We start from the raw sequence: 56,014 nt of genomic DNA, 5'->3' as shown, positions 1-56,014 counted from the left end.
CATTGTGGGAAAGCGCATAGGTGGTGAAGGATGTGAGCGTGATGAAGAGCCAGTTCACCTTGCGACCGAGATGCTGGAGCGCAATGCGGTCGTAGCCGGCAAGCGCGGCATAGGCCAGCAGCGTGGCCATGCCGGAGCACACCCAGTCTCGCACACGGATGGCCATGAAGCTTTCCCAGAGATCATCGAGCGAAAGACCGCGCAGCTCATGATAAAGCAGCCAGGCTGAAAACCCGATCGTCGCCAGACCAACGACAGGCCAGATATATTTCTTAAATCTCATGCGGTCATGCCGCCTAATTCCTCCAGCTTCACCCCAGCCCCCTTCCGTCTTTCGCGGAAGATTCGCCAGAGTCTATTCGTTATGCGGCGAAGCTTTCAACCTTTTTGCCCGTTTGCCTCGTTCACAAATTTATGTAAGACCGATTTGTCGCCAGCAGGCGATATGAGGTCTTCCATTTTCCGGAGAGCGTGCACGGAATGAAGCGTTATGCCGGTTTCATCGCCTTCGGTCTTCTGTCGCTTGCGGCCCTTTGGTTCTCGCAGGAAAAACCCGCCTCAAACAATTCCTCGAATGGCTGGACCATGTATCCCCCGTCGCAACCCGCCGGGCACTCCCAGCCCGAAACTTCCCGGCGTGACACGGTCACCAACCCCGCCCCTCGCGGCACGGGTTTTGATTTTTACGTGCTGTCATTATCCTGGTCTCCGGCATTCTGCGCCAGTTCAGAAGGTTCCGGCAATCGCCAGCAATGCGGCAGCGACAGGCGTTACGGCTTCGTCGTGCATGGGCTCTGGCCGCAAAATGAAAACGGCTATCCCGAATTCTGCAAAAGCGGCGAACCGGACCGTGTGCCTGACGCCATCGGCCGCACCATGTTCGATATCATGCCCTCCATGGGGCTGATCGGCCACCAGTGGCGCAAACACGGCTCCTGTTCCGGCCTGTCGCAGAAAGATTATTTTTCAGTGACGCGGGCCGCCTTTGAAGCCGTGACGCTGCCGGGCAAGATCGCCTCGGGCGCGCAAGCCGCCACCCTTTCCGCCGACGCCATCGAAACCGCCTTCACCGACGCCAATCCCGGCCTGTCGAAACGCGGCATCTCGATCAGCTGTGATGGAAAGCGCCTGGAAGAGGTACGGATCTGCCTCAACAGGGACATGACATTCCGCGACTGCCCCGAGCTTGACCGCAAAGGCTGCCGCGCCGGCTCCACCGAAATCATCCCGATACGCTAGTCAACCCCATAGGACCCAACCATGGAACTGCTTTATTCGCCCGCATCCCCCTATTCCGCCAAGGTGCGCATGGCCGCCCGCCATCTCGGCATCGAGATTACCGATGTGCGCGTCGACGCCAGCGCCGAGCCCGCCACGCTGATGGAGAATAATCCGCTCGGCAAAATCCCGGTCCTGCTGCTGGATGACGGCGGCTCGGTTTATGACAGCGTGGCGATCATGCATTATCTCAACCGTCTTTCCGGCGGCAAGCTGTACCCGAAAAAGGACGGCAAGCGCACGGAAGCGGAAATTCTGGAAGCGCTTTGCGACGGCATCATGGATTGCCTGTTGGCCATCGTTTACGAGCGCCGTTTTCGCCCGGAAGACAAGCTCCATCAGCCGTGGATCGACAAGCAGTGGAAAAAAGTGGTCCGGGGCCTCGACCATCTGAACGCGAACCTGCCCAAGACCGGCAAGAAGCTGCATGGCGGCCATTTCGCCCTGGCAGCGATGATCGGTTATCTCGACTTGCGTTTTGCCGGTGAATGGGCCGAAGGACGCGATGCGCTGTCACAATGGCCAGAGACTTTCGGCAAGCGCTTCGAAGCCTATGCGGAAATGAAGGCAGCCGCCTGAGGCGAAGCGGAATGGTGCCCGGCCCACGTCGCCGGGCGCTCCCGACAGGCCAGAAAAACAAAAAAGCCGGGGTTTGCGCCCCGGCTTTTCCTTTACCGATCCGTGAAGGATCAGAACTTGACGCCGATACCGGCCTTGACGGAGTGATCGTCGAAACCGCGCGAGAATGCGCCGGAGTCGAGACCGTAGTCCTTCTTCTGGTAGTCGCTGTAGCGATATTCCAGACGGGCGGTGATGTTGTCGGTCACCATGGCTTCAACACCGGCACCGACGGTATAACCGAGGGCAGTAGCGCTGTCCTTGGAGGTCGCGTCACGCACCTTGTTGTCGGAGACAGCAAGACCGGCCGTACCATAGAGCAGGAACGGGTTCATGTCGTAACCGACGCGGCCACGCAGCGAGCCGTTGACGCCCTGCTTGCCTTCGATGGCATTGCCGGCAACCGTACCGGCAGAGCCCTTCTCGTCGCCCAGGTTCACGTCTGCTTCAGCACCGTAAACGATCTGGCCGCTCTGCATGTTGTAACCACCGTAGAGGCCGCCGCCGAAGCCCTTGGCATCACGGCCATCATTGCTGGAGCTGAAACGGCCCCAGTCATAGTTGACCGTACCACCGAGGTAAGCGCCGGACCAATCCTTGACCGGTGCGGGCTGGTCGTAGGACACCGGTGCCTGCGGCACTTCGTTTACGGCGTCAGCGGCGTAAGCAGCCGAAAAGCCGGCAGCTGCCATGGTCGAAGCCATAAGGGTTGCTACGAAAATACGCATGCTATTCTCCTTTCAGGACCGCTCTGCACTCAAAACATTGTTTTCAGACGCGGTGTAAAAATCGTCGGGTTAATCGCCCCTCTGGAAACTGAACTTGATGGGAGAATGCGGAGATCAAAGAGCCAAAATGTGAATTGTTTGGGGCAGAGACGTGACTAGAATTAGACGTTGCCTAATTGCCACAAGGGTTTTATTAACCCTAATAGAAGCCTAATCAGCAATAGATCGGCTTTAAACTTAGTTATATTTAAATTAAATCAAAATTGCATTGCGAATAAAAAATCGCCCAATTCTTTTAGGGCTGACGGACAGCTTGCGATTTGCATTTATATCCAGCACATAGGGCGTGTATGAGCAAATGCAGGTCCGCCGTGAAAGAAGATATACAAAAGACAGTCTTGATAACCGGAGCCGCCCGAAGGCTTGGGCGGGCGATCGCCACCGATATGGCCGCCCATGGCTTTGCGATTGCCGTCCATGCCAATGAATCGATGGCGCAGGCGGAGGAATTCGCTAACGAAATAAGGCAAAATGGTGGCAAAGCCGTTGCCGTTCAGGCGGATTTGACACAATCTGCGCCGACAATGGCGCTTGTCGAACAGGCCTCTTCCGCCCTCGGCCCCATCGGCGTCGTGGTCAATAATGCCTCGGTTTTTCTGGACGACAGCGCGGATAAACCCGATCCGGCGATCTTTGATACGCATTTTTCCGTGCATGTGCGGGCACCGTCCCTCATCGCCGCTGCCTTTGTGGAGCAATTGCCTGTCGATAAATCCGGTCTGATCGTCAATATCATCGATCAGCGCGTGCTGGCGCTCACACCACGTTTCTATTCCTATACGCTTTCGAAATCCGCCCTCTGGACTGCGACACGAACGATGGCGCAGAGCTTTGCGCCGCGTGTGCGGGTGAACGCCATCGGGCCGGGTCCCTCCTTCAAAAGCGAAAGACAGGCGCCCGAGGACTTTCAGGCGCAGATCGACGGCCTTATATTAAAGCGTGGTCCTGAACCCGACGAGTTCGGGCGGACGATTCGCTTTCTTTATGATACGCCGTCGGTCACCGGACAAATGATCGCGCTCGACGGCGGCCAGCACCTTGGCTGGGAAACCCCTGACGTGGCGGAGATACCTGAATGAACGGAAAGAAGCTGCCTGATGGCGGTATTCTCTTCGATGAAACCGACGACGAAGACGACGATGCAGGCCTTGCCGCGACAGAAGCGGCGGAGGCTGCGCGCGACGCCGTGGGCATGGACTGGAATGCGGGCTGGAAGAACGAATCCGGCCTGAAGGGCATGGACCTCATCGGCGAATTCGTCAAACACCTGCCCAACTCGCCGGGCGTCTATCGCATGTTCAACGAGGCCGGTGACGTTCTTTACGTTGGCAAGGCGCGCTCGCTGAAGAAGCGTGTGGGCAACTATGCCCAGGGCCGCGTGCATTCCAACCGCATCGCCCAGATGGTGCGTTTCACCGCCCATATGGAGTTCGTCACCACCCGCACGGAGACAGAGGCGCTTCTGCTCGAAGCCAACCTCATCAAGCGCTTGCGGCCGCGCTTTAACGTGCTTTTGCGTGACGACAAATCGTTTCCCTATATTCTCATCACCGCCGACAATCGCGCCCCGGCGATCTTCAAGCACCGGGGTGCGAGGGCGCGCAAGGGCGATTATTTCGGACCCTTTGCGTCGGCCGGCGCCGTGGGGCGCACAATCAATTCGCTGCAACGCGCCTTTTTGATTCGCACCTGTACCGACAGCGTTTTCGAGACCCGCACGCGTCCCTGTCTCCTCTATCAGATCAAGCGCTGTTCCGGCCCCTGTACGCATGAGATCAGCGATCAGGGGTATGCGGAACTCGTCAAGGAAGCCAAGGATTTCCTGTCCGGCAAGAGCCAGAGCGTCAAGACCGCCATTGCGCGGCAGATGAACGAGGCGGCCGAGGATCTCGATTTCGAGCGCGCCGCCGTCTATCGCGACCGGCTGGCGGCGCTTTCACATGTCCAGAGCCACCAGGGCATCAATCCGACCGGAATCGAGGAAGCGGATGTCTTCGCCATTCATCACGAAGGCGGCATTTCCTGCATTCAGGTGTTCTTTTTCCGCACCGGCCAGAACTGGGGCAACCGCGCCTATTTCCCCAAGGCCGACCCCTCCCTGCCCGGCTCGGAAATCCTCAACGCGTTCCTTGCGCAGTTTTACGACGACAAGCCGGTGCCGAAACAGATCCTGCTTTCCGAAACCGTGGAGGAGCAGGAGTTGCTGGCCGCAGCACTCGGCGAAAAAGCCGGGCACAAGGTCACGATCAGCGTGCCGCAGCGCGGCGAGAAAAAGGACATTACCGACCATGTTCTTGCCAATGCCCGCGAGGCGCATGGCCGCAAGCTGGCGGAAACCTCTTCGCAGGCACGGCTGCTGAAAGGTTTCGCAGAAACCTTCAGCCTTCCCTATGTGCCACGCCGCATCGAGATCTACGATAACTCACACATCATGGGCACCAATGCCGTGGGCGGCATGGTGGTGGCGGGACCGGAAGGTTTCGTGAAGAACCAGTATCGCAAGTTCAACATCAAATCGACCGACATCACCCCGGGTGACGACTTCGGCATGATGCGCGAGGTGATGACCCGCCGTTTTTCACGCCTGCTGAAGGAAGAGGGCAAGCCTGACCGCGAGCGGACCCCAACACCGGAGGAAGCCGCCGACATGCCCTTCCCCACGTGGCCGGACGTGATCCTGATCGATGGCGGCCAGGGACAGATGACAGCGGTGCGCGCCATCCTCGATGAACTCGACATTCGTGACTGTGTGACCGCCATCGGCGTTGCCAAGGGTGTGGACCGCGATGCCGGCCGCGAACGCTTTTTCGCGGATGGACGCAGCGATTTTTCCCTGCCGCCACGTGATCCCGTGCTCTATTTCATCCAGCGCATGCGCGACGAAGCCCACCGTTTCGCCATCGGCTCACACCGGGCGCGGCGCAAGAAGGAAATGATACGCAATCCGCTCGATGAAATCTCGGGGATTGGTCCCGGTCGCAAGCGCTCCCTGCTGCAGCATTTCGGCACGGCGAAGGCGGTTTCGCGCGCCGGCCTTAATGATCTGATGGCCGTCACCGGCATTTCCGAGGCGGTGGCGCGGCAAATCTACAATCACTTCCACGAGAGCGGCGGCGATTGATACCGCACCGTCGTGGCGAACTGCTAAAAAAACATAATCACATGTTGACCCTATGCGTCAGGGGCGGCATCAAGACAGCTGATCTTTGACTGACAGGTTTCCCATGGCTTCGCGCGCATACAGCATCCCCAATCTTCTGACCTATGGCCGCATCCTCGCGGTTCCTGTCATCGTTTTGTGCTTCTTCATCGAGGGCAAGCTGGAAAGCTCGGATTTCGCGCGCTGGACGGCGCTCTGGCTGTTCATCATCGCCTCGCTGACCGATTTCCTCGATGGTTATCTGGCCCGCATCTGGAACCAGACTTCCAATATCGGCCGGATGCTCGACCCGATCGCCGACAAGCTGCTGGTCGCCTCCGTCCTGCTGTTGATGGCCGCAGACGGCACTATTGCCGGATGGTCGCTGTGGGCCGCCATCACCATTCTCTGCCGTGAGATTCTGGTGTCTGGCCTGCGTGAATATCTGGCGGCGTTGAAGGTCAGCGTTCCCGTTACGCGCATCGCCAAGTGGAAGACGACGATCCAGATGGTCGCCATCGCCTTCCTGCTGGCCGGCCCGGCGGGCGACAAGGTCCTGCCCTATACGACCGAGATGGGCATTACGCTTCTCTGGCTTGCGGCTGCGCTCACCATGTATACCGGTTATGATTACTTCAAGGCCGGTCTCAAGCACATCGTGGACGAAGACTGATGACACGGATCGTTTATTTCGCCTGGGTGCGTGAGAAGATCGGCACCGATGAGGAGGAGCTGGACATCCCCTCCTCCGTCACCACGGCCGGTGAGCTGATCGCCTGGCTCACAACCCGTGGCGAAAATTACGAGGCGGCTTTCGAATTTCCGGATGTGATCCGCGTTGCCGTCAATCAGGAACATGTCGAGCATGACGAAAGCATCGTCGGCGCGCGCGAGATCGGTCTCTTTCCGCCAATGACCGGGGGATGAGCGGATGCAGAAAGCCGTGCAGCCGACGATCCGCGTACAGGCCGGGGATTTCGACGCCACTGAGGAAACCCGCCGGCTGACGCAAAGCGACAAAAGCATCGGGGCGGTGGTGGCTTTCACCGGGCTTTGCCGCGACGATGGCGGCGCGCTTGCGGCGCTGGAGCTTGAACATTATCCCGGCATGGCAGAAGCGGAAATCACCCGCATCGCCAAACTCGCCATCGAACGTTTCGGCCTTCTTGGTCTTACCGCCATCCACCGTCACGGCAAGATTGCCGCCGGCGAGAATATCGTTCTCGTCATCGCCGCCTCCAGCCACCGGCAGGCGGCCTTCGACGGCGCAAATTTCGTGATGGACTATCTGAAGACCTCCGCCCCGTTCTGGAAGAAGGAACATGGCAAGGATGGAGCGGCGCGGGACTGGGTATCAGCCAAGACGACCGACGATGCGGCGAAGGACAGGTGGCGGTAATCCATCGCCTTTTCCGATGTTTCCGAACGGAGAACCGGAGTCCGCTTTTCCCGGAAATGCCTCAAGGCGCTTCCACCCTGCTACGCATGACGATCAGCCAGCCGACCAGAAGCGCCAGTACCGCCGCATCGCGCCAGACAATTGGGCCATAACCGGCCCATAGAGTTTCCGCAAATCCCACCGCAGCGGCCCCCAGGCCGCAGATAAGCGGGCTGGCATAACCACCCGCCGCCGAAATCAGCACGATCTTCAGGCCGAAGACGAGACCGGCACCAAAATCCATGGTGCCGTAATAAAAGGTGGCCAGCACCCCGGCAATGGCGGCAACAAGTCCTGCCGCGCAATAGGACAGCAGGAACACCCGGCCCGCATTGACACCGCAGAACGATGCCGCAAGCGGATCATCCGAAACGGCTTTCCATCGTCTGCCGAAAGCGGAACGGCCGAGATAAACGGACCCTGAGAGGACGAGCAGTCCAAACGCCGCCGTGTTCAGCATCTGCATCGGCGTCAGGGTCACGGCAAAGCCGCCATCGCTCCAAAAGCGCAGCGGTTGCGACAAAAGCGGCGGCAGCCATAATTGCCGGGTGCCGGCGGCGAGCCTTGCACTTTCGGTAAGCGCAATCAGCACGCCGATGGAGGCGACGGTCACCGCGTTGGGAGAGGCTTTCGCCAGCGGTCGCATCACCGCCCTGCCGACGAAACCCGCAGCCCACAACCCGCCGAACAGGCCCGCCCCAGCCCCAAGCGCCAGTGTGGCCGGCAGAACCAGCCATAGCCGGTTCCAGCCGAAATCGGCAAATAACAGGCAGGTCTGGCCGGCGAAGGCGAATATGGCGCCATAGGTGACATCGGCACGTTTGGTGACCGAAAAGGCGATGGCATAACCGAAGGCCAGAACCGCATAGAGGGCCGCAACCGGCACGGCATTCAGCAATTGTTGCAGGAAATAAGCCATGCGCATCCTCCCAGCATTATTATAACTGTTAAAATGCGCTTTGACAGTTATAATATGCGGCATGACCTTTCGCTGGACAGCTCACCGTTTCGCAGGCGGCGCATTGGCGCTTGATGTCGCCAATAGTGTGATCCTGCGCTCAGACGCCGCAAAATCGGTTGACCGTTTTGCTGCGCCCGAACAGATCGCCACTTTTGCCGAGGCATCGACACGGCTTGGCGCGGAGCGCGACAGGTTTCCCGCGCTCAACGCACCCGAAGCGGAGCAACGGCCAATCCTTCTCAAGCTTCGAGAGGCGATCGACGATTGTTTTCGCTCTTCGATCATGGGTGCCGGCGATGATGACGCCAGGTTGGCGGATCTTCTTTTCGCCTGCGGCACGGCCTTGCGCGCCTTTCCGGCGGCCGAAAATCTCGGCAACGCCACTGCCCACTCCGCCCTGTCGCTGCTTGCGGCAGAGACACGGGAACGATTGCGGATCTGCGGCAATTGCGGCTGGCTGTTCATCGATCGCAGCAAGAACAGAAGCAGGATCTGGTGCGACATGGCGGTGTGCGGCAACCGGCAGAAAGCCAGCCGGCATTACCACCGGACAAAGGAGGCGCGCACATGAACAGGATCGCCCTTCCATTGCTGGTGGTTGTGGCCACGCTCGGTCTTTCCGGCTGCCAGCGCGACGAACCGCGCGAGGTCGCGAAGATTTCAGGCCGGATGTTCGTTTTCAACTATCGCGTGGCGATTGCTACCTATCTGGTGACCCTGCAGCGCGTTGCACCCATTGCCGACGGCAGCACGGTGGAGGCCTCATTCGAAAATCCCCGAGGTGGTCCCGATCTGACGACGAGCGACAGGATTTTTCCAGTAGACGAAAAGATCACCGTTCAAAGCCCGCCGGTCGAGTGCGTGAAGCAGGATCGGCCCTACAAAGTCACCATCCGTATCAAGGGGCCGGAGGGCGATATTCTGCAGACGATCGAGACCACGATTCACTCCGACACGGACCAGTCGCTTCTTCCCGCCAAACCGCTGGTGGTCGGGCCGCTCTACACCCCCAATCCGGAGGTGTTCAAACCTGACGGTACGACGGATATGCGGCCGGTTCAGGGGTGTCCGGCATCTTGAACAAAAAACGGAGCCTTTCGGCTCCGTTTCCTCGAGTCTTTTCAGCGGCTTCGTGCGATCGCCTGCAACAGCGATTCAAGCCGTTGATATTTTGAATCAGCCGACGATTTCGGTTTCGGCGAACCAGTAGGCGATTTCCTGTGCGGCGGTTTCCGGAGCATCGGAACCGTGAACGGAGTTTTCGCCGATGGAGAGCGCGAAGGACTTGCGGATGGTGCCTTCAGCAGCCTGGGCCGGGTTGGTGGCGCCCATGATTTCGCGGTTCTTGAGGATGGCGTTTTCGCCTTCCAGAACCTGAACGATGGTCGGGCCGGAGGTCATGCCTTCAACGAGTTCGCCGAAGAAGGGACGCTCTTTGTGAACGGCGTAGAAGCCTTCGGCTTCGCGCTTGCTCATCCAGACGCGCTTGGAGGCGACGATGCGCAGGCCGTTGTCTTCAAATACCTTGGTGATCGCGCCCGTCAGGTTACGCTTGGTTGCGTCCGGCTTGATCATCGAAAATGTGCGTTCAATCGCCATGTGTCCGTTTCCTTTTCCTATATAGAAAGTGGGCGGTCTTTACCCGCCCAAAGGCCCGAAAACAAGGGGGATAGACCATATTGCGATAATGGCGCGAGACATTTCACGCCGCTGTCACACTGCGGCCTCTTGCATCATAGAGATCAAGGCAGCCTTCGAACCAGTCCCGCACCGGGTCATTATCGGAAAACAGATCGGCGCCGGTGGTGATCCTTGCCCATTGCAGCGCGCCGAACACGATGTAATCGGCAAAAAGCGGCGACGTGCCGCCGATAAACGGCTGGAAGCTCAACATGCGGCGGATCGGCGCCAGCAATGCCGGAAAGGCCGCGATTTCCGCTTCGCGGTTCGCCGCTACATCCTCAAGCGGGCGGCCGAGCGCTTTCGTCCTGCTGTCACGGAAATAACGGCGATCCGGCTCATCCAGCATATTGTGGATATCCAGCAAGGCGATACGGGTAATAGCCGGGTGAAGCACCGTCTGTGACCAGCTTTCAACGAAGCGGGCCATTGCCTTGCCGCCCTCCCCGTCAAACAGGGACGGCCGCTCGGGATAGGCGTCATCCAGATAAAGCGCGATTTCGAAACTGTCGCTCACCAGCTGCTCGCCGTCGCGCAGGATCGGCACCGTCCTCGAAAAACCGTCCTCAACCGTCGGTATGACCGTGAAGGGCAAAGGGCGCTCCTCGAAATCCAGTCCCTTATGCGCCAACGACAGCACGGTTTTCCAGCAATGGGGAGAAAACGGCCGGGAAATGTCGCTTCCACACAGCGAGTACAAGGTTCTGGAGTTTGTCATGGGCAGCACCCTTTTTGGCTATATCGATGCAGCGATATAAGAACGGCAATGGCCTGAAATCAAATCAGCATTAATCATGTTATCGATCAAAAGCCATAAGCACCCCGCCGGACGGGAATTCTGGCATCAAGGTGACGAAAACAGCCCGCGAATTTAGTCTATTTTAAACCGTCGCGTGTAGGAGTAGCCGCATTCGGAAACTGAATATTTCGATGAATTCACAAATACTATCTTTTTGGGGCTGACGGTGACGACATCTGCTGGCGATAAAAAACGCGAACAGTCAAAAAACGGTCTTGTCGTTACCAAGATCACGCAGTTCATCGCCAGGATGAATATTGCTCCGCTGCCGCGCAATTACGAATTGATCTATGAAATATTGTCGGGGCACAACCCGGCCATGGGGCGCGATATATTGGCCCTTGGCAACGCGCCGCAGCAGCATGAAATCGATATTATCGGCCAGAGACACAATCTCCCCGGCTTTTCGAAGATCGAGGCCGAGGAGATGGCCAACGAGGCCTTTGAAACGCTGAATCAGATTTCAGCGCGGCTGGAAGCCGGCGTGCAGCGCGCCGAAACATTCATCGCCAGCCTTGCCGAGGAAAATCATCAGGAGCCGCCGGCAACCGAGCGGCTCGCTCGATTGATGGGCGACATTCATGAGGAACAGACGAGCCTGCGGCACTTCATCGCCATGGGGCTGATGAAGATCCGCGAGGTTGAAAAACGCCGGGCCGAACTGCAGGCGAGTTCCGTGCGGGATGCATTGACGGCGCTTCCCAACCGCGCGGCTTTCCTCGAAAAACTCGCCGACCTTTTCGCCGGCGATCAGGCGGCGTCCGCCACCTCGCTGATGCTGCTCAACATTGACCGCTTCCGCGAAATCAATGGCAAATATGGCGCCAGCGCCGGCAACAAGGCGCTGCGGCGGTTTGCGGCGCTCTTCCGTAAGACCATCAAGAAGGACGATTTCGTTGCCCGCATCGGCGGCAATGAGTTCGCCTTTCTGTTTGCCAACGTCTCGCAAAATACCGCCGAGGCGATTGCCGAAAGGCTGCGGCAAAGTGTGGAGGCGCTGCGCTTCGTGACCAGCGAAGGAGAAGGCGAACATCTGACGGTTTCGATCGGCGTCGCGGCGGTGGATGGCACCGCCACGCCCGCCGAATTTTTCAGCCATGCCGAACTTGCATTGCTTTCGGCACGCTGCGGCACGCGCAACTGCGTTGTCGGTTACTCCCGGGACCTGGCCCAGCACAGCCGCAGCAGCTATCTGGCCCAGCTCGGCTGTTAGAGCATTTCCCGTGAAAATGCATCGTGGTCTTGCGCCCGGAAAACGCGCAAAACCAAAGATTGCGCGCAGGCCCAACAATTCCGCCTAAACCGACGCGCTTCAAACGCCCATATATGATCCGATGTGGCGCGGGCGCTCTTGCCTTGGCCACGCAGTTCGGCCAAAACGGCGCCATGATTACGATTACCGACCTTTCCGCCCGCATCGCCGGGCGCCTGCTTCTCGACCATGCCAGCGTGGCGCTGCCCGCCGGCGTGAAGGTGGGTCTCGTTGGCCGCAACGGCGCCGGCAAATCCACCTTGTTCAAGGTGATTACCGGCGATTTTTCGGCCGAAAGCGGTTCGGTCAGCATTCCCAAACAGGCGCGCATCGGCCAGGTGGCGCAGGAAGCGCCGGGAACGGAAGAATCACTGATATCAATCGTGCTTTCCGCCGACAAGGAACGCAGCGCCCTTGTGGCGGAGGCGGAAACCGCGACCGATCCGCACCGGATCGCCGAAATCCAGATGCGGCTCGTTGATATCGATGCGCATTCAGCCGAAGCCCGCGCGTCCAGCATTCTTGCCGGTCTCGGCTTTAACCACGAGGCGCAGCTTCGCCCCGCCTCCTCCTTCTCCGGCGGCTGGCGTATGCGCGTGGCGCTCGCCTCCGTGCTGTTTGCCGAGCCAGACCTTTTGCTGCTTGACGAGCCGACCAACTATCTCGACCTCGAAGGCACGCTGTGGCTGGAGGAATATATTCGCCGCTATCCGCATACCGTCATCATCATCAGCCACGATCGCGACCTTCTGAACAATGCCGTCAATTCCATCGTGCATCTGGACCAGAAGAAGTTGACCTTCTATCGCGGCGGTTACGACCAGTTCGAGCGGCAGAAGGCCGAAAACGACGAATTGCAGATGAAGGCCAAGGTCAAAAGCGACGCTGCGCGCAAACATCTGCAAAGCTTCATCGACCGCTTCCGCGCCAAGGCCACCAAGGCGCGGCAGGCCCAGAGCCGCATCAAGGCGCTGGAGCGCATGGGCACCGTTGCCGCCGTGATTGAGGACCATGTTCAGCCAATCACCTTCCCCGAGCCGGAAAAGCAGCCCGCCTCACCCATCGTCGCCATCAATGGCGGTGCCGTGGGGTACGAGCCGGGCAAATCGATCCTGAAGCAGCTCAATCTGCGCATCGACAATGATGATCGCATTGCGCTGCTCGGCTCCAACGGCAATGGCAAATCCACCTTCGCGAAATTCATTTCCGGCCGGCTTGCCCCGCAGGCTGGCGATCTTCGCACCGCTCCCGGCCTGAAGATCGGTTTCTTCGCGCAACACCAGCTGGATGACCTCGTGCCGGACGAAACGCCGGTCGAACATGTGCGCAAGCTGATGCCGCTGGCGCCTGAAGCGCAGGTGCGCTCACGCGTGGCGCAGATGGGCCTTGCAACGGAAAAGATGGCGACGGCGGCAAAGGATCTATCCGGTGGCGAGAAGGCCCGGCTGCTGATGGGGCTTGCCGCCTTCCATGCACCGAATCTGCTCATTCTCGACGAACCGACAAACCATCTCGACATCGACAGCCGCCGGGCATTGATCGAGGCGCTGAATGATTATAACGGCGCGGTCATCCTAATCTCGCACGACCGGCATCTCATTGAAGCGACGGTGGACCGGCTGTGGCTGGTTGCCGACGGCACCGTCAAAACCTTTGAAGGCGACATGGAGGAATATCGCGACATCGTCGTCTCCTCCGGCAAGAAAAAGGAAGACAGGACCGAGGCCGCTCCCGATCAGGCGTCGAAGGCAGATCAACGCAAGGCGAATGCGGAAAAGCGCGCGCAGCTTGCGCCGCTAAAGAAAAAGATCAACGAAATCGAGTCCCTGACGGCGAAGCTTGAGAAAATGATTCAGGCGCTCGACACGGAACTGGCAGACCCCGCGCTTTACGAAAAGGCGCCCGCCAAGGCCGCACAGAAGGTCAAGGAACGTGGCGAGGCGGCTGCCAAGCTTTCCGACGCCGAAGAGCAATGGCTGATGCTTTCCGGCGAATATGAAGAAGCAATGGCGGGATGATGCGCGACAGCGCGGGCCGAATTCCGGCGGCTTTCCCAGAAGCCGCCGGATTTATCTGACGCTGCTTACTTGGCGCCGATGGCGTTGAGGCCTTCACGGGCGCATTCTGCATCAATGGCGCCCGAGGGCGCGCCGCCGACGCCGATGCCGCCGACCAGGGCATCACCGATCTTGATCGGCAGGCCGCCTGCCTGGATGACCATGCGCTCGTCCATATTGCGCAAACCATCATTGGCCGGCTTGGAGGCGATGAAATCCGCGATCTCGCCAATATCGCGCCCGAGCGATGCGGCGGCGAAAGCCTTGCCGGTTGCGCTGGAGACCGTATGCGGGCCGGAATTATCCGCCTTCAATACCGTCTTGGTGGCACCGTCGCGGGTGACTATGGCAACGGTGACGGCATTGCCCTTTGCGACACAGGCCTGCAGTGCAGCCTTGGCTGCCTTCTCGGCCATTTCAAGCGGCAGATAAGGAGCTGTCGGCAGCGTCTGGGCCAATGCGGCAGCAGGAGCGAGCAGAACGGAAGCGATGAGAAGATTGCGGATCATGAAAAGGTCCTCTTGGCTGATGAGGACTTCAACCTAGGCAAATAAAACGCGGCTGCGAATCCGTAAGCCTTGCCGGGTGGTCAGTAGTTCTACCGATCTTCGCCGGCTTCCAGCCACAGCCTTGTCATTTCCGCCTGCGAGGTCGTGCCAAGCTTGAGCCCGATGGCGGCGCGATGACTGTCGACCGTGCGCGGTGACAGGCCGAGCCCATCGGCGATCTGGCGGGTGGTGAAACCGAGTGCGATGCGTTCCAGTATCTCGCGCTCACGCGCGGTCAGAAGCGACAGAAGCGCCACCGTTTCCGCCTGCAATGCCCGTGCATCCAGCGTGCGGGCAAGTGTGCGGTGCGCCTTCTGTATCGCGTCGATGAGATCCTGTTCATCCACGGGCTTCGACAGAAAATCCACGGCGCCGTTGCGGAAGGCGCGGCGGCAGGCTTCAATATTTCCATGGCCGGAAATGATGATGACCGGCCAGTCGATGCCTTCCTCTACAAGCTTTTCCTGAAGCTTCAGGCCGGTAATGGCCGGCATTCGGATGTCGAAGATCAGGCATCCCGGCTCCAGACCCGGCAAATGGCTGAGGAAAACCGTCGGATCAGCAAAACCCTTTGCCTTGATGCTGACCGTGGACAAAAGCAATATCAGTGCTTTGCGCACGGCATCATCATCATCAACCAGATAGACGGGCAGCGTCATGTTTTCGTTGCCTCCATCGTGACTGGCAGGACGACGCGGAACAAGGCGCCGTTTTCCTGCTCGACTGAGAGTATTTCGCCGCCGGCGCGCTCCACCAGCCGCTGGCTGAGCGCGAGACCAAGTCCCATGCCGTTGTTTTTGGTGGTTGCGAAGGGGGTAAAAAGCCGGTCGCGCAATTGCGGTTCCACGCCGGGGCCGTTATCGGCGACTTCGAACAGGGCAAGATCGCCCTCGCGGGTGAGCGTCGCAGTGATTACACCTTTCCCCTCGGCACCGGCCAGCGCATCAAGGGCATTACGCAGCAGATTGAACATCACCTGCTCCATTTCTACCGGATCAACCCGAACCAGAAGCGGCACCTCTGGCTGCCGGATATCTATGACGACCTGTTGGCGCGCCGCCTCACCGGTCAGAAGTGCATCGACATTACGCAGCGCAACGCGCAGGTCATGGGCCGTGGCCGGATGGCGATGCGGCAGCGACCAGTTGCGGAAACGGTCGAGCATGTTGGCGGCGCATCGCGCCTGCTCGATCATATCATCCAGCGCACCGGAAAGCGTTGCGACATCCTGACGGGCGAGAAGCCGTCGCCCGGCCTGCGCCTGCGCCAGGATTGCCGTCAAGGGCTGCGTCAGCTCATGAGCAAGGCCGCTCGCCATCTCCCCCAGCGCATTGACCCGCGAGGCATGGGTCAGTCTCGCCTCCATGCCGCTCAGCTCTGCCCGCCTTTCGGCTGCGCGTATACGCGTTCTCTGCCTCGCCATCACGATGCCGAACACAAAAAGGATGCTGGCGCCGGCCAGCACCGCCAGCAGGGTGCGGCCCGGCAGAAGTTCACGCCAGGTGATGGGAAGCGCCACTTCCAGAAGCAGCGGCTGGCTGGCACTGCTCAGCTGCCGGGCATATTGCGGCTCTACGGGCAGTTGCGGCGGGCCGTATAACAGGGTGCCATCCGGCATTTTCAGGCGGATCACCGCCCGTTGCGCCAACCAGAAGGGGGCATCGGATGCCAGCAGCCGTGCCGCATCGACGGCCAGCACCAGCGCCTGCCGTGCCGTCTCGCTGTTGGGGCTGCGCTTGACGATGAGATAATGGCCAGGCCTCAGCGTACTTGCCAGCAATGCGGGCTTGCCCGTAAACACCGATGCCGCGTTGCGGATATCTGCCGCCAGTTCATTTTCCAGCGGTCTGGTGCCAGCTGCAGGACCACCCTCCGTCAACGAGACCAGCTGGACTTCATCGATACGCGGGTAAAATTGCAGAATGGGTGCGGCGATGGCAAGCAGCAGGCCGTGATCCGATCCCTGTTCCGCCTGCGCCACCGCCGAAAGCGCCGTCACATGCGCATCATGCTGATCCGCCCGGCGCGTAGCCTCAGCCTGCAAGGCGTCGCTCTGCCGCTCCAGTTCGCCAAGCAGGCTGACATATTGATAGACCGCCAGGGCGGACACGACCGCCACCATCAACAACAGTCAGACGATGATCACCCTGAGAAACGGCCAGGTGGCCGCAGGACGTAGATCGCCCGATGGTGGTCTATGGCCGGATACGGCATCGGCGATGGTGCGCAGCGATTGCGTGACGCTGCCCGCGCCTGCCCTCATTGCCTCCGGCGGCGATTTGCCGGAATGCCTGTTCCATGCGTCGTTGTTTTCAAGCATCTGTTCGCTCGCTCGACCGGAAAACACGGCCGGAACATTGGTTCGTCATACAACCACTCAGCACAGACTGGCCAAACATTCAATCCGGCTGAAATAGGCTCCCCTGCCGCTTGCGCTGGAATACGCTCATGTCATGCTGCGTCGTAAGCCTTTCGGAAACGCTCTAGGCGCATTCCCTGCGAGGCTGCAAACGATCGAGCGGTACAGCGGGCGAATAGAGATAACCCTGACCGAAACGGATGCCCATCTGCATGAGAAGCCGGCTCTGCTCCTCCGTTTCTATGCCTTCCGTCACCAGCTTGGCGCCGTAACGCTCAGCGCTTTCGAATGCGAGCGCGATGGCGTCCTTGAAGCGGGACTGATTTAGCCTGGAGGTCATCCAGTGGTCGATCTTGACCTCTTCGAAGGGGAACCTCGCAAGCAGAGTGAGCGCGGCATAACCGGTGCCGAAATCATCAAGCGACAGCCGCACGCCTGCTTCGCTCAGCCTGTCGAAATTCTGCTGCACGATGTCGATCGCCGGTACACGGCTCATCTCCGTCACCTCGATCGACAGCCGATGCGCAGGAACCGCCATTTCACCCAGGAACGCCACGACCCGGTCTCCGAAACGCAGGGTCGAAAATGACGAGGCGGAAATATTCACCGCCAGATGAAAATCCGGCTCAAGGTTCCGCAGATTGCTGAGGTCGCGGACGACCGCCTCGATCGTCGACCACTCGAATTCCACCAGCAGACGGTGGCGCTCGGCAATCTCCAGCACGTAATAGGGCGAAAGCGCCTGCCCGCGCACATCGGTCGCCCGCAGAAGCGCCTCGGCGCCGATCATGCGGCGATTGTGCATTTCAAATTTCGGCTGATAACATATGGGCGGCCTGCCGGATTTGATCCAGTTGACCAGCATCTGCCGCACCCCTTCGTCCCGTGTCGCTTTCTCGGCGAAGGAAAAGGGGAAAATCTGCACCGGATTATCGCTTCCTTTCAGCGCCAGGCTGAGATGCCTGAGAAAGGACGCCACGTTCTGCCGGGAAAGCATGTCCAGATTGGCCGCGCCGATCTTCAGATGCGGCACCGGCCCCGCCTCCGCGGACCGGCAAAATGCGCTCAGCCCGTCATGGAGATGCATCATCAGTCGCGCGCTTTCAGACTTTTCCAGCGAAACTCCTTCGATGACCACCGCAAGCGTCGTATCGCCGAACATGAAGCTGCGCGGTGCATTGGAGGGCGACAGCAGGCTGTTGTCGCCGTCGCATACTTCCCGCGCCAGTCGCGGCCAGAAAAGATCGGCCCAGTCCTCGCCTTCGCAGGCGGCGACATCGGAAATATTGACGATCTCGATCAGAACGAGAGCATGCGGAACGGCCGGCTCGTGCCGCATCGCCGTTTCGATATGGTCCTTGAGGGCGCGCCTGTTGGGCAGACCCGTCAATGAATCCGTCCGGGCGGCGGTTTCGCGTCTCCTCACCTCTTCCCGCGCCCGCGCTTCGCTGCGCAGCACAACGAACAGACAGACAATCATCGGCAGACCGACGACTGAGCCGAAGATGCGTCGCCCGAGACCACTGAGATACAACTCCTGATCTATCAGGCTGAGAATATAGAGTACAGACAAGGCGAGCAAAGCCGCGGAAATCCTGACCGCGAATACACCGGTCATCTCCCATATACCGAGTTCAGCAAGACGACGCCTGCGTAACCAGCCATACATCATGATCCCGCAAACCGAGATGATGCTCATATCCAGAAGGGCGGCGCCGAAAAGCGAAGGGCCGCCGAACGCAAGGCGTCCAGCGGAGACGAGCACCAGGCTAATCAACCCGCCTTGCCAAGACCCCAGCACCCCGGCCAGGAAAAGCAGATCGGACCGAATATAGGGTTTGGAAGGCAGCTTGATGAATTCGGACACCAGCAACGTCAAGAGAAACCCGGTCGCACCGAATACGATGCCGTAGTAGATCTTATAACGCGGATCATCGAGGGCTATGTCTCGCCGCAGAAGGATCAGCACGGATACCATGCCGACGACGGCGGCCGCCTGTAGCAGCAGGAATGGAAGCTCGGCGGCAGCGGCCGCCGCCTGAACGGCGATCAATTCCATCATCTGCAAATCCCCGGTTATTATTGGTTCCGCCGCCGGAATTCCGGCGTTCGCCTTTCACAATTCCCGTATCTGCGAGGACGGACTATAACACATAGCCCGCCGCCACGGCCGGCCTATATTGCGCCCGCAGTTCGCATCCCGGCAAGATTCTCCGGAGCGGCAATCGCTCCGGACTGCGCGGCGGCCAGCACCAACCTGTCGCGTCCCTGGTGCTTCGCCTCGTACAGTGCTTCATCCGCGCGGTTCAGCATGTCCTGTATTGTCTCCAGGCCATCGTCGGAAACGGCTATTCCGAGACTGACCGTGACGACAGCCTGTCCGTCCGGGCGATTGGGGTGAGGTATCGCCTCCCCCGACACCGCCGATCTTAGCCTTTCACCAACGGCAAGGGCTGCGGATACGACGCAATTGTCGAGCAGGACCACAAATTCCTCGCCGCCATAACGCGCAACGAAACTTCTGTCACCATCATCCCTGCGCAGGGCGGCGCGCAGCCTGCCAGCAATCGCGCGCAGACAGTCATCACCAGCCACATGCCCTTCTGAATCATTGTAGTTCTTGAAATAATCGACATCGAGGAGAATGAGCGCCCGTGGCCTGCTGGTGCCGGAAATCTCGCGCGCTGCCTGATCAAAACTGCGGCGGTTGCGAATACCCGTCAGTTGATCGGTATTGGAAAGCTGCTGCAGGTCCCGATTGGCGCTTTGAATTTGTTGAAGCAGCAGCTTTTCGCGCAGCGAGGCCAGATAGTCCCGCCTTTCCACCTGCTCGATACGATAGGCCGCAAACAGCGAGACGGCGCTAATTCCGACGGAACACATGATCGCCGGCAGCTTGGCCACTTCGCTCGTCACGGTGACATATTCCATGCCGATAATGAAAACCACCATGCAGCCGACCGTGCCCATGACCGCAAGCGGAAACGGTTGGCGATGGATCGTATTCATATAGAGAATGACCGTGACGACGCCCATGTAATATTCACTGGCCGACGAGGTCCGCGCATTGGCATAGATGAACATGAGCGATGCGACGACCATCATGCAGCCCAGCGCGTGAAGGGCCTCGTGCGCCACCGCATCCGGCCGCATCCCGATCGCATAATACCGTGCCGGAAAATAAAGGAACAGAAGCGGGGTGACGAGAAACAGACGGACCGTCACATCCAGCCAGATGATGTCAGGCACGAGCGTCACATCCACAAGCAGGTAAAGATTGTAGAGCACGACGCCAAAAATCAAGGCATATGTATTGAACTGACGGCTGCTTTCATTGACTCTCTGAAGGAAGCCGGACGAACGGTCATTTCCAAATAAAACCACCATGCACCTGCTGTTGGAAAATTTATTCAAGCGAAATCTAAAATTATTACCGATGTTCACTGAATATACATGAAAAATCAGACTTTGAACTATCTGAAAATATAGATAACACTTAAAAATCCAAAAAATATTTACATTTCTCAAATACTACATATTCCAGAAATACTAAACCCGAAAAATATGTTATGGAATTACAGTCTAAAAAAAGACGTTCCGCCCGGAAACGATCACCTTGCTCCTTCGAGCGTTTCTGCTAAAAACTTGTAAAAATCACACTTTATCCCATGCAGCACTCAGACGGGTTCCACTTCATGTCAGCCACCAAGCTTGCCATCGTCGGCGTCGGAAAAATCGTTCGCGACCAGCATCTTCCCGCCATTGCAGGCAATCCGGATTTTGAATTGATCTGCACCGCAAGCCGTCACGGCACCGTGGACGGCGTCGCGTCCTATGGCACAATCGAGGCCATGCTGGAGGCTGTGCCTGATATCGATGCCGTGTCGCTGTGCATGCCGCCGCAATATCGCTACGAGGCGGCTTACGCGGCGTTGAATGCCGGCAAGCACGTCTTCCTCGAAAAGCCGCCGGGCGCGACGCTTTCCGAGGTGCAGGATCTCGTCCGCCTTGCGGATTCCAAGGGACTTTCGCTGTTTGCAAGCTGGCATTCGCGTTACGCGCCGGCGGTGGAAGCGGCCAAGGCGTTTCTGGCTTCCACAAAAATCGACAGCGTGCATGTAATCTGGAAAGAGGATGTGCGCCACTGGCACCCCAACCAGGCATGGATCTGGCAGGCGGGTGGCCTTGGCGTTTTCGACCCCGGCATCAACGCACTTTCCATCATCACCCATATCCTGCCCCGCGCGCTGTTCCTGACCAAGGCCACGCTGGAATTCCCGGAAAACCGCGACGCGCCGATCGCTGCTGAACTGCATTTTTCCGACGTGACGAAAATGCCTTTGCGTGCCGAGTTCGACTGGCGCCAGACCGGCAAGCAGAGCTGGGATATCGTTGCCGAAACGGCCGGCGGACGAATGGTGCTTTCGGAAGGCGGCGCCAAGCTCTCGATCAACGGCGAAGACAAACTCACCGCGCCCGAGCGGGAATATCCAGCGCTTTACGAGCGTTTTGCCGAGATCATCAAGGCGGGCCGCTCAGACGTCGATCTTGCGCCGCTGACGCATGTCGCCGACGCCTTCCTGCTTGGCCGCCACAAGTTCGTGGATTCCTTCTACGACTGAGAAGCCGAAAGAATTTCGGACGAAAGATGTATCAAAGGGCGCGGCTGACGAAACGGTCGCGCCCTGATTTTTTTGCCTGATACAGCGCCTCATCGACGCTGCGCAACAGCGTGGCGCGATCCGCGCCCGCCTGCGGGGCAATCGCGCCGCCGATGCTGAGACGCGCGCCGACCGCCTGTCCATCGACATCGAAGTTTTCGCGGAAGGCGGCCAGAAGCCGGTCCGCCATGCCGTTCATCACCTCAGAGGTGCCGGGATGGGGCATGAAAATGGCAAATTCGTCACCACCCATGCGCACCACCGTATCCCCACTGCGGATCGCGTTGCGGATGCGCGCGGCGGCGACGGTCAGCACCCGGTCACCCGCCGGATGGCCGAACGTATCGTTGATCGTCTTGAAGCCGTCCAGATCGAGATAAAGCACGCCGAAGGTCTCGTTTTCCCGCAGAGCCGCGCCGAGCTGGCTATCGACAATCGCCTCCAGCGCCTTGCGATTATAAAAACCGGTCAGCGGATCGGTCATCGCCGCATCGCGCAATTCGCGCTCGGCAAGGCTCATGGTGAAGTTGGCCTTCTGGAGACGCAGGAGTGCAGCCGCCAGCAGCGCGAAATGCTTCAGATTGTCAATTTCGTTGTGGGAGAATTTTCTCGGCATCGTATCGACGAGGCAAAAGGCGCCAACGACAAGACCCGGTTCCAGCTCGATCGGCGCGCCGGCATAGGAACGCAATTCCGGACCGCCTTTGACATAGGGCATGAAGCGGAAATCCGGGTGCTGGGTCAGATCGGAAATGACGACCACGTCCTGCCTGGCAATGACGCGGGTGCAGATCGACAGATCGCGCGGGCATTCCGACAGCTGCATTCCGGCCTGTTCGGCGATATGGAGCCAATCCTCATCGATGATGTGGACAGCCGCACGCGGGACGTCAAAGACGCCCTGCCCCAATCGAGACAAAACTTCCAGTTCCGGCATCTCGGCATTCTTGAAGGACATGATGGACCGCACCGCGACCAGACGCTCCATTTCTCCGTCCGGCCTTGAAATCGCCTGCCCCATGATGATGTCCTTCCGCTGTTTCGGCCGTGCCAACGCCACCCTCAGCAACCCGCCGGGCGGATCAGACGGCCATGCGTTCGATTCGGCCCATCATGCAAAAACCGGCAGGCGACGCCACATGCGAATTTTTGCCGGTCTATTTGTGTGAGAACCCTTCGATCAGGCCTTTTTCTGCCAGCGGCCTTCCGGCGATTGCTGCCAATAGGTCAGCGCGTGGCCTTCGGTCTTCAGACTTTTCCAGTGGTTTCGCGCCATTTCAAGCTGATAGGCATCATATCCGTCGAACATGAAGACGACGCGCTCATAGGCCTCCACCGCCGGCGGTTCGGCGCCATCCACCAGAAAGCGGACATTTGCGCCGTTGCCGTTGACTTCCGAGGCTGTCAGGAGAATTGGCTGGCTTTGCGGCGCCGGAGACGCATCCGTGGCGTGCGGCAGAAAACTGTCGTCACGAAAGGTCCACAGATGCGCGTCGAGGAAATCGCGGCGCTCCTCATCCACCGTCTGGATCGCGACCTTCCAGCCGCGTTCCAGCGATTTTTCGAGCAAAGGCGGCAGCGCATCCTCGAGCTTCGATTCCGTCAGATGGTAGAACAGAATTTCAGTCATCCGCAGATTTCGAACTCCGCTCGCATCAATCTTCGTAATGGGCGCGAACGAGTTCGTTCAAAAGCCGCACGCCGTAGCCCGATCCCCAGGACTGGTTGATCTCGGTCATGGGCGATCCCATCGCTGTGCCGGCAATATCGAGATGCGCCCACGGCGTTTCGCCCACAAAGCGTTTGAGGAACTGCGCGGCGGTGACGGAACCGGCCAAGCGACCCGAGCTGTTCTTCATGTCGGCGAATTTGGAATCGATGATCTTGTCATAATCCTTGCCGAGCGGCATACGCCACAGCTTTTCGGCCGTCGCGTCACCGGCCTGGGCAAGACGCGCAGCAAGCTCGTCGTCATTGCAGAAAAGGCCGGCCTGAAGATTGCCGAGCGCAACCGTGATCGCGCCTGTGAGGGTGGCAAGGTTGATCATGAATTTCGGGCTGAAACGCTCCTTGGTGTACCAGAGCGCATCAGCCAGAACCAGGCGGCCTTCGGCATCGGTATTGATGATCTCGATGGTCTGGCCGGACATGGACGTGACGATGTCGCCCGGACGCTGGGCATTGCCATCGGGCATGTTTTCCACGAGACCGATAACGCCGATGACATTTGCCTTCGCCTTGCGGGCCGCAAGCGCATGCATCAGGCCGGTCACGGCGGCAGCGCCGCCCATGTCGCCCTTCATGTCTTCCATATTGAGGCCGGGTTTGAGCGAAATGCCGCCGGTATCAAAAACGACGCCCTTGCCGACGAAAGCAATGGGTTCATCCTTCTTGGAACCGCCGTTCCATTGCATGACGGCAAGCCGGGGCGGACGGGCCGAGCCCTGCGCCACGCCGAGAAGCGCGTTCATGCCAAGCTTCTTCAAGTCCTTTTCGCCGAGAATCTCGACATCAACACCCAGCTTGCGCAGCTCTTCCGCCTTTTCGGCGAATTCGACGGGGCCGAGAACGTTCGGCGGCAGGTTGACAAGGTCGCGCGCCAGGAGAACGCCACCCGCAACAGCCTCGGAGACGGCAAAGGCCTTTTCCGCTTCCTGATGAGCGGCCGTGACGATGACGATATCGACTTTCTTCGGGGTCTTTTCGTCGTCGGATTTTTTCTTGGTCTTGTAGGCATCGAAACTATAGGCGCGCAGCAGAAGGCCCAGCGCGAAATCCGCAGCGGCCTGCGCGCTGGTTTCGACGCCCGGAGCGTCGAGATAGATGGCGACCTTGTCTGCCTTGCGGAAATTGGCGGCGGCAGTGCCGCCGGCACGCAGCCAGTCATGTGCGACAAGTTTCGCCGGCTTGCCGAGGCCGATGACGAGCAACCGGTCGGCGCTCGACCCCTGCGGCGCAATCACATCGAGAGTCGTCATGGATTTTGCGGCAAATCCCGCAATCTTCGCCGCCCTCTCGATCACGCCACCCGGATCGGCCTCGGAAGCACCGGCGGCAGCCTGCGCCTCACCGGAGGCTTGCAGCACAACGGCCAGGGAATTTTCAAGCGAAGCGGAATTGGCGAAAGAAATATCGAATTTGGCGGACATGTTTTCCTGCTCTTCATGGTCAAATTGCATGATGCGCACGATCATGGCCTTTTCAGCCCCCGGCGCAACCCTACATTTTTTAAGGCCTGCATTGTTTAAAGGCAGACATTCCTTAAAGGTCCACATTCGTTAAAGGAATGACATTTTTGCGGATGGGCCGATTACGTCATGAAACCGACAGCTTGTTCCACAAAAAGACACAGGCGATGGAAAAATCGTCGTGCAAAACATATTTGTGAGCACGCCGGAATAGCCAATTGCAAACGATGCGATTAGATAGGCGGAAATCCGGCGGGCAAGCGCACGGGAAAACAATGTCGAACAGGGCCGTATGAAGCTTCTCGAGAACTATATCCTGCGGCGGACAACGCAGATGTTTCTGGTCGCGCTGTTGCCGGTGCTGGCCATCATCTGGACCATCCAGGTTCTCCAGAGAATCAATCTCGTCACCGATACAGGCCAGTCGATGGGTTCCTTCATGGCGCTCGCGACCCTGATCCTGCCGACGCTGATCCCCGTTGTGCTGCCTTTCGCCCTCGTCATCGGCATCACCCAGACATTTACGGCGATGAACAATGATTCCGAGCTTGCCATCATCGATGCGGCAGGATCGCCGCGTTCGGTAATGTTTCGCCCGGTTCTCATTCTGGCCGCCGTACTGAGCGCGCTTTCCTTCACCATCACCAATTTCATCGAGCCGCCGGCGCGTAACTCCGCCCGGCAGATGGTGGCCGCGGCCTATGCCGACCTCCTGTCCTCGGTGATCGAAGAAAAGACCTTCCGCACTATTCAGGACGGTCTCTATGTGCAGATCGCCCAGCGGCAGGGCCGTATCCTCAAGGGCCTGTTCGTCGCCGACCGCCGCGATCCGAATTTCGATCTCATCTATTATGCCAAGGAAGGCATGATCGATGAGAGCGGTACATCGCTGACCATGCGCGACGGCGAAGTGCAGCAGAAGACCCCTGATGGCAAGGTGTCGATCGTCAAGTTCCTGTCCTATGCCTTCGATCTTTCGACCATGTCGGAAAAGCAGGATTCCGAACCCTCGCTGTCTCCGGGCGATGCCAGCCTCGGCTTCCTTTTGTCGCCAGATGAGAACAATGCGAGTTACAAGCGGTCTCCGGAAAACTTCCGCAGCGAGCTGCACAAGCGCCTGTCGGACTGGATGTTCGCCTTTGCCTTCGCGCTGATCTCGCTGGTCATCGCCGCCGATGCCCGTTCGCATCGCGAGGCGCGCATGCACCCGATGGTCGCCGCGCTGGTGACGGCCTTCATGCTGCGCTGGCTTGGTTTTTACGTCACCAACCAGGTCAAGCAGAGCGCGGCCTTCATTCCGCTGGTCTATGCCGTGCCGGGTCTCAGCGGCGCTGCGGCCGCCTTCATCCTGATAACCGGTCGCAAGCCGAAGATACCGAAGATTATCGCGGATGCGGCTGGCCGCATGCGTCGCCTGTTCTCCAGCCGGCTGGCACGCAATTCGGGGAGCGGCAACGCATGATTTTCAACACCCTCGCCCGGTATTTCCTGAAACGATATCTGATGACGGCCGTCTGGTTCGTGCTCGGCGTATCGTCGATCATCTATCTCGCGGATTTCAGCGAGACGGCAAGGCGCATGTCCAGTGTGCCGGGCTATTCGGTTCCGGGCGCACTTGGCCTGACAGCACTTCGGCTGCCGCTGATCCTGCAGCAGACCGTTCCCTTCATCGCCCTTTTCGTGGGCATGACGACGCTGATTTCGCTCAATCGACGTTACGAACTGGTTGTCACGCGCGCAGCAGGTGTTTCCGCCTGGCAATTCATCCTTCCCTTCGTCCTGGGATCGGTCCTTCTCGGTATTCTGTCCGTCGTCGTTCTGAACCCCATCGCCGCATGGGGCCAGAACCGGTCGCTGGCTATGGAAGCGGGATGGCGCAACGAAGCCAATGGCGGCCGCCAGCAGCAGATCATTCCATGGATGCGTCAGGCGAGCGGCGGCCAGGACACGATTATCGGCGCCAAGAGCTTCGAGGACAACGGAACGATGCTGCTCGATGTGGTTCTGATCCACCTCGACAAGGACGGAAACATCGTCTCGCGGCAGGATGCCAAGTCGGCTAAATTGGAAGATGGTTACTGGCTTCTTAACGGCGTTACGGAAACCCGCGCCGGACATGTGCCAGTTCGACAAGAGAGCACGCGGATCAGTACCAATCTGAGACGGGAATTCGTGCAGGAACGCATGACGCAGACGGAAACCGTTGCTTTCTTTGATCTTTCTCACAAGATCGAAGTTGCAAAGTCTTTTGGACTGTCTTCAAAAGCGCTTGAGACGCAGTATCATTTCCTGCTATCGACGCCCCTGCTTCTGGTTGCGATGACCTTGATCGCCGCGACCGTTTCATTAAAGTTCAGCCGCTTCGCCCAATCGCGCTCCGTGATTCTGGGTGGAATCGTTTCCGGCTTCGTGCTTTATGTAGTAACCGTGCTCGTAAGGGCATTCGGGAGTGGTGGTGTTGTCCCTCCCACCGTCGCGGTCTGGGTTCCAGTCATCGTGGCGTTGGCTTTGGGGGCAACCATTCTGCTTCATCAGGAGGACGGCTAGTGGCGGTAATTGACCGCGGGAATATCAGGCGGCTTTGGACGGCCCTTCTGACGGGTGCCGCTGTGTGCGCGTATTTGGCATCAAGCCCGGTCGCTTTCGGCCAGGGCGGGGTGCTTGCGTCGGCAAGCCAAGACGATTCGAAACTCCTGCTTACAGCAAATGAACTGACCTATAATCGCGACTCCCAGCGCGTCATCGCGAAGGGCGTGGTTCGCATGAAATATTCGGGCTACCGCATGGTGGCCCAGCAAGTGGAATATAATCAGCAGACCGGCCGCGTCATCGCGCATGGCAATATCGAGCTGATAGAGCCCGGCGGCAACAAGATCTATGCCGACGAGATGGACGTTACCGATGACTTCGGTCAGGGTTTCGTCAATGCATTGCGCGTCGAGACTCCGGATAATACCCGCATCGCGGGTGAAAGCGCCGAACGTCTCGAAGGCGACCTGATGGTCCTCAACAACGGCGTCTATACCGCCTGTCTGCCCTGCGCCGCAAAGCCTGAAAAGGCGCCGCTCTGGCAGGTCAAGGCCGAACGCGTCGTCCAGGACGGCAAGACCCATACGATCCGGCTGGAAAAAGCCCGTCTGCAGCTTTTTGGCCATTCGATCGCCTATGTGCCGTTCCTGACGGTTCCGGACAATACGGTGAAGCGCAAATCAGGCTTCCTGTTCCCGCAGATGAGCATTACCGACAATCTCGGTTTTGGCATCGGCGTTCCCTATTTCCAGGTCCTTTCCGACACTTCGGATGTGACGGTTACGCCGACCTATTACACGACGCAGGGTCTGCTCTTGCAGGCGGAACTGCGCCAGCGTTTCGAAACCGGCATGCACACGGTCACGGTCGCTGGCATCAGCCAGCTGAAATCCGAAACCTTCACGGCCGGAACCAGCGACGCTCTCAACGACAATCGCGGCATGATCGCCAGCAAGGGTGATTTCAGCATCAATCCGCGCTGGGCATTCGGCTGGGATGCCATGGTGCAGACCGACAACAACTTTTCACGCACCTATGGGCTGAAGGGTTACAAGAACGACGTCCAGACCAACCAGATCTACCTCAGTGGCGCGAGCGCACGAAACAGCTTCGACGCCCGTGGTTATTATTTCAACGTTCAGAATACGGACGATACCGAATCCCAAGAGCGCAAGCAGGCGATCGTTCATCCGGTCGTCGATTACCGTTATTTCGTGCCTGATCCGATCTATGGCGGCGAGCTTTCGCTGACCACCAACCTGACGAGCATCACCCGCCTGAAGCAGGACGCGTACGCTCTGGGCGGATATTCGCGCTTTAACGGACTTGAGGGTGACTATACGCGCCTTTCCACCGAAGCCGAGTGGAAGCGCACCTTCACCATGGATAGCGGTCTGCAGATCACACCGATCCTCGCTGCACGCGGCGATGCGCTGTGGACGGACATGTCTCCGTCGAGCTTTACGTCGGGCGGCACATCTTATGCCTATGAGGGCATGATGCATGACGATGCTGCGTTTCGCGGCATGGTCACCGGCGGTCTGGAAGTGCGTTATCCCTGGCTCTTCACGGCGCTCAACAGCAGCCACGTGATCGAACCGATCGCGCAGATCTTCGTGCGTCCGAACGAGCAATATTCCGGCCGTCTTCCAAACGAAGATGCACAGGCATTCGTATTCGATGCGACCAACCTGTTCGAGCGTGACAAGTTCTCCGGTTTCGACCGGATCGAGGGCGGTACACGCGCCAATCTTGGCTTCCGCTACAATGGCACGTTTGACAACGGCTACGGCGTTCGCGCCGTTGTCGGCCAGTCTTTCCATCTGGCGGGCGAAAATTCCTTCGCTTCCTATGATCTGGCCAATGTCGGCGCTGATTCCGGCCTCGAATCCGACCGTTCGGACTACGTTGCCATGGCGGCATTCGATGCGCCGATCGGCCTTTCGCTGTCATCAAGCCTGCGTCTCGACAAGGACAACTTCGACATCAACCGGTCGGAGACGGGCCTCAGCTATTCGGATCGCCGCCTTACCGGCAAGGTCAGCTATACGCAGGTCAAGGCGCAGCCGAAATACGGCTACACCGAAGACCGGGATATCGTTCAGGCTTCCGGCATGCTGCGCATGGATGACAACTGGTCGCTCTTCGGCTCGATCAATTATGATCTGAACGGAAAGTTTGCCTCCGAGCGCCGCATCGGCATTGCCTACCAGGACGAATGCACGATCTTGACGGTCAGCTATTCCAACGAGGGCAACATCAATTCCACTCGGCAGGCCGCCAATGACTGGTCGATCAATGCCCGCCTGGCGTTCCGTACGCTCGGCGACATCAGTGTCGGTTCCGCAAACGAAGACTGGGCCGATATGGATATCGGCTGGAAGCCGAATAATTACTGAGTTTAAAGGCTGGTCACGCAGCATCGTGACCCGCCTTTTTGCCGTTCGGCCAGTAAAAGTCACGGTTTCGCCGCAACAACACGCCAGTGTCGGCCGGGTATAGACCCCTATCGGGTTTTCTTTCAACAAACCGACACATTGCCGTCTTGCGGATCGCGATGATATATACGTGGCAAAATCGCGGCGCGGACGCGCAAATGCAGGTCTGACAGGCCGGGGAATGCGAAATTTCCACCGTCAGGCAGAACAGACTGGCGGGACAGGGAGACAGGCCCTGCCCGACGAAAGGGAGAAGGACATGATGAATTTCGGAAAGACGGCTTTGCGTGGCGCTGCTTTCGCCTTTGCGATATTTGCCGTTCCCATGGCCGCCGTGCCCTATACCGGCCAGGCCTTCGCCGACGCCACGGTCAAGATCGTCGTCAACAAGACACCCATCACCAATGACGATATTGCCAAACGCGTCGCCTTCCTGAAGCTGCAGCGCCAGTCCGGCAATCTCAACGAAAAGGCGCGCGAACAGCTGGTCGATGAGGTGCTGAAACGCGAGGAAATCGGTCGTGTGAAAATGTCGGTCAGCACTGATGAGGTCGATGCCGCTTTTGCGCGTTTTGCCGGCAACAACAAGATGAAACCGGAGCAATTGACGAAGGTGCTGTCACAGGCGGGCGTCGGCGCTGACCATTTCAAGGCCTTCATCGCCGTGCAGATGAGCTGGCCCCGCCTTGTCAACGCCCGTTATGGCGCACGCGGCAAGATGTCGAACCAGGATCTCGTTACCCGCCTGAAGGAACGCGGCGACAAGCCGGTCACGACCGAATATTTCCTGCAGCAGGTCATCTTCGTCATCCCGGAATCCAAGCGCAATTCCATTACCGGCAAACGTAAGTCCGAGGCTGAAGCCTCGCGCAAGCGTTATCCCGGCTGCGACCAGGCCATGACCTTCGCTGCGACCATGCGCGATGTGGCGATCAAGGATCTTGGACGCATTCTCGCGCCTGAGCTTCCGGAAGACTGGAAGGCTTTGGTGGAAAAAACCAAGGAAGGCGGCACCACCGGAACGCGTGTGACCGAAAAGGGTGTCGAATATCTAGCCATCTGCAAGCAGCGTCAGGTTTCCGACGACTATGCCGCGGAAATGGTGTTCAAGTCGGAAGACCTGATGAAGGCCAAGAACGGCGAAAACCCGAACGAAAAGAAGTATATGGATGAGCTGCGCAAGAAGGCGCAGATCGTCAACACCTGATACTGATACGAAAGCCGGGTCTTTCCGTGACACATGCATTCCTGCCGCTTGCCCTGACACAGGGAGATCCAGCCGGTATCGGCCCCGATATCGCCATCGCCGCCTGGGCCAGACGCCAAGAGAACGGTCTGCCACCCTTTATCTTTATCGGTGATCCCGATGTGGTGGCGAGCCGGGCGGCGCTCACCGGCATTCCGGTCAATATCGAGACCTGCGATGTGGCGGATGCCATAAGCGTTTTCGACCGCGCTTTCCCAATCCTGCCTCTTCCCGTCGGGTTCGAGGTTCAGGCGGGCCAGCCGCATGTCGGAGCAGCACATGCGACTATCAAGGCGATAGAAACAGCCGTTTCCCTGACCGTTGAGGGCAAGACTGCAGCCGTCGTTACCAATCCGATTGCGAAATCCGTGCTCTACGAAGCGGGTTTCGGATTTCCCGGTCATACCGAATTTCTGGCTGATCTGGCTTTACGCCTAACGGGCGAGCAGGTGATGCCGGTGATGATGATTGCTGGCCCCAAGGTCCGCGTCGTTCCAGTCACGATCCACATCCCCGTCAAAGACGTACCAGCCGCGCTGACCGAAGAGCTGATCGTCGAGACATGCCGCATCATCGATGCCGATCTGCGGCAGAAATTCGGAATTGAAGCGCCGCGTCTGGCGGTTGCCGGGCTTAACCCGCATGCGGGCGAGGACGGCGCGCTTGGCACCGAGGACCGCGACGTGGTTCATCCGGCGACCATGCGGCTACGCAAAGACGGGATCGATGCTTTCGGGCCCCTGCCCGCCGATACCATGTTCCATGACGCAGCCCGCAAGCGCTATGATGTCGCCGTCTGCATGTATCACGATCAGGCACTCATTCCGGCCAAGGCGCTCGGCTTTGACGATTCGGTCAATGTCACGCTTGGCCTGCCCTTCATCCGCACCTCGCCGGACCATGGCACCGCTTTTGGTATTGCCGGCCAGGGCATCGCCAATGAGGCGAGCCTTGTGGCGGCGCTGAGGATGGCGGCGGAAATTTACACCCGTAGCCGGGCCGTCGTATAATGGCGGCCATAGACGGACTGCCACCGCTGCGCGATGTCATCCAGCGCCATGGGCTTGATGCGAAGAAATCCCTTGGGCAGAACTTCCTGTTCGACCTCAACCTCACCCAGAAGATCGCCCGGACAGCGGGGCCGCTCGAAGGCGTGACGGTGATCGAGGTCGGCCCTGGCCCCGGCGGCCTCACCCGCGCCATTCTTTCGCTCGGCGCAAAGAAGGTCATCGCCGTCGAACGCGACAGCCGTTGCCTGCCGGCGCTGGCGGAAATCGAAGCGCATTATCCAGGGCGTCTCGAGGTGATTGAGGGCGATGCCCTCAAGACCGATTTCGAGGCGATGATTCCCGCCGGTGAACCGGTGCGTATCATCGCCAACCTGCCTTACAATGTCGGCACACAATTGCTGGTCAACTGGCTTCTGCCGAAGGCGTGGCCGCCTTTCTGGCTCTCCATGACGCTGATGTTCCAGAAGGAAGTCGGCCAACGCATCGTGGCTGAAGAAGGCGACAATCATTACGGCCGCCTCGGCGTTCTCGCCGGCTGGCGCACGGTATCGGAAATGGCCTTCGACGTCCCGCCGCAGGCCTTCAGCCCGCCGCCGAAGGTGACGTCCACCGTCGTGCACCTGCTGCCCAAGGACAAGCCGCTGCCTTGCGATGTCGCCAAGCTTGAAAAAGTGACTGAAGCCGCCTTCGGTCAGCGGCGCAAGATGCTGCGGCAGAGCGTGAAGAGCCTTGGCGGCGAAACATTGCTGGAAAAGGCGGGCATTGACCCCACACGGCGGGCAGAAACGCTGTCGGTCGAGGAATTCGTGACATTGGCGAATTGCCTGTAAATACGCCATGTGATGCACTGTTCTGAACGGTGGGACACAGGTTCGTGGCCCCCTGCGAATAGAGGAACAAAGCGCGTGGAGAATGCCGGTTTTCACTACAAGCTCGACATTCCCACCGACCCCCCCGACTGCGCGGTTGTCTTGCTGCATGGATCGGGACGAACGGAAGACGACCTCATCTCCTTTGGCCGCGCCACCTTTCCTAAGGGCATCTTATATGCGCCGAGAGGGGCTGTTCCCTGGGAGGATGGCTTCGCGTTTTTTCGTAGAAAGCCTGACAGACAGCTCGATATTGACGATCTGAAACATCAAGCCTCCAGACTATGCCGGTTTGTCACCTTCGTGTTTCAGCAGACGGGGCAAAGACCCTTTCTCGTTGGATATTCTAACGGTGCGATCATCGCGGCTGAAACGATATGTCAGGACCGCTATCTGTCAAAAGGCGCTATCCTGCTTCGCCCGTTATCTCCGAGGTATGAGCAGCCTCTTCCAAATCTCGCAGGATATCCCGTACTTCTGCTTGCGGGCGCCCGTGACGACCGGCGTCACCCCTCCGATGCTCCGCATCTGGCCGCGCAACTGGCTTCTGCCGTTGCTGAGGTCGTACTGGAGACGATCGACGCGGGCCATGGATGGGCAGAGGACGCGATGGACGAGCGACTGTGCCGTCAATGGCTGGCGCGCAGAACCGCAGCGTAAATCATCGGAGCTGCGGCTCTTCCTCGAGCAGCGCCCGCACGAAATCGAACATGCCGTGACGGCGGTCGCGGCGGACGCGTTCGGCTTTTACGATGGCCTCCACGGCTTCGAAGGCCGCCTGCAGGTCGTCGTTGAGGATGACATAGTCATAATCGCGCCAGTGCTCGATTTCAGCGCGGGAATTGATGAGCCGGGTCTTTATCACCTCTTCGGTGTCTTCTGCCCGGCGGTGAAGGCGTGATTGCAGTTCGGTCATGGTCGGCGGCAGGATGAAGATCGAGACGACGTCGGCCTTCATCTTGTCCTGCAACTGCTCGGCGCCCTGCCAGTCGATGTCAAACAGCATGTCGCGGCCGGCGGCCATCGCTACTTCCACCGGCTCACGCGGCGTGCCATAAAAATTGCCGTGGACCTCGGCCCATTCCAGCAGTTCCTCGTTGTCGCGCAGGCGCTCGAAATCACGCTTGGAGATGAAGTGATAGTGGATGCCCTCTATCTCGCTCTGGCGGCGCGGGCGCGTCGTGACGCTGACGGAAAGGCTGATATTCTTGTCCTTCTCGAGCAGGTTGCGGGCAATCGTGGATTTGCCCGCGCCCGATGGTGAAGAAATCACCAGCATCAGCCCTCTGCGGGCAATCGTGACGGGAGAATCATTCACCGGGGCCATGGGGTCTACTCCAGATTTTGGACCTGCTCGCGGAACTGGTCGATAACCACTTTCAGCTCTATGCCTGCTGCGGTTACCGCACTGGCGTTCGATTTGGAACAGATTGTATTCGACTCGCGGTTAAATTCCTGTGCAAGAAAATCGAGCTTGCGGCCGACAGGCCCGCCATTTGCCAAAAGCTCGCGCGAAGCCTGCACATGGGCGCGCAGCCGGTCCAGCTCTTCACGCAGATCCGCCTTGGTGGCGATCAGCGCCGCCTCGGCGTGAAGACGGTCACGGTCCAGACCGTGCATGCCCTCGCCGATCAGGGCAATCTGCTGGGCAAGCCTTGCCGCGATCTGTTCCGGCTGGCGGGAAGGATCGTTTTCAATAAGCTCCACAAGCGTCTCGATCCTGTCGATCTGCCCGGACAGGATGGCAAACAACGAAGCGCCTTCCCGCTCGCGCATGTCCTTCAGCTTCTCAATGGCAACAGCAAAACCGGCCAGCACATCGGCGTTGCGCGCAGCCTGCGCCTCAGCGTCATCTTCCGCCTCGCGAAAATCGACGAGGCCGCGCAGTGACAGCAGCGTATCGAAGCTCAGCGGCTTGTCTTCCACGACATCACCAAGCTCTTGTTTGAGCGCCAGAACAGCGGCGAGAGCATCACGATTGATGACAGCCTCCAGCCGGTTTTCCGCAATGGCCAGCGTCAATCCCGCCTGGATGTTGCCACGGGAAAGGTGCCCGCCCGCAATTTCCCGCAGGGCCGTCTCCAGCGCTTCCAGACCGGTCGGCAGGCGCAGGCGCATATCCAGCCCCTTGCCGTTTACCGAGCGCAATTCCCACGCCCAGCGGTAACGGCCGGATGTTCCTTCGCTACGCGCAAAGCCGGTCATCGATTGCAATGTCATATCTGGAAGCCCCCGTCATGCCTTACAAAACCGGGCCTTGCGTTTGGCAGGGCCCGGTCAGGATTATCAGTTGTTGGTCGGTTTTTCCGCCTCTGCGCCACCCGGCTGGCCATCCACGGCCACATCCGGATTGGCGCCGGCTGCCGCCTTTTCCGCCTCGATCTTGCGCCAGCGGCGGACATTGGCGTTATGCTCGTCCAGCGTCTTGGCAAAGACGTGGCCGCCCGTACCATCGGCAACGAAATAAAGGTCGTCGGTGCGCCACGGATTGGCAACCGCCTCAAGCGCCGCCCGGCCCGGATTGGCGATGGGTGACGGCGGCAGGCCCTTGATCACATAGGTGTTGAACGGCGTCTGCTTCTGCAGGTCCGACTGGTAGATCGGCCGGTCGGACGGTTTGCCGTCGCCGCCGAACAGACCGTAGATGATCGTCGGGTCGGATTGCAGGCGCATACCCTTCTTCAGGCGGTTATAGAAAACGGAGGCGACGTGGGCGCGCTCATCATCCTTGCCGGTTTCCTTCTCGACGATAGAGGCAAGCGTCACGAATTCCTCGACGGTCTTGATCGGCAGGTCGGGGTCACGCCGCTCCCAGATCATGTCGATCAGCTTGTCCTGCGCAGCACTCATCTGGTTGATGATCTCTTCGCGCTTGGTGCCGCGGGTGAAGCGATAGGTATCCGGGCGCAGGCTGCCTTCCGGCGGCAGGGCGGAGGGCAATTCGCCGTCCAGAACCTCGTCTGCTCCGAGGCGCGCGAACATCTGCTTGACGGTCAGGCCTTCCGGCAGCGACACGGAATAAAGGATCGACTTGCCGGATTCCAGCAGCACCATGATGTCCTTCATCGATGCGCCGGCCTTGATCTCATATTCACCCGCCTTCAGCGTCTGGTCCTTTTGCAGGTAGCTGCCGGTCATCAGGCGGAAGACGCGGGCATTCGAAACGACGTCGTTGCGTTCGAGATTATTGGCGATCTCGATAATGCCGGCGCCGTTACGCACCGTGAAATGCGTGTTCGTCTGAAGCGGACCGGGCTCCTGGAACGCGTTGATCATGTAATAGAACGCGGCGATGGCCAGGACACAGACGGCAACCGCAAGCGTCATCAGAAAATTCAGGAAGATCACCAGCTGTCCGTGAGCCTTGCGGGAGCGCTTCGGCGGGGCCGGCACCTTTTCCGGGCGCAACGCCTCGGTCGGGGATTTCGGAATGATCGGGCCGCGATTGCCTTCGCCCGCGCCGTTCTGTCCGTATGGTCCCTGGCTGTTCTGGTTCGTGTCGCTCACCGTCGGTCCTTTTCAGTTCGGCGTTGTCAGCGCTTTTTGCGCAGGTAATGCGGCAAAAACAGGTTCGGAATATCTTCCTGTACCACATGGAGACATTGTGAATGCCTCTTTTCCGGCTTCACGAAACATCGTTTCGGGCAAAACCCGGTCAGCTATAGCCGTCTGTGATCTGAAATTCGCCCGCACCGGGGAAATTACCCCGAGACCGGCAAATCATCTCCCGTAAACGACTACAATATCGGCGCGAAAATCGAAATGGCTTTCGCAGACCGCAAGGCGTTCTTCAAGGGAAGAGCGCCCTGTTTCAGCACCCGGCAGGAGAAAGCCGCAACCGCCCGAGACGGCTTGCGGCGGGGGCGCCATCGCGATGGCAGATCCATCGCGATTTGGGTTGTGTTTCAGGCAAGTCTCTACCCCAAAACCGCAGCGCGGTTTCGGGAGACATGCTCTAGGCTTCGTAACGACGCAGCACGAGGGAGGCGTTGGTGCCGCCGAAACCGAAGGAGTTCGAGAGCGCCACGTTGACCTGCCGCTTGCGCGCCTTGTGCGGCACCAGATCGATCTTCGTCTCGACATCGGGATTGTCGAGGTTCAGCGTCGGCGGAACGATGTTGTCACGGATTGCGAGCGTCGCGAAGATTGCTTCGATCGCACCCGCCGCACCGAGCAGATGGCCGGTGGCCGACTTGGTGGAAGACATGGAAATCTTCGAAGCCGAATCGCCGACCAGCCGCTCGACTGCGCCAAGCTCGATCGTATCGGCCATGGTGGAGGTGCCGTGGGCGTTGATGTAGTCGATATCATCAGGCGTCAGGCCGGCGCGCTTCAGCGCCATCAACATGCAGCGATACGCGCCCTCGCCGTCCTCGGAAGGCGCCGTGATGTGGTAGGCATCGCCGGAGAGGCCATAACCGACGACTTCGGCGTAAATCTTCGCGCCGCGCGCCTTGGCATGTTCCAGCTCTTCCAGAACGACGATGCCGGCGCCCTCGCCCATGACGAAACCGTCGCGGTCGCGGTCATAGGGGCGGGATGCCTTCTGCGGGTCGTCATTGTGCTGGGTGGACAGCGCCTTGCAGGCGGCAAAACCGGCAAGCGCGATGCGGCAAACCGGCGATTCGGCACCACCGGCAACCATGACATCGGCATCACCGAGCGCGATCAGCCGGGCGGCGTCGCCAATAGCGTGTGCGCCGGTCGAGCAGGCCGTTACCACGGAATGATTCGGGCCGCGCAGCTTGTGGCGAATGGAAACCTGGCCGGATACGAGATTGATCAAGCGGCCGGGAATGAAAAATGGTGAAATGCGACGGGGACCCTTGTCGCGCAGCGTATAACCCGCCTCGACAATGCCTTCCAGGCCGCCGATGCCGGAGCCGATCAGAACGCCGGTAGCAATCTGGTCTTCATCCGTTTCCGGATGCCAGTCCGCATCGGCAAGCGCCATGTCGGCGGCGGCCATGCCGTACAGGATGAAAGGATCGATCTTGCGCTGTTCCTTGGGCTCCATCCAGTCATCGGCATTGAATGTGCCGTTGGAGCCATCACCAACGGGAATGCGGCAGGCGATCTTTGCCGGCAAGTCTTCGACTTCGAATTCAGTCACGAGACGGGCGCCATTCTGGCCGGCCAACAGCCTTTCCCAGGTAACTTCCGTTCCGCATCCAAGAGGAGATACCATGCCGGTACCGGTGATAACGACACGCCTCATCGCCAACGCTCCGCCCTTATCCAAATCATCGGTCTTCTCTGCAACGCCGGACGCCATGGACTGACGTTTGCGGGACGCTGCAGCATTTCGAATGTCCGCACAGTTTTCGCCACGCACCGTTTCCGGCCGGGAAGCTTATGCGGAGCCCGGAACGCGCGCCGGTTCGGGCACGTACCGTCTCTCTATAAAACATTGGCCCGGACGAGCCGGGCCAAGATGGGAGGATATTGCACCTCCCCCATGAAGGTCGATCAGGCCTGGGCCTTCTCGATGAACTTGACGGCGTCGCCAACGGTCAGGATCGAGTCAGCTGCGTCGTCGGGAATTTCAACGCCGAATTCTTCTTCGAAAGCCATGACCAGTTCAACGGTGTCGAGCGAATCAGCGCCCAGATCGTCAATGAAGCTGGCGCCTTCGACAACCTTGTCGGCGTCAACGCCAAGATGATCAATTACAATTTTCTTTACGCGTTCTGCGATATCGCTCATGTCGGTTTCCTCGACCTTTATTTTGAAGGGAATGCCTTACGGCACCCTGCCCTGTTAGAAGCCCTCATGCGCCGTTCAAATCCGGCACCGCTGGCAAACCCGTTCAACCCGGTCCAAGCTAGACATCGTCACGCAAAATCGCAACGGCTTCCTGTCTCTCCGGGACGACTGTTCACAGTCTTGGCCCGCTTAACACGGTTTCAATCGGTCGAAAAGCCTGAAAACGCGCTAAGCACAGCGTATGACAGGCAATTTCGCCGGAAACCGGCCGGCGGGGCCTTGCGGCGCCAGGCACCCAAGAAGGTGCTGAAATAGCGCCGCAATCTTTTCAAGACGCCTTTGAAGCGCCCTCAGATCATCGCCATGCCGCCGTTGACGTGCAGGGTCTGGCCGGTCATGTAGGCGGCTTCATTGGAAGCCAGGTAAAGAACGGCGGATGCGACTTCCGCTCCCGTCCCCATGCGCTTCATGGGAATGGCGCCCATGATGGCGTCTTTCTGCTTGTCATTCAGCTTGCCGGTCATGGCGCTTTCGATGAAGCCCGGCGCCACGCAGTTGACGGTGACGTTGCGGGTGGCGATTTCCTGCGCCAGCGACTTCGAAAAACCGATCATGCCGGCCTTGGAGGCGCAATAGTTGGCCTGGCCGGGATTGCCGGTGACGCCGACGATGGAGGTGATGTTGATGATGCGGCCGAAACGGCGGCGCATCATCGGATGCGTCAGCTCACGCGTCAGGCGGAACATCGCGGTCAGGTTCACTTCGATGACGTTGTCCCAGTCCTCGTCGCTCATGCGCACGAAGAGGCCGTCCTTGGTGATGCCGGCATTGTTGACGAGAATATCGACGCCCTCCAGCTCGGCTTCGGCCTTTTCGCCAAGAGCCTTGACCTCGGCGCGGTCGGCAAGGTTAGCCGGGAAGATCTTGACGCGATCGCCAAGTTCCGCCGCCAGCGCCTCGAGCTTTTCAACGCGCGTGCCATGCAGGCCGACGGTTGCGCCCTGTTTGTGCAGAAGGCGGGCGATTTCTTCGCCGATGCCACCGGTCGCGCCGGTTACGAGAGCCTTGCGGCCTGTCAGATCTAACATGGTCCGTTCCTTCTTTAGAGCAAATCCTGCAGGAGCTTTTGCGGTTCTGCGTCGGGAATTGTCAAAAATAAAGCCGTTGCGGGGCGAAGCCCGTCTCAGCCGATAAGAGTGGCAAGAAGCTGGTCGATATCGGCTGCACCGTTGACGGCAACGCCGTTCACCGTCTTGTCGATGCGGCGGGCAAGGCCCGTCAGCACCTTGCCGGAGCCGATCTCGTAAAGCTGGGTCACGTTGTTGGCGGCGAACCACTCAACCGTTTCGCGCCAGCGCACCTGACCCGTCACCTGTTCGACCAGCAGGGCAGCGATCTCATTGGCATCGGAAACAGGAGCGGCGCGCACATTGGCGATAACAGGCACGACCGGATTGTTCTTTTCAACCTTGGCCAGCGCCTCGCGCATCGCTTCTGCGGCCGGCGCCATCAGCGCGGAGTGGAAGGGCGCGGAAACTGGCAGCATGATGGCGCGCTTGGCGCCTTTTTCGGAAGCGATCGCGGCGGCTTTCTCGACGGCGGCCCTGGAGCCGGAGATGACCAGCTGACCGCCGCCATTATCATTGGCGATCTGGCAGACGCCAAGAATGCCGGCCTCCTCGCAGATTGCCGAAACAACATCATGTTCCAGCCCGATGATCGCGGCCATTGCGCCTTCGCCGACAGGCACGGCGGCCTGCATGGCGTTGCCGCGGATGCGTAGAAGCCGCGCGGTATCGGCAATCGAAAAAGTGCCGGCAGCACAGAGCGCCGAATATTCGCCAAGCGAATGGCCGGCGACATAGGAGACAGCGTCGGAGAGCTTCAGGCCACGCGCTTCGAGAACCCGCATGACCGCCATGGACACCGCCATGAGGGCTGGCTGGGCGTTCGCCGTCAGCGTCAGCGTCTCTTCCGGGCCGTTCCACATGATATCGGAAAGCTTCTGGCCAAGCGCCTCGTCTACTTCCTCGAACACGGCGCGCGCCTCTGCATAGGTATCGGCAAGCTCCTTGCCCATGCCGACGGCCTGGCTTCCCTGACCGGGAAATGTGAATGCAATACCCATGGGATGTGGTCCTTCTTTTCTGGCCTTGCCTTTATTCCTGCGACTTCCATTCACATTCCCGCCAGCGAAGTCAAGGCTTGAGGCCCTATGGCAGGCCCTTCTCCGGAGTTTTGCCGACCTGTTTTCCCCTGCCTTTTCATCATATTTTTTCTTGCACTGCGGCAATTCCCCATTACTTTCATGCCACCCTTCAAAACATCTCGCCAAGCACCGGGACATTTCCATGAAACATCGACTATTGGGCCGCACGGGTATTTCCGTGTCCGAAATTTGCCTTGGCACCATGACGTGGGGCACACAGAATACCGAAGCCGAAGCACATGCGCAGATGGACTACGCCGTTGCGAACGGCGTCAATTTCTTCGATACGGCCGAGCTTTACCCTACCACCCCCGTTTCCGCTGAAACCCAGGGGCGGACGGAAGACTATATCGGCACATGGTTCGAAAAGACCGGCAAGCGCGATCAGGTCGTGCTCGCCACCAAGGTTGCCGGTTCGGGACGCGATTATATTCGCGGTGGCCGCGATATCGATGCCGCCGCCATCCGCGAGGCCGTCGATACCAGCCTCACGCGTCTGAAGACGGACTATATCGACCTTTACCAGATCCACTGGCCGAATCGCGGCACCTATCACTTCCGCGGCGCCTGGGGTTTCGATGCCTCTGGTCAGGACAAGGAGCGCACGCTCGCCGAAATCACTGAAAAGCTCGATACGCTGGGTGAACTGGTGAAAGCCGGCAAGATCCGCGCCATCGGCCTTTCCAACGAAAGTGCGTGGGGCACGCAGAAATATATCGACATCGCCGAGGCCCGCGGCCTGCCGCGCGTCGCCACCATCCAGAACGAATATAACCTGCTCTATCGCAGCTTCGATCTGGACATGTCGGAAGTCGCCCATCACGAGGATGTCGGCCTTCTCGCCTATTCGCCACTGGCGGCCGGGCTTCTCACCGGCAAATACCAGAACGGCGCATATCCTGCGGGATCCCGCGGCACGATCAACAGGGAGCTCGGCGGCCGCCTGCAGCCACACCAGGAAGCGCCGGTCAAAGCCTATCTGGAGCTTTCCGCCGAGCATGGGATCGACCCGGCACAACTCGCCATCGCCTTCTGCCTCACCCGCCCCTTCATGGCCTCGGCCATCATTGGTGCGACGACTATGGAACAGCTGAAGGTGGATATTGCCGCCGCCGACGTGACCTTGTCGGATGACGTGCTCAAAGGGATCGCGGCGATCCATCGGAAATATCCGATGGCGATCTGATTTTGCTGTGACGTGGCCTTCCTGGCCGCGTCACATTACTAAATTAGAAATAGCGACCGTAAAAAATACACTTTAAAAGTTTATCCGCTTATGTATGCTATATGCATGGTGGGCAAGCAAAGTTCCGCGTTCCGCAAAGCTGCGCCATTGGCAGTCATGTATTTCATAACGCGCAACGTCGCTCATCCTGAAAGCCATCTTTCAGATCGATGACCTGCGCCTTTCCGGAACGGGTAACGACATGGCATATCTCTATAAAATCATCCGCAACGGCAACGATTTTTCCGCCTCCGCAGACGGTGGCCCGAGCTTCTTCGTGGGCCGGCGCGTGCCCTATGAGGGCAATATTGGGCTGTATAATATTTTTGCGGGCAGCAGGCTGCCGAAACTAGACTATAAGGCTCATGATTTTACCGGCGCTTTCGGCTTCTGGGCCGAATTCGTGGAGCCAACGGCCATTTGTGAGGGGCGTAATTTCCTTACCCTCAACAGCTATGACCGGGCGGCTTTCACTTTCGGCTTCGGCCAGTTTGCCGCCCATGTCGAAGAAGGCGATTTCGTTCAGTATCTGCGCAAACTGCTGACTCTCGCTGATGCTGTCGATTATTTTCCGCATCTCAGTATCAAGAACGGCCATGTCCACGCCCTTGACGGGCTGGGCCGATCAACCGAACTCGAAAACCCACAAACAACAAAGCCGTTGATGAGTTATCTCAATCCAACGCTTGCCGAGGTGGAAGACGCCGAAGTGATTGCGGCAACGCGGTTCATCCATTGGACGGTTCAGTCACAAGCGGCCCGGGAGGTGCAGGTTTCACAAATGGTCGCGACGTTCAAATCCTTCATGAAAAGGGCGGAAAAACGCGTGGACATGCACAACAGACCGGCCGCGCAATGCTGCGTCATCGCCGACATATTGCATCACGGGCGGGGCGGAAAAATGACATGGCCGCTTATCGCGGAGGCGCTGCGCAGCACGCGTCCCTTTGAAGCCCTTCTCAAAATCACGCCGCCGTGGCAACAGAGAACCGAGAAGCTTGGGCGGGCGATCAAGGCCAACTCCGCCTTCGTCAACAGAACATGGAACTCGGCCAAACAGGATTTCGAACCCACTGTGACAGGCTGACCCAGCGGCAGCGCACGGCACACTAGATGACGTTTCCGAGAGGGAACTCGGGAAAGTGGTTGCTATTTATCCGAAAATCCGTATAAGCGCGCTGTTCACAACACCCGGTCCAATTGGCTGGTGGCTGAACGGAGGGCTGGTTTCGGTAACGAAACAGCAGGAACCATAAGGTTTTTCCGGCCTCCCGTGTCTCCGCTCTCGACCGTCTCGAACAACGCTTTTCTTGCTTTAAGGCTTCACAGCCTAACCCAAGAGCAGTCGTTGAGGCTTAGCGCCGTTGCCGGGTGAAGAACGAAACGCAAGAAAGGCAAAGCTTAAATGGCTCTTTACGAACACATCTTCCTTGCCCGGCAGGATATTTCTGCCCAGCAGGTCGACGCACTTGTCGAGCAGTACAAGGGCGTTATCGAATCGTTCGGCGGTAAAGTCGGACGCGTCGAGAACTGGGGTCTGAAGTCCCTCACCTACCGCATCAAGAAGAACCGCAAGGCTCACTACGCTCTCATGGACATCGACGCTCCGGCGGCTGCAGTTCATGAAGTCGAGCGCCAGATGCGCATCAACGAAGACGTTCTTCGCTACATGACCATCGCCGTCGAAGCCCACGAAGAAGGCCCGTCCGCGATGATGCAGAAGCGCGATCGCGACGACCGTCCGCGCCGTGACGGCGACCGTCCGGACCGTGGCCCGCGTGAAGATCGTGGCCCCCGCGCACCGCGCGAAGGTGGCTTCGGCGACCGCGAAGACCGTCCGCGCCGTCCGCGCGAAGACCGTGCATAAGGAGAATTGACCAATGGCTGATACATCCTCTTCCCAGGCACGCCGCCCGTTCCACCGCCGTCGCAAGACGTGCCCCTTCTCCGGCGCCAACGCTCCGAAGATCGACTACAAGGACGTTCGTCTGCTGCAGCGCTACATTTCCGAGCGCGGCAAGATCGTTCCTTCCCGCATCACGGCCGTTTCCCAGAAGAAGCAGCGCGAACTCGCCCAGGCGATCAAGCGCGCCCGTTTCCTCGGCCTGCTGCCTTACGTCGTAGCGTAATGAATTGAAGCGAGGCTGCGTTTTGGCGCGGCCTCGCTTTCTCCTTTGAAGCTACTGCCTTCTAAGCAGTAGGTTGAAGGCTTCCAAATCCTTCCGCGTTGGGCGCGGATCGATACCATAAAACCCATGTTGGGGATGAGGCTCTCAGGAGCGATCCTCTAACTGCTTAAGTTTCAGCAGGACAGCGAAGTGCAAAAGTTGAACCAGACAGTGCTGATCTCCGGCGTTCTCGCCGGCATATGCGCCGCGTTTTTGACGCTTGGCGCAACGGCACAGTCGTCCTTTTCCTTCCTGCTTTATGCCGGGTCGGCCATGCCGATCTTCATCGCCGGGATGGGCTGGGGCAATCGCGCCGCCATCGTCGCAATCATCACCACGGCCATCATCGGCGCGCTGGTCATGTCGCCGCTTTTCGCGCTGACCATCGCCATTTTCACACTGATCCCGGCGGGCTGGCTTTCGCATCTTGCCAATCTGGCGCGTCCGGCCTCCGAGCTCGGCGGCCCGGATGATCTGCTTGCCTGGTATCCGCTGTCCGGCATCGTCCTGCATCTGTGTATTCTGGTCTGCATCGCCGTCATTATTCTCGGCTGGATGATTGGCTACGGCCCCGATCTCGTCGCCCGCATGGTCGATATCATGATGACCTCGGTGCAGAACCGCGAACCCCTGTTCGAGCCCAATGCCGAGGCGCTGGCCCAGACGAAATCGCTGCTGGTGCTGATGCTGCCGATCGTTCAGGGCGGCCTGTGGGTCATCCTCTTGTTTGCGGCCTATTATTTCGCAACCCGGCTGGTCGGTTCCTTCGGCAAGGGCCTTCGCCCGCGCGAGGACATTGCTTCCGCGCTGCGCATGCACCGCAACGCGATCTTCATCTTTCTGGCCGGTATCGTGGCCATGTTCTTCGGGGGCGTCGCCGCCATGGTTGGCGCGGTCATCTGCGGCACCTTCGGCGCGGGTTTCCTGATGGCAGGTTATGCCTCGTTGCATAAAAAAGCGCGCGGAAAGGACTGGCGACTGCCGGTTCTCATCCTCGCTTATCTCTCGGCGGTCTTTGTTTTTCCGCTGTTCATCATTCTCGTGCTCGGCTTGAGCGACGTGCGCAGCACGATCTCGCTGACGCCTGCACGGAAAACCGATAATTCGAACGAAACCAACACATAGAAAGGATCAAGAAGATGGACGTTATTCTTCTCGAACGCATCAACAAGCTCGGCCAGATGGGCGAAACCGTCAAGGTTCGCGACGGTTATGCCCGTAACTTCCTGCTGCCGCAGGGCAAGGCGCTGCGCGCCAACGCCGCCAACAAGACCCGCTTCGAAACCGAGCGCGCAACGCTTGAAGCCCGTAACCTCGAGCGCAAGTCGGAAGCCCAGAAGGTTGCCGAAGCACTCGAAGGCAAGTCCTTCATCGTCGTCCGTTCGGCTGGCGAAACCGGTCAGCTGTACGGTTCTGTTGCTGCCCGCGACGTCGTCGAAATCCTCGGCGCAGAAGGCTTCAACATCGGCCGCAACCAGGTTGAACTGAACACGCCGATCAAGACCATCGGCCTGCACAACGTTACCCTGCACCTGCACGCCGAAGTCGAGCTTCAGGTCGAACTGAACGTTGCCCGTTCCGCCGAAGAAGCCGAACGCCAGTCCAAGGGCGAAAGCCTCACCTCCGCCGACGCCATCTACGGCGTTGACGAAGACGCACTGCGTCCGGAAGACTTCTTCGATCCGGAAGCTGACGGCAACGGCGACGACGAATAAGATCTGGCTTAACGGCCATAGGAAAACCCCGGATGGCGACATCCGGGGTTTTTTGTTGCGTTGACTGTGTGGAGAGGTTTACCCCCCTCTGCCCTGCCGGGCATCTCCCCCTCAAGGGGGGAGATCGGCAACAGGCGCTGCCAACACTCCATTCGCAACGGTTGAGATGGGTGAGACCTGACCGCGAGTCGATCTCCCCCCTTGAGGGGGAGATGCCCGGCAGGGCAGAGGGGGGTGAATCACACGCTCCACAGCCAACTACTTCGCCGCCGTCTCCGCCCCTTCCGGCGCCACGCTCTTATCCACATGCACCACGACTGACATGCCCGGCGACAGTTCCGTCGCCAGCGGCTGATCCGCATCGATCGCGATGCGAACGCCAAGGCGCTGGGCGATCTTCACGAAATTGCCGGTCGCATTGTCCGGCTTGATGACGGCGAATTCCGATCCGGTGGCCGGCGAGAACCGCTCGACACGGCCGTTGAGCTTACGGCGGTGCAGAGCATCCACCGAGATCGTCACCGGCTGGCCGATCTGCATACCGGCGAGCTGGGTTTCCTTGAAGTTGGCGATGACCCAGACATCATGCGGCACGACCGCCATCAATTGTGTGCCGGCCGTGACATATTGACCGGTGCGCACACCGACTTCACCGAGCCTGCCGTCCACCGGTGCATGGATTTCAGTATTCTCAAGATCGATCCTGGTGAGTTCGACGGCGGCTTCGGCATTGGCGACCGCCGCCTGCAGGGAGCTGCGGTTGACGATGATCGTCTGCAAGTCCTGGCGCGAAACCTCGAGCGCGGCTTTCGCCTGTGACAGGGATGCCCGCGCCTTTTCAAGCGCGGCATGCGCCTCTTCCTGCAGGCTGGAGGTTCCGACGCCGCTTTTGATGAGATTATCCTGCCGGTCGGATGCGAGCTGTGCCTGCTTCAGAGAGGCCTCAGCGGCATCGACAGCCGCCTGGCTGGAAAGAATATTGGCATTGGCGGCGTTTTCCTGCTGGCGGGAATTATCGAGCGCTGCCTTTTGCGTATCGAGCGATGCAGCCGCCTGCGCCTGTTTCTGGCGGTAGATGCGGTCATCGATCTTTGCCAGCAACGTGCCTTGTTTGACTTCCTGATAATCCTTGACGGGTACGTCCACCACATAGCCGCTGACCTGCGGGCTCATGGTGGTGACGTAGCCGCGCACGAAGGCATTGTCAGTCATTTCCACGGTGGAAAGAAACGGCGGCAGCCGCCAGGCGTAAAGCACGAGTGCTATGCCGGCGAGGCCGCCGAGCAGTACGAGAATGGAAACGGGGGTAAAAAACTTCTTCAGCATTTTGTCACTCTTGGAATGTTCAAGACTGTGGTGCCGGTCCGGCATCGACATTATCCCGGAGAAGGAACGGACGGATGCGCATCCAGGCAAGGTGGAGCAAAAGCGCGGCCAGTGCCAGCGCCGAAACAACTGATATCAGCAGGAACGTGTCGTTATAGGCGAGCACATAGGCCTCCCTGCTGACCTGCTGTCCCAGAAGCGACAGCCCCTCTGCCTTCAGCAGCGCCGGATCGGTGATGACATGGCTGTAGGCACCGGAAAGCTGGGATACGCGCTGAGCGACCACGGGGTTGGTGAGCAGGATATTTTCCACCAGAACATTGGAATGGAATTTTTCGCGCAGCGTCACGAAACTGCCGAGCAGCCCGGTCATCAGCATCGAGCCCGTGATCTGTGTAAACAGAAAGATGGCGATGAAATTCACCAGATAAGGCGCGCCTCTGGCAAGTGCTGCGGCAAAACCCTTGGACATGACGGGCGGCAGGAACATGGCGGCGCCGAAGGCGATCATCATCTGGCTGAGATACATTTCACCCGGCCGCGTCAGATTGGTGGACTGGCTGTCCATGAACGAGCCGGCGGTAATCAGCGCCAACGCGATCACATGGGCCGTTTCGACATATTTCGTCAACATCAGCCAGGCACAAGCCGCACCGCCAAGCACCGTCGCCAGCAGCACCAGCGCATAAAGCGTTGTCGTCTGCTCGTTCAGCAGACCAAGCTGCTGGTAAAAACCGACCGCCGTTGAGGATTGCTCGGAGGAGACCGCACGATAGACGAGCAGGACTGCGATAACATGCAGGTTGGTTTTCGAGAAAATCCAGCGCAGGTCGAGCAGCGGGTTCTTGCGCGGCAATTCTATGAAGGCCATGAGCGCGAGGAGCGCGATCGACGTCGCCAGAAGCACGCCCAGCCACCATGTTTCGAACCACCAGTAAAACCGGCCGAGTGTCAGCATCACCGCAAGACAGCCGAGACCGCCAGCAAACAGCAGATAGCTCAGAATATCCACGCGCTCGATGACTTTGGCGCGCGGCGGCGGCGTGACTTTCAACACATAGATCATGGCGAAGGAGATCAGCGCAAAACCCACCTCCATGGAATAGAGTGCGTTCCAGCCGCCGATTTCCAGCAGGGAGGGCGAAACGATGCGCGCGATGGGTGCCGACAGCAACGTGCCGGTCAACGCGATGCTGAAGCCGAGCGAGAATTTTCGCGCCGGTGGAAATGCTTCAAGAATATAGAGAAAGCCCAGTGACGAAATCGGCGCGGCGGCCATGCCGCTGACGAAACGGATGACGGTTGCCGAATGCAGGTCCGTCACGAAGAGGTTGAGACAGGAGGCAACCACGAAGGCGATGATCGAGAGTTCGGCAAAGGGCCGCAGGCCATATTGCGCCCTGATCTTGAAGAGCGCGATGGAGAAGGTGGCATAGGGCGCCATATAGGCGGCGGAAAGCCAGGCCACCTCAGCCACCGTGGCGGAAAATTCGCCCTGAAGCTGGTAGATATTGGCCATGACGAGGTTCATGCCAAGGCCCTGGGTTATGAAGAACGACAGGCCCGCAAAGATGAAACACAGCCGCAGCCACACCGGCCGCTCAACCGGCTGCGGTGCGGCGGGAACAGCGGGCTCCGTCGCGATCCCACCACCATCGGCATCGCTCGCCGTTTGGGGGACAGCCACGGTTTCCTCCGGCCTGACAACAGTCACATCCTTTTCAGAGGCAGCCTCGTCCGTGGTCTGCGGCAACACGGTGCTCACGATTGCACCCTCCCGGCCGCAAGGTTTTGCAGATTGGCCGAAAGACGGCGCATCACATCCAGCGCCATGGCCAGATCCTCAGATGAAATATCGGCGGTGATTTCCGAGCGCAGCGTCTTTGCCACAGCCTGCACCGTGCCGGAGGTCTTCTCACCCTCTTCCGTCATGTGGATGCGTTTGGCACGGCGGTCGTTTTCATCGGAGCGGCGTTCGATGAGGTTCTGTTTTTCCATGCCATCGAGAACCCGCACCAGCGTCGGAGTTTCGATTTCCATTTCTTCGGCAAGCTCGGTCTGCGTCAGCGGGCCGCGCCTCGACAGGGCAAAAAGCGCACGCGCACGCGCCAGCGTCAGGCCGCTTTCCCCTACCCGCGCATCAAAAAACGCGCGCAGTTTGCGGGTAAAAGCGGAAACCTCATCAAGAAGCTGTTCCTTGTCGGTCTCGCGGGACATGTCAGCAAGCCTTATAATTAGCACACTACTTATTTACTGCCTATTTATTCGCAAGCCTGACGATTTTCAAGTTTCTTTCATGCCGGGTCTGCCATGCGGTAAACTCATGGCAGCGAATCACGTTGCCGGAAAATTCCGGCACCCTGTCCTCACCCGCCTGTGGATTGCTGGGGACAACTGAAGATGTGATCCAGCTTTAACAGAGCGGACGTCAGCCTGCCGTATAGTGTTGCAACAATATCATTGACTGCCATGCCCCAGGAAGCCAAACCCAAGGTTTAAGGACAAGGCAAGGGAGATCGCGCAAACCATGAACGACGCTGTGAGAAAGATCACCCCCGCAGAACCGCATTACCGCGAGGCGCCGAACAATATCGAGGCCGAACAGGCGCTGCTTGGCGCCATCCTCGTCAATAACGACGCCTATTACCGTGTGTCGGATTTCCTTAAGCCCGTGCATCTCTACGAAGCCCTGCATCGCAAGATTTTCGAGGTGGCGGGCGATATCATCCGCATGGGCAAGACCGCCAATCCGGTGACGATCAAGACCTTCCTGCCCGCCGACGACAAGATCGGCGACCTGACGGTGGCGCAATATCTTGCGCGTCTGGCCGCAGAAGCTGTGTCGATCATCAACGCCGAGGATTACGGCCGGGCGATCTACGATCTGGCTTTGCGCCGCGCGTTGATCCAGATCGGCGAGGATGTGGTCAACATCGCCTTTGACGCGCCGCTCGACATGCCGCCGCAGGCGCAGATCGAAGACACCGAGCGCCGTCTGTTCGAACTGGCGGAAACAGGCCGTTACGACGGCGGCTTCCAGTCGTTCAACGATGCGGTGGCGCTGGCGATCGACATGGCGGGCGCCGCTTTCGAACGTGACGGCAATCTTTCCGGTATTTCCACCGGCATTCATTCGCTCGACGCCCGCATGGGCGGCCTGCAGCGCTCCGACCTTATCGTGCTTGCGGGTCGTCCGGGTATGGGCAAAACCTCGCTGGCCACCAACATCGCCTATAACATCGCGGCATCCTACGACCAGGAAGTGCAGCCCGATGGTTCTTTCAAGGCGAAAAACGGCGGCGTCGTCGGCTTCTATTCACTCGAAATGTCGTCCGAACAGCTGGCCACCCGTATCATTTCCGAGCAGACGGAAGTCTCCTCCTCGAAAATCCGTCGTGGTGACATCACCGAGGCGGATTTCGAAAAGCTCGTCGCCTGCTCCCAGATGATGCAGAAGGTGCCGCTTTACATCGACCAGACCGGTGGTATCTCCATCGCCCAGCTTTCCGCCCGTGCGCGCCGTCTGAAGCGCCAGCGCGGCCTCGATGTTCTGGTCGTCGACTATATTCAGCTGATGACCGGCGGCGGCAAGGGCGGCGAAAACCGCGTGCAGGAAATTACCCAGATCACCACGGGCCTCAAGGCACTTGGCAAGGAACTCAACGTTCCCATCATCGCACTGTCACAGCTCTCCCGTGCGGTGGAAAGCCGCGAGGACAAGCGCCCGCAGCTTTCCGACCTGCGTGAATCCGGCTCCATCGAGCAGGACGCCGACGTGGTGCTGTTCGTGTTCCGTGAGGAATATTACGTCAAGAACATGGAGCCGCGCGATCCCGCCGACCCGAAATACGCAGAATGGGAAAACCATTTCGACCGGGTGAAGGGCACGGCGGATGTCATCATCGCCAAGCAGCGTCACGGACCGACCGGCACAGTGAAACTCGCCTTCCAGTCCGAATTTACCCGCTTCGCCGATCTGGCCGACCCGTCCTTCAGCCAGTACGAGGAGCATTGATCCGAACCGGATGGTGAGGGCGAAACGGTTTTCGCCCTCACACCCCCCATTTCAATATGGGACCGGATGGAGTCTTTTCAGGGCCTTGGCAGGATTTTCTTACAATCCGATTCCGCGCAGCAGCGCCACGGTGACGACGCCGAGCGTGGCTGCCGGCAGCAGGCTGAGACGCAGCGCCGCAACCGCGGTTACCGCGCAGGCGATGGTTTCTGCCAGCCCGCTCGCAAGTGCAGTCGGCGTGACAACGGCCATCAGAACGGCGGGCGGCACCACGCCGAGCGCCTTCTTCAGGCGCGGCGTCAGGGTAAAATGGCTGACCAGCAGCAGGCCGCCAAGCCGTGTGGCGACTGTTGCCGCCATCATGGCAAGGATCGTCAGCAGGGTATTGACATCAAGCGTCATGCCGGCTGCTCCGCCTGTTCTTCGTGACCGAAGGCTGCGACGGCAAGTCCCGCCAGGGCACCGGCGGCAATATACCAGGCGCCGGGAACCAGCGCATAGGTGAGGCAGGCGGCGGATGCGCTTGCCAGCAACACAAAGCCCGTCTCCCTGCCCTTCCAGAAACCCATGAGCAACACGATGAAGACGGCCGGGAAAGCGAAATCCAGACCGAGGATCGACATGTCGCCCATGACCGAGCCGAGCAGCGCGCCTGCAAGTGTGCTTAAATTCCAGAGCAGATAGATCGGCAGCGCCGCGCCGATAAAAAAGGCTGCGGTCAAATTTGCAGTCATTGCCCGAAACTCCGACAGCGCCCAGGACTCATCCGTCAGCACCAGCATGGCCGCATATTTTCGCCAGCCGGTAAAATCATCCAGCTTGCCGGCGATGGAAGCGCTCATCAGCACATGGCGCAGATTGACCAGCAACGCGGCAAAACCGAGTGCGCTCCAGCTCGCCGGATGGGTCCAGAGATCCATGGCGACGAATTGCGAGCCGCCGGCAAAAACCAGCAACGACATCAGCGACGCTTCCAGCGGCGACAGACCCTTGCCGATGGCGACTGCGCCGAACACGACGCCGATCGGCACCATGGCAACCAATAGCGGGGCAGCGGCCCTGAGCCCCGCGGTAAATTCGGCACGTTTTTCCGATACGGACATCCCATCCTCCCATTCAGAAGAGTGCGATTACGCCTGGAAAGTCTCCCGGTCTTGAATGAAAGTGACGTCGGGTGAAGGAAAACAGGGCAGCAGATCAAGCCGTCCGAAATTGCCCCGGCGTGACGCCGGTGCGCGCCTTGAAATGCCGGGTGAAATGCGCCTGATCGGCAAACCCGCACAGCGCCGCCACCTCGGCCGGCATCTCGCCGGCGCGCAGAAGGCGGCGCGCCTGCCGGATGCGAACATCCGTCAGATAGGCATGCGGCGTAATGTGAAATTCCTTCCTGAAAGCCCGGATGAGATGGGCGCGGCTGAGACCCGCGATAGAGGCCAGCTCCTCCAGGCCTATATCGGTCTCGTAGTTGTCGGCAAGATAGTCGCGAGCGGTATAGACCGCCGTTTTTTCGCGGGTTTCGACCGGCAGTATGATGGCGCTGCCGTGCCTGCCGAAGAGGGTGGCGAGAACCGAGAACATGCCCTCATCCGCTTCCAGCGCTCCGGATTTCGTCTCCAGCCGCCGGTGCGCCATCTGGAAGGCCGCGGCCATCTGGGGATCGCGCGGCAGAAACCTCGGGAAAGACGGTGTGCCGTGAAAGGCCCTGCCCGTGACATCCTCGATGACATCACGCAACAGCAAGCTGTCGGGATAGATCATCCGATAACGATAACCGCCGCCGCCCGGCGCGCCGTCGTGAACCTCATCCGGGTTGATGAGATAAAGATGCCCCGGCCCCGTCTGTTCGGTGGTGCCCTGAATGGTGGAAATCTGCGAGCCGCTTTCGATCGCACCGATCGAGAACGTGTCATGCGCGTGCGGGGAATATTCATGGGTGAGAAACGTCGCGCTCAGACATTCCATGCCGCCGAAACGCCGGTCGCGCCAGAAACGTGTCGTTTCCGTCGCGGCAATCGGCATGGCATCTATGGCCTGTTCCTGCGAAACATTGTGCATGAGCCGAGTTTAAAGCATTCGATCCTTACCGTCTTGAACAAAAGTGCTAGGGTCTGGCCGGTTCCAAAATCAACCGGACGCATGGCATGACAGACGACTTCGAAGATACATTTGCTGAAAACGAAACCGACGCTTTCGAACACGCGCCACTGAGGCTGACCATCGATCTCGGCGCGCTCGCCGACAATTGGCGGGACATGAAGAAGCGTTCCGGCAAGGCGCGGACGGCGGCTGTCGTCAAGGCCGATGCCTATGGTCTCGGTATCGAGGATTGCGGCGCGACGCTCTACCATGCCGGCGCGCGGGATTTCTTCGTGGCAACGGTGGCCGAGGGCGCGACGTTGCGTTCCTATGCCCCGGAAGCGCGCATCTTCGTGCTCTCTGGCATCTGGCAGGGCCAGGAACGGCAGGTCTTCGACAATGATCTGGTGCCGGTGCTGGCCTCCGAGGAACAGCTGTCCTTCTGGATGGCGACAGTTGCCGAGCGGGGCGACCACCCCTGCGCGCTGCATGTGGACACCGGCTTCAATCGCCTCGGGCTGCCGCTCGACGACGCCCTGTTTCTGGCCGATGACGTTACCCGGCCGGCGAGTTTCGATCCGGTTCTGGTGCTGTCGCATCTCGCCTGCGCCGACACGCCATCTTCGCCGATGAACAGGGTCCAGCTCGAATCATTCCGCAGGGTTAGCGCGGCTTTCGAAGGTATCGAATCAAGCCTTTCGGCTTCCGCCGGTATCTTTCTCGGTCCCGACTATCATTTCGACCTCACCCGCCCCGGCATTGCTCTTTATGGCGGCGAAGCGGTCAACGATATGTCCAACCCCATGCGGCCTGTCGCCACGGCCGAGGCGCGGATCATTCAGATACGCGAGGCCGGAGAAGGCCAGACCGTCAGCTATGGCGGCAGCTTCCTGCTCAAGCGCGCCAGCCGGCTTGCCATCGCTGCCGTCGGTTATGCGGATGGGTACCAGCGTTCGCTGTCCGGCTCCGGCATTCCGCTGCGCGAAATGGGCCATGGCGGCGCTTATGGCGTCGTGAATGGTTACAAGGTGCCCGTTGCCGGCCGCGTAACCATGGACCTGACCATTTTCGACGTCACGGATGTGCCTGTTAATGCCATTCGCAGCGGCGACTATATCGAGCTTTTTGGTCCCAACGTGCCGGTCGACGAGACCGCACGGGCGGCCGGCACCATCGGCTATGAAATGCTGACAGGGCTTGGCCTGCGCTATGAGCGGCAATATCTGATGGCCGACGATTAAGCCGTAGCCTTGGCTCTTGGAAAGCGGAAGCTACCTGTGCTACAAGAGAACAAAAGGAGATCGAAATGCCCGAAATCCATTTGAGCGAGCAGGACGAGAAGTTCATTGAGGAGCAGGTGGCGGCGGGTGTCTACAGCGACGCGGACGCCGTCATTCATGCGAGCCTGCAATTGCTGAGCAGTGATGAAGGCAGACTTACCGAGCTTCGGAAAATGATCCGGGAAGCCGACGAGGAGTTCGAACGGGGTGACTATGTGACGTTTACGGCGGATGATGACCTGACCGCCTACATCATCGAACGCGCCAGAAACGAAAAGTGATAAAGGCCCGCACCTATTCCCTGTCATCGCGGGCTATTCGCGATCTCATCTATATCTATAAATTTCTGGAGGACAAAAATCCGGTCGCCGGCGAACAGCTCGTGTCGGCCATCGAGCGGAAAATCAGGGACACAGCGCAACTGGGGCTCACCGGAGTTTCCCGTGACTGGATCAGCAGCGGTCTTCGTGCCGTAAATCATAAAAATCGCTGCATCTATTTTCGCGTAAAAGAAAACGAATTGCGCATATTGCGCATCGTCCATGGCCATCAACACATTGGCGCTGAAGACGTAGCAGAAGAAAACTGACATAAGATGGCCAAAGCCAAGACCCAATTCGTGTGCCAGAACTGCGGCACGGTTCACACCCGCTGGGCGGGAAAATGCGAAGGCTGCGGCGAGTGGAATACCATCGTCGAAGAGGACCCGATGGGCGGCATCGGCTCCGGGCCGGGCAAGACGCCCAAAAAGGGTCGCGCCGTCACGCTCACCTCGCTTTCCGGCGAGATCGAGGAAGCGCCGCGCATTCCGACCGGCATCAGCGAACTGGACCGGGCGACCGGCGGCGGTTTTGTGCGCGGTTCGGCGGTCCTGATCGGCGGCGATCCGGGTATCGGCAAATCGACCTTGCTGATGCAGGCGGCGGCGGCCCTGTCGCGGCGCGGTCACCGCGTCATCTATGTCTCGGGCGAAGAGGCGGTGGCGCAGGTGCGCCTGCGCGCTCAGCGTCTGGAGGCGGCGGAAACCGATGTGCTGCTGGCTGCTGAAACCAATGTCGAGGATATTCTGGCGACGGTTTCCGAGGGCAAGCGGCCCGATCTCATCATCATCGATTCCATCCAGACGTTGTGGAGCGACACGGCCGATTCCGCGCCCGGCACGGTAACGCAGGTGCGTACCGGCGTGCAGGCGATGATCCGTTTTGCCAAGCAGACGGGTGCGACCATGGTGCTTGTGGGGCATGTGACCAAGGAAGGCCAGATCGCCGGTCCACGCGTGGTGGAGCACATGGTCGACGCTGTGCTTTATTTCGAGGGCGATCGCGGTCACCACTACCGCATCCTGCGCACCGTCAAGAATCGCTTTGGACCGACGGATGAGATCGGCGTGTTCGAAATGTCGGATCGCGGCCTCAGGGAAGTGTCCAATCCCTCCG

At 59.3% G+C, this 56,014-nt stretch carries 57 protein-coding genes (2 of these 57 running past the window's edge); 30 read left to right on the top strand and 27 right to left on the bottom strand.

What is annotated here, in order from left to right:
- Positions 1-283: the 5' end (the start) of a lysylphosphatidylglycerol synthase domain-containing protein gene (locus tag AKG12_RS21685; protein WP_046798838.1), read on the bottom strand. It extends 665 nt beyond the left edge of the window; the window shows 283 of its 948 coding nt (coding positions 1-283); its start codon is at positions 281-283; the stop codon falls past the left edge of the window.
- A gap of 197 nt (positions 284-480) precedes the next feature.
- Here AKG12_RS21685 and AKG12_RS21680 point away from each other — a divergent pair, with 197 nt between their 5' ends.
- Together AKG12_RS21680 and AKG12_RS21675 are read left to right on the top strand one after the other, a co-directional pair.
- Positions 481-1,239 carry a ribonuclease T2 family protein gene (locus AKG12_RS21680; protein ID WP_052820367.1) on the top strand — a complete coding sequence of 253 codons (759 nt, stop codon included), beginning with the start codon at positions 481-483 and terminating at the stop codon, positions 1,237-1,239.
- 21 nt (positions 1,240-1,260) lie between these two features.
- Positions 1,261-1,857 (top strand): glutathione S-transferase, encoded by a 597-nt coding sequence (locus AKG12_RS21675; RefSeq protein ID WP_046798836.1) that lies wholly within the window; start codon positions 1,261-1,263, stop codon positions 1,855-1,857.
- A 110-nt stretch (positions 1,858-1,967) separates the two neighbouring features.
- Here the strand turns inward: AKG12_RS21675 and AKG12_RS21670 are convergent, their stop codons facing one another.
- A complete protein-coding gene (locus AKG12_RS21670) occupies positions 1,968-2,624 on the bottom strand; it encodes an outer membrane protein (protein WP_046798835.1) in 657 nt (218 codons plus the stop codon).
- Positions 2,625-2,974: 350 nt separating this feature from the next.
- Between AKG12_RS21670 and AKG12_RS21665 the strand changes: the two genes are divergently transcribed.
- The 5 genes from AKG12_RS21665 to AKG12_RS21645 all read left to right on the top strand — a co-directional run bounded on the left by AKG12_RS21665 (position 2,975) and on the right by AKG12_RS21645 (position 7,222).
- Positions 2,975-3,763 carry an SDR family oxidoreductase gene (locus AKG12_RS21665; RefSeq protein WP_052820366.1) on the top strand — a complete coding sequence of 263 codons (789 nt, stop codon included), beginning with the start codon at positions 2,975-2,977 and terminating at the stop codon, positions 3,761-3,763.
- Positions 3,760-5,805: an excinuclease ABC subunit UvrC gene (uvrC, locus tag AKG12_RS21660; RefSeq protein ID WP_052820365.1), complete on the top strand. Its 2,046-nt coding sequence runs from the start codon at positions 3,760-3,762 to the stop codon at positions 5,803-5,805. The genes AKG12_RS21665 and uvrC overlap by 4 nt, the downstream gene beginning before the upstream one ends.
- 103 nt (positions 5,806-5,908) lie before the next feature.
- Positions 5,909-6,496 (top strand): CDP-diacylglycerol--glycerol-3-phosphate 3-phosphatidyltransferase, encoded by a 588-nt coding sequence (gene pgsA / locus AKG12_RS21655; protein WP_046798832.1) that lies wholly within the window; start codon positions 5,909-5,911, stop codon positions 6,494-6,496.
- A complete protein-coding gene (gene moaD, locus AKG12_RS21650; protein WP_052820364.1) occupies positions 6,496-6,750 on the top strand; it encodes a molybdopterin converting factor subunit 1 in 255 nt (84 codons plus the stop codon). Before pgsA ends, moaD begins: the two co-directional genes overlap by 1 nt.
- A gap of 4 nt (positions 6,751-6,754) precedes the next feature.
- Positions 6,755-7,222 carry a molybdenum cofactor biosynthesis protein MoaE gene (locus tag AKG12_RS21645; protein WP_052820363.1) on the top strand — a complete coding sequence of 156 codons (468 nt, stop codon included), beginning with the start codon at positions 6,755-6,757 and terminating at the stop codon, positions 7,220-7,222.
- 61 nt (positions 7,223-7,283) lie between these two features.
- Here the strand turns inward: AKG12_RS21645 and AKG12_RS21640 are convergent, their stop codons facing one another.
- A complete protein-coding gene (locus tag AKG12_RS21640) occupies positions 7,284-8,180 on the bottom strand; it encodes a branched-chain amino acid ABC transporter permease (protein ID WP_052820362.1) in 897 nt (298 codons plus the stop codon).
- A 61-nt stretch (positions 8,181-8,241) separates the two neighbouring features.
- Here AKG12_RS21640 and AKG12_RS21635 point away from each other — a divergent pair, with 61 nt between their 5' ends.
- Both AKG12_RS21635 and AKG12_RS21630 read left to right on the top strand, forming a co-directional pair.
- Positions 8,242-8,793, top strand: a complete 552-nt coding sequence (locus tag AKG12_RS21635; protein ID WP_052820361.1) for a CGNR zinc finger domain-containing protein — start codon at positions 8,242-8,244, stop codon at positions 8,791-8,793.
- A complete protein-coding gene (locus tag AKG12_RS21630) occupies positions 8,790-9,302 on the top strand; it encodes a hypothetical protein (RefSeq protein WP_052820360.1) in 513 nt (170 codons plus the stop codon). The genes AKG12_RS21635 and AKG12_RS21630 overlap by 4 nt, the downstream gene beginning before the upstream one ends.
- 96 nt (positions 9,303-9,398) lie before the next feature.
- Here the strand turns inward: AKG12_RS21630 and ndk are convergent, their stop codons facing one another.
- Both ndk and AKG12_RS21620 read right to left on the bottom strand, forming a co-directional pair.
- Positions 9,399-9,821 (bottom strand): nucleoside-diphosphate kinase, encoded by a 423-nt coding sequence (ndk, locus tag AKG12_RS21625; protein WP_003502118.1) that lies wholly within the window; start codon positions 9,819-9,821, stop codon positions 9,399-9,401.
- A gap of 103 nt (positions 9,822-9,924) precedes the next feature.
- Positions 9,925-10,620 carry a glutathione S-transferase family protein gene (locus tag AKG12_RS21620; protein ID WP_052820359.1) on the bottom strand — a complete coding sequence of 232 codons (696 nt, stop codon included), beginning with the start codon at positions 10,618-10,620 and terminating at the stop codon, positions 9,925-9,927.
- A gap of 247 nt (positions 10,621-10,867) precedes the next feature.
- On the opposite strand from AKG12_RS21620, the gene AKG12_RS21615 reads away from it, so the two are divergent.
- Positions 10,868-11,914 (top strand): GGDEF domain-containing protein, encoded by a 1,047-nt coding sequence (locus tag AKG12_RS21615; RefSeq protein WP_046798969.1) that lies wholly within the window; start codon positions 10,868-10,870, stop codon positions 11,912-11,914.
- 173 nt (positions 11,915-12,087) lie between these two features.
- Positions 12,088-13,971: a ribosomal protection-like ABC-F family protein gene (abc-f, locus tag AKG12_RS21610; RefSeq protein WP_052820382.1), complete on the top strand. Its 1,884-nt coding sequence runs from the start codon at positions 12,088-12,090 to the stop codon at positions 13,969-13,971.
- Between the two features lie 65 nt (positions 13,972-14,036).
- Here the strand turns inward: abc-f and AKG12_RS21605 are convergent, their stop codons facing one another.
- The 6 genes from AKG12_RS21605 to AKG12_RS21585 all read right to left on the bottom strand — a co-directional run bounded on the left by AKG12_RS21605 (position 14,037) and on the right by AKG12_RS21585 (position 20,304).
- On the bottom strand, positions 14,037-14,519 hold the full coding sequence (locus AKG12_RS21605; RefSeq protein ID WP_046798826.1) for a GlcG/HbpS family heme-binding protein: 483 nt from the start codon (positions 14,517-14,519) through the stop codon (positions 14,037-14,039).
- An 89-nt stretch (positions 14,520-14,608) separates the two neighbouring features.
- Positions 14,609-15,217, bottom strand: coding sequence for a response regulator transcription factor (locus AKG12_RS21600; protein ID WP_046798825.1), 609 nt, complete (start codon positions 15,215-15,217; stop codon positions 14,609-14,611).
- On the bottom strand, positions 15,214-16,680 hold the full coding sequence (locus AKG12_RS21595; protein WP_285277776.1) for a sensor histidine kinase: 1,467 nt from the start codon (positions 16,678-16,680) through the stop codon (positions 15,214-15,216). The genes AKG12_RS21600 and AKG12_RS21595 overlap by 4 nt, the downstream gene beginning before the upstream one ends.
- Positions 16,681-16,689: 9 nt before the next feature.
- Positions 16,690-16,878 carry a hypothetical protein gene (locus AKG12_RS31095; protein WP_285277775.1) on the bottom strand — a complete coding sequence of 63 codons (189 nt, stop codon included), beginning with the start codon at positions 16,876-16,878 and terminating at the stop codon, positions 16,690-16,692.
- Between the two features lie 163 nt (positions 16,879-17,041).
- Positions 17,042-18,979, bottom strand: a complete 1,938-nt coding sequence (locus tag AKG12_RS21590; protein ID WP_052820358.1) for an EAL domain-containing protein — start codon at positions 18,977-18,979, stop codon at positions 17,042-17,044.
- Positions 18,980-19,092: 113 nt separating this feature from the next.
- Complete coding sequence (locus AKG12_RS21585) at positions 19,093-20,304, bottom strand: GGDEF domain-containing protein (protein ID WP_046798823.1); 1,212 nt, start codon at positions 20,302-20,304, stop codon at positions 19,093-19,095.
- Between the two features lie 308 nt (positions 20,305-20,612).
- On the opposite strand from AKG12_RS21585, the gene AKG12_RS21580 reads away from it, so the two are divergent.
- Positions 20,613-21,539, top strand: a complete 927-nt coding sequence (locus tag AKG12_RS21580) for a Gfo/Idh/MocA family protein (RefSeq protein ID WP_052820357.1) — start codon at positions 20,613-20,615, stop codon at positions 21,537-21,539.
- 31 nt (positions 21,540-21,570) lie between these two features.
- Here AKG12_RS21580 and AKG12_RS21575 read toward each other — a convergent pair whose 3' ends face one another.
- From AKG12_RS21575 to AKG12_RS21565, 3 genes are all read right to left on the bottom strand, one after another.
- Positions 21,571-22,599 carry a sensor domain-containing diguanylate cyclase gene (locus AKG12_RS21575; RefSeq protein WP_052820356.1) on the bottom strand — a complete coding sequence of 343 codons (1,029 nt, stop codon included), beginning with the start codon at positions 22,597-22,599 and terminating at the stop codon, positions 21,571-21,573.
- 159 nt (positions 22,600-22,758) lie between these two features.
- Positions 22,759-23,208, bottom strand: a complete 450-nt coding sequence (locus tag AKG12_RS21570; RefSeq protein ID WP_052820355.1) for a DNA polymerase III subunit chi — start codon at positions 23,206-23,208, stop codon at positions 22,759-22,761.
- Between the two features lie 25 nt (positions 23,209-23,233).
- Positions 23,234-24,727, bottom strand: coding sequence for a leucyl aminopeptidase (locus AKG12_RS21565; protein ID WP_052820381.1), 1,494 nt, complete (start codon positions 24,725-24,727; stop codon positions 23,234-23,236).
- A gap of 331 nt (positions 24,728-25,058) precedes the next feature.
- On the opposite strand from AKG12_RS21565, the gene lptF reads away from it, so the two are divergent.
- The 7 genes from lptF to AKG12_RS21530 all read left to right on the top strand — a co-directional run bounded on the left by lptF (position 25,059) and on the right by AKG12_RS21530 (position 33,518).
- A complete protein-coding gene (gene lptF, locus AKG12_RS21560) occupies positions 25,059-26,228 on the top strand; it encodes an LPS export ABC transporter permease LptF (protein WP_052820354.1) in 1,170 nt (389 codons plus the stop codon).
- Positions 26,225-27,313, top strand: coding sequence for an LPS export ABC transporter permease LptG (lptG, locus tag AKG12_RS21555; protein WP_052820353.1), 1,089 nt, complete (start codon positions 26,225-26,227; stop codon positions 27,311-27,313). Before lptF ends, lptG begins: the two co-directional genes overlap by 4 nt.
- The gene (locus AKG12_RS21550; protein ID WP_046798817.1) at positions 27,313-29,694 is read left to right on the top strand and encodes an LPS-assembly protein LptD; all 2,382 of its coding nucleotides are present in this window, start codon (positions 27,313-27,315) and stop codon (positions 29,692-29,694) included. Before lptG ends, AKG12_RS21550 begins: the two co-directional genes overlap by 1 nt.
- Positions 29,695-29,992: 298 nt before the next feature.
- On the top strand, positions 29,993-30,940 hold the full coding sequence (locus AKG12_RS21545; RefSeq protein WP_046798816.1) for a SurA N-terminal domain-containing protein: 948 nt from the start codon (positions 29,993-29,995) through the stop codon (positions 30,938-30,940).
- Between the two features lie 26 nt (positions 30,941-30,966).
- On the top strand, positions 30,967-31,989 hold the full coding sequence (pdxA, locus tag AKG12_RS21540) for a 4-hydroxythreonine-4-phosphate dehydrogenase PdxA (protein WP_046798815.1): 1,023 nt from the start codon (positions 30,967-30,969) through the stop codon (positions 31,987-31,989).
- Complete coding sequence (rsmA, locus tag AKG12_RS21535; RefSeq protein WP_046798814.1) at positions 31,989-32,819, top strand: 16S rRNA (adenine(1518)-N(6)/adenine(1519)-N(6))-dimethyltransferase RsmA; 831 nt, start codon at positions 31,989-31,991, stop codon at positions 32,817-32,819. Before pdxA ends, rsmA begins: the two co-directional genes overlap by 1 nt.
- A gap of 75 nt (positions 32,820-32,894) precedes the next feature.
- Positions 32,895-33,518: an alpha/beta hydrolase gene (locus AKG12_RS21530; protein WP_052820352.1), complete on the top strand. Its 624-nt coding sequence runs from the start codon at positions 32,895-32,897 to the stop codon at positions 33,516-33,518.
- Position 33,519: 1 nt separating this feature from the next.
- Here the strand turns inward: AKG12_RS21530 and gmk are convergent, their stop codons facing one another.
- The 7 genes from gmk to fabD all read right to left on the bottom strand — a co-directional run bounded on the left by gmk (position 33,520) and on the right by fabD (position 40,692).
- Positions 33,520-34,185, bottom strand: coding sequence for a guanylate kinase (gmk, locus tag AKG12_RS21525; protein ID WP_052820351.1), 666 nt, complete (start codon positions 34,183-34,185; stop codon positions 33,520-33,522).
- Between the two features lie 5 nt (positions 34,186-34,190).
- Positions 34,191-35,078: a YicC/YloC family endoribonuclease gene (locus tag AKG12_RS21520; RefSeq protein ID WP_046798811.1), complete on the bottom strand. Its 888-nt coding sequence runs from the start codon at positions 35,076-35,078 to the stop codon at positions 34,191-34,193.
- Positions 35,079-35,144: 66 nt separating this feature from the next.
- Positions 35,145-36,365: an endolytic transglycosylase MltG gene (gene mltG, locus AKG12_RS21515; RefSeq protein WP_046798810.1), complete on the bottom strand. Its 1,221-nt coding sequence runs from the start codon at positions 36,363-36,365 to the stop codon at positions 35,145-35,147.
- Between the two features lie 448 nt (positions 36,366-36,813).
- Entirely contained in the window at positions 36,814-38,076 is a 1,263-nt protein-coding gene (gene fabF / locus AKG12_RS21510; protein ID WP_046798965.1) for a beta-ketoacyl-ACP synthase II, read from the bottom strand.
- Positions 38,077-38,327: 251 nt separating this feature from the next.
- Entirely contained in the window at positions 38,328-38,564 is a 237-nt protein-coding gene (locus AKG12_RS21505) for an acyl carrier protein (protein ID WP_003502080.1), read from the bottom strand.
- A 350-nt stretch (positions 38,565-38,914) separates the two neighbouring features.
- Positions 38,915-39,652, bottom strand: a complete 738-nt coding sequence (fabG, locus tag AKG12_RS21500) for a 3-oxoacyl-[acyl-carrier-protein] reductase (RefSeq protein ID WP_006314577.1) — start codon at positions 39,650-39,652, stop codon at positions 38,915-38,917.
- A gap of 95 nt (positions 39,653-39,747) precedes the next feature.
- On the bottom strand, positions 39,748-40,692 hold the full coding sequence (gene fabD / locus AKG12_RS21495; protein WP_052820350.1) for an ACP S-malonyltransferase: 945 nt from the start codon (positions 40,690-40,692) through the stop codon (positions 39,748-39,750).
- A gap of 223 nt (positions 40,693-40,915) precedes the next feature.
- On the opposite strand from fabD, the gene AKG12_RS21490 reads away from it, so the two are divergent.
- The 6 genes from AKG12_RS21490 (at position 40,916) to rplI (ending at position 45,881) form a co-directional block, all read left to right on the top strand.
- Entirely contained in the window at positions 40,916-41,959 is a 1,044-nt protein-coding gene (locus AKG12_RS21490; RefSeq protein ID WP_052820349.1) for an aldo/keto reductase, read from the top strand.
- A gap of 241 nt (positions 41,960-42,200) precedes the next feature.
- Positions 42,201-43,085 (top strand): hypothetical protein, encoded by an 885-nt coding sequence (locus tag AKG12_RS21485; protein ID WP_052820348.1) that lies wholly within the window; start codon positions 42,201-42,203, stop codon positions 43,083-43,085.
- Positions 43,086-43,403: 318 nt separating this feature from the next.
- Positions 43,404-43,865, top strand: coding sequence for a 30S ribosomal protein S6 (gene rpsF, locus AKG12_RS21480; RefSeq protein ID WP_003496829.1), 462 nt, complete (start codon positions 43,404-43,406; stop codon positions 43,863-43,865).
- Positions 43,866-43,878: 13 nt separating this feature from the next.
- Positions 43,879-44,127 carry a 30S ribosomal protein S18 gene (rpsR, locus tag AKG12_RS21475; RefSeq protein ID WP_003496832.1) on the top strand — a complete coding sequence of 83 codons (249 nt, stop codon included), beginning with the start codon at positions 43,879-43,881 and terminating at the stop codon, positions 44,125-44,127.
- Between the two features lie 189 nt (positions 44,128-44,316).
- Positions 44,317-45,291 carry a hypothetical protein gene (locus tag AKG12_RS21470; protein ID WP_052820347.1) on the top strand — a complete coding sequence of 325 codons (975 nt, stop codon included), beginning with the start codon at positions 44,317-44,319 and terminating at the stop codon, positions 45,289-45,291.
- 14 nt (positions 45,292-45,305) lie between these two features.
- Positions 45,306-45,881, top strand: a complete 576-nt coding sequence (gene rplI / locus AKG12_RS21465; protein WP_046798806.1) for a 50S ribosomal protein L9 — start codon at positions 45,306-45,308, stop codon at positions 45,879-45,881.
- 258 nt (positions 45,882-46,139) lie between these two features.
- Here the strand turns inward: rplI and AKG12_RS21460 are convergent, their stop codons facing one another.
- The 3 genes from AKG12_RS21460 to AKG12_RS21450 are packed head-to-tail and all read right to left on the bottom strand — an operon-like array spanning position 46,140 to position 49,424.
- Entirely contained in the window at positions 46,140-47,207 is a 1,068-nt protein-coding gene (locus tag AKG12_RS21460; RefSeq protein ID WP_046798964.1) for an HlyD family secretion protein, read from the bottom strand.
- A 19-nt stretch (positions 47,208-47,226) separates the two neighbouring features.
- Positions 47,227-48,972 (bottom strand): MFS transporter, encoded by a 1,746-nt coding sequence (locus AKG12_RS21455; protein ID WP_052820346.1) that lies wholly within the window; start codon positions 48,970-48,972, stop codon positions 47,227-47,229.
- Positions 48,969-49,424 (bottom strand): MarR family winged helix-turn-helix transcriptional regulator, encoded by a 456-nt coding sequence (locus AKG12_RS21450; protein WP_046798804.1) that lies wholly within the window; start codon positions 49,422-49,424, stop codon positions 48,969-48,971. Before AKG12_RS21450 ends, AKG12_RS21455 begins: the two co-directional genes overlap by 4 nt.
- A gap of 310 nt (positions 49,425-49,734) precedes the next feature.
- On the opposite strand from AKG12_RS21450, the gene AKG12_RS21445 reads away from it, so the two are divergent.
- The gene (locus AKG12_RS21445) at positions 49,735-51,222 is read left to right on the top strand and encodes a replicative DNA helicase (protein ID WP_046798803.1); all 1,488 of its coding nucleotides are present in this window, start codon (positions 49,735-49,737) and stop codon (positions 51,220-51,222) included.
- Positions 51,223-51,321: 99 nt separating this feature from the next.
- Here the strand turns inward: AKG12_RS21445 and AKG12_RS21440 are convergent, their stop codons facing one another.
- The 3 genes from AKG12_RS21440 to AKG12_RS21430 all read right to left on the bottom strand — a co-directional run bounded on the left by AKG12_RS21440 (position 51,322) and on the right by AKG12_RS21430 (position 53,277).
- Positions 51,322-51,624, bottom strand: coding sequence for an AzlD family protein (locus tag AKG12_RS21440; protein ID WP_052820345.1), 303 nt, complete (start codon positions 51,622-51,624; stop codon positions 51,322-51,324).
- Positions 51,621-52,325 (bottom strand): AzlC family ABC transporter permease, encoded by a 705-nt coding sequence (locus tag AKG12_RS21435; protein ID WP_052820344.1) that lies wholly within the window; start codon positions 52,323-52,325, stop codon positions 51,621-51,623. Before AKG12_RS21435 ends, AKG12_RS21440 begins: the two co-directional genes overlap by 4 nt.
- Positions 52,326-52,419: 94 nt before the next feature.
- A complete protein-coding gene (locus AKG12_RS21430; protein ID WP_052820343.1) occupies positions 52,420-53,277 on the bottom strand; it encodes an AraC family transcriptional regulator in 858 nt (285 codons plus the stop codon).
- Between the two features lie 86 nt (positions 53,278-53,363).
- Here AKG12_RS21430 and alr point away from each other — a divergent pair, with 86 nt between their 5' ends.
- From alr to radA, 4 genes are all read left to right on the top strand, one after another.
- Positions 53,364-54,539, top strand: a complete 1,176-nt coding sequence (alr, locus tag AKG12_RS21425; protein ID WP_052820342.1) for an alanine racemase — start codon at positions 53,364-53,366, stop codon at positions 54,537-54,539.
- A gap of 65 nt (positions 54,540-54,604) precedes the next feature.
- On the top strand, positions 54,605-54,859 hold the full coding sequence (locus tag AKG12_RS21420; RefSeq protein WP_052820341.1) for a type II toxin-antitoxin system ParD family antitoxin: 255 nt from the start codon (positions 54,605-54,607) through the stop codon (positions 54,857-54,859).
- Positions 54,856-55,167, top strand: a complete 312-nt coding sequence (locus tag AKG12_RS21415) for a type II toxin-antitoxin system RelE/ParE family toxin (RefSeq protein WP_052820340.1) — start codon at positions 54,856-54,858, stop codon at positions 55,165-55,167. The genes AKG12_RS21420 and AKG12_RS21415 overlap by 4 nt, the downstream gene beginning before the upstream one ends.
- 6 nt (positions 55,168-55,173) lie before the next feature.
- Positions 55,174-56,014, top strand: partial view of a DNA repair protein RadA gene (gene radA / locus AKG12_RS21410; RefSeq protein ID WP_046798796.1) — the 5' portion only. Its footprint extends 566 nt past the window's final position; the window shows 841 of its 1,407 coding nt (coding positions 1-841); the start codon lies at positions 55,174-55,176; the stop codon falls past the right edge of the window.

Origin of the sequence: Agrobacterium sp. SUL3 (assembly GCF_001263295.1) — a bacterium.
In the GTDB taxonomy this organism is placed as follows: Bacteria; Pseudomonadota; Alphaproteobacteria; order Rhizobiales; family Rhizobiaceae; genus Agrobacterium; species Agrobacterium tomkonis.
Note: the sequence above shows the minus strand (reverse complement) of the source record. Positions and strands in the feature narration are given on the sequence as shown.

What these genes read in the sequence shown, in the direction of transcription:
- abc-f (WP_052820382.1), top strand. Translation starts at nt 12,088, where the DNA reads ATGATTACGATTACCGACCTTTCCGCCCGCATCGCCGGGCGCCTGCTT.
- moaD (WP_052820364.1), top strand. Translation starts at nt 6,496, where the DNA reads ATGACACGGATCGTTTATTTCGCCTGGGTGCGTGAGAAGATCGGCACC.
- ndk (WP_003502118.1), bottom strand. Translation starts at nt 9,821, where the DNA reads ATGGCGATTGAACGCACATTTTCGATGATCAAGCCGGACGCAACCAAG.
- AKG12_RS21585 (WP_046798823.1), bottom strand. Translation starts at nt 20,304, where the DNA reads ATGGTGGTTTTATTTGGAAATGACCGTTCGTCCGGCTTCCTTCAGAGA.
- AKG12_RS21485 (WP_052820348.1), top strand. Translation starts at nt 42,201, where the DNA reads ATGGCATATCTCTATAAAATCATCCGCAACGGCAACGATTTTTCCGCC.
- AKG12_RS21505 (WP_003502080.1), bottom strand. Translation starts at nt 38,564, where the DNA reads ATGAGCGATATCGCAGAACGCGTAAAGAAAATTGTAATTGATCATCTT.
- AKG12_RS21420 (WP_052820341.1), top strand. Translation starts at nt 54,605, where the DNA reads ATGCCCGAAATCCATTTGAGCGAGCAGGACGAGAAGTTCATTGAGGAG.
- AKG12_RS21635 (WP_052820361.1), top strand. Translation starts at nt 8,242, where the DNA reads ATGACCTTTCGCTGGACAGCTCACCGTTTCGCAGGCGGCGCATTGGCG.
- AKG12_RS21645 (WP_052820363.1), top strand. Translation starts at nt 6,755, where the DNA reads ATGCAGAAAGCCGTGCAGCCGACGATCCGCGTACAGGCCGGGGATTTC.
- lptG (WP_052820353.1), top strand. Translation starts at nt 26,225, where the DNA reads ATGATTTTCAACACCCTCGCCCGGTATTTCCTGAAACGATATCTGATG.
- fabD (WP_052820350.1), bottom strand. Translation starts at nt 40,692, where the DNA reads ATGGGTATTGCATTCACATTTCCCGGTCAGGGAAGCCAGGCCGTCGGC.
- AKG12_RS21640 (WP_052820362.1), bottom strand. Translation starts at nt 8,180, where the DNA reads ATGGCTTATTTCCTGCAACAATTGCTGAATGCCGTGCCGGTTGCGGCC.
- AKG12_RS21630 (WP_052820360.1), top strand. Translation starts at nt 8,790, where the DNA reads ATGAACAGGATCGCCCTTCCATTGCTGGTGGTTGTGGCCACGCTCGGT.
- AKG12_RS21545 (WP_046798816.1), top strand. Translation starts at nt 29,993, where the DNA reads ATGATGAATTTCGGAAAGACGGCTTTGCGTGGCGCTGCTTTCGCCTTT.
- AKG12_RS21565 (WP_052820381.1), bottom strand. Translation starts at nt 24,727, where the DNA reads ATGTCCGCCAAATTCGATATTTCTTTCGCCAATTCCGCTTCGCTTGAA.
- uvrC (WP_052820365.1), top strand. Translation starts at nt 3,760, where the DNA reads ATGAACGGAAAGAAGCTGCCTGATGGCGGTATTCTCTTCGATGAAACC.
- rpsR (WP_003496832.1), top strand. Translation starts at nt 43,879, where the DNA reads ATGGCTGATACATCCTCTTCCCAGGCACGCCGCCCGTTCCACCGCCGT.
- rsmA (WP_046798814.1), top strand. Translation starts at nt 31,989, where the DNA reads ATGGCGGCCATAGACGGACTGCCACCGCTGCGCGATGTCATCCAGCGC.
- AKG12_RS21590 (WP_052820358.1), bottom strand. Translation starts at nt 18,979, where the DNA reads ATGATGGAATTGATCGCCGTTCAGGCGGCGGCCGCTGCCGCCGAGCTT.
- AKG12_RS21460 (WP_046798964.1), bottom strand. Translation starts at nt 47,207, where the DNA reads ATGCTGAAGAAGTTTTTTACCCCCGTTTCCATTCTCGTACTGCTCGGC.
- AKG12_RS21450 (WP_046798804.1), bottom strand. Translation starts at nt 49,424, where the DNA reads ATGTCCCGCGAGACCGACAAGGAACAGCTTCTTGATGAGGTTTCCGCT.
- AKG12_RS21520 (WP_046798811.1), bottom strand. Translation starts at nt 35,078, where the DNA reads ATGACATTGCAATCGATGACCGGCTTTGCGCGTAGCGAAGGAACATCC.
- AKG12_RS21665 (WP_052820366.1), top strand. Translation starts at nt 2,975, where the DNA reads ATGAGCAAATGCAGGTCCGCCGTGAAAGAAGATATACAAAAGACAGTC.
- AKG12_RS21490 (WP_052820349.1), top strand. Translation starts at nt 40,916, where the DNA reads ATGAAACATCGACTATTGGGCCGCACGGGTATTTCCGTGTCCGAAATT.
- AKG12_RS21580 (WP_052820357.1), top strand. Translation starts at nt 20,613, where the DNA reads ATGTCAGCCACCAAGCTTGCCATCGTCGGCGTCGGAAAAATCGTTCGC.
- AKG12_RS21680 (WP_052820367.1), top strand. Translation starts at nt 481, where the DNA reads ATGAAGCGTTATGCCGGTTTCATCGCCTTCGGTCTTCTGTCGCTTGCG.
- AKG12_RS21595 (WP_285277776.1), bottom strand. Translation starts at nt 16,680, where the DNA reads ATGGTGGCGGTCGTGTCCGCCCTGGCGGTCTATCAATATGTCAGCCTG.
- AKG12_RS21600 (WP_046798825.1), bottom strand. Translation starts at nt 15,217, where the DNA reads ATGACGCTGCCCGTCTATCTGGTTGATGATGATGATGCCGTGCGCAAA.
- AKG12_RS31095 (WP_285277775.1), bottom strand. Translation starts at nt 16,878, where the DNA reads ATGCTTGAAAACAACGACGCATGGAACAGGCATTCCGGCAAATCGCCG.
- AKG12_RS21440 (WP_052820345.1), bottom strand. Translation starts at nt 51,624, where the DNA reads ATGACGCTTGATGTCAATACCCTGCTGACGATCCTTGCCATGATGGCG.
- AKG12_RS21620 (WP_052820359.1), bottom strand. Translation starts at nt 10,620, where the DNA reads ATGACAAACTCCAGAACCTTGTACTCGCTGTGTGGAAGCGACATTTCC.
- AKG12_RS21605 (WP_046798826.1), bottom strand. Translation starts at nt 14,519, where the DNA reads ATGATCCGCAATCTTCTCATCGCTTCCGTTCTGCTCGCTCCTGCTGCC.
- AKG12_RS21575 (WP_052820356.1), bottom strand. Translation starts at nt 22,599, where the DNA reads ATGGGGCAGGCGATTTCAAGGCCGGACGGAGAAATGGAGCGTCTGGTC.
- pgsA (WP_046798832.1), top strand. Translation starts at nt 5,909, where the DNA reads ATGGCTTCGCGCGCATACAGCATCCCCAATCTTCTGACCTATGGCCGC.
- rpsF (WP_003496829.1), top strand. Translation starts at nt 43,404, where the DNA reads ATGGCTCTTTACGAACACATCTTCCTTGCCCGGCAGGATATTTCTGCC.
- AKG12_RS21670 (WP_046798835.1), bottom strand. Translation starts at nt 2,624, where the DNA reads ATGCGTATTTTCGTAGCAACCCTTATGGCTTCGACCATGGCAGCTGCC.
- rplI (WP_046798806.1), top strand. Translation starts at nt 45,306, where the DNA reads ATGGACGTTATTCTTCTCGAACGCATCAACAAGCTCGGCCAGATGGGC.
- fabF (WP_046798965.1), bottom strand. Translation starts at nt 38,076, where the DNA reads ATGAGGCGTGTCGTTATCACCGGTACCGGCATGGTATCTCCTCTTGGA.
- alr (WP_052820342.1), top strand. Translation starts at nt 53,364, where the DNA reads ATGACAGACGACTTCGAAGATACATTTGCTGAAAACGAAACCGACGCT.
- gmk (WP_052820351.1), bottom strand. Translation starts at nt 34,185, where the DNA reads ATGGCCCCGGTGAATGATTCTCCCGTCACGATTGCCCGCAGAGGGCTG.
- AKG12_RS21435 (WP_052820344.1), bottom strand. Translation starts at nt 52,325, where the DNA reads ATGTCCGTATCGGAAAAACGTGCCGAATTTACCGCGGGGCTCAGGGCC.
- AKG12_RS21445 (WP_046798803.1), top strand. Translation starts at nt 49,735, where the DNA reads ATGAACGACGCTGTGAGAAAGATCACCCCCGCAGAACCGCATTACCGC.
- AKG12_RS21570 (WP_052820355.1), bottom strand. Translation starts at nt 23,208, where the DNA reads ATGACTGAAATTCTGTTCTACCATCTGACGGAATCGAAGCTCGAGGAT.
- AKG12_RS21430 (WP_052820343.1), bottom strand. Translation starts at nt 53,277, where the DNA reads ATGCACAATGTTTCGCAGGAACAGGCCATAGATGCCATGCCGATTGCC.
- fabG (WP_006314577.1), bottom strand. Translation starts at nt 39,652, where the DNA reads ATGTTAGATCTGACAGGCCGCAAGGCTCTCGTAACCGGCGCGACCGGT.
- lptF (WP_052820354.1), top strand. Translation starts at nt 25,059, where the DNA reads ATGAAGCTTCTCGAGAACTATATCCTGCGGCGGACAACGCAGATGTTT.
- AKG12_RS21675 (WP_046798836.1), top strand. Translation starts at nt 1,261, where the DNA reads ATGGAACTGCTTTATTCGCCCGCATCCCCCTATTCCGCCAAGGTGCGC.